Below are 56,626 nucleotides of genomic sequence, written 5' to 3' on the forward strand. Positions count from 1 at the left end.
TACACTTTAAGAAATTTGGGAGGAACCCCATGGGTGAGTTTAGCCTTACGCACATTCTGCTTCTAGCTGTTATCTTTTTGATCTTCTTCGGACCAAGCCGTCTTCCACAACTGGGTCAGTCCATGGGTAAAGCCATCCGTGGCTTCAAACAAGGCCTGAACGAAATCGACGTTGATGCCAAAGACATTCACGACAACCAACAGGTTTCTCACCAGAACAAACAAAACATGGGTCAAACCACGAAACAAAGCGAAAACCAAAACTCCTAAGTTTTAGTTTTTTTGTTTCTCTTAAAAGCCTTCCTGGAGCTAAGCTTTACTTAGAACCATGAAGGCTTTTTTATTTTATTCCCGCTACAGTCTTGCTTACCTCTTTGCCCTGCTGGCATTGCTCGGGGCCGCTTTGGGTGGTGCATGGACCTTTCTGGGAGTGATCGGACTTTTTGTGATCCATCCGGTCTTGGATCATATCTTACGCACAAAGCACATTCCCGAAGTTCGCCCGAAAAGCCGTCTGCCTGAGGCCCTGTTGATTTTTGCACTTCCCTTCATGTCTGTGTTTCTATTTACCGGAGTGATTCATTCTCTGGATGCCACAGCTTTGGAACTGACAGGTCTTGTTCTTTCTTTCGGCGCCATCACCGGAGTGCTCGCCATCAACACCGCGCACGAACTGGTGCATCGACGTGAAAAGCCCCTGCGTGGACTGGGTGTGGGACTTTTGCTGCTGGCGAACTTTTCTCACTACGCCATTGAACATGTTTACGGCCATCACAAAAACGTGGCCACACCCGAAGATCCCGCCACCGCCCGCAGGAATGAATGGATCTACACCTATCACTTCCGATCTTTCTTTGGTGGCCTTTGGGACGCCTTCAAGTTTGAAAGCAAACGCCTGAAAAACAAACCCGTGTGGCACCGGGTTCGTCATCGCATTGTCTGGTATGTGCTTTTGCAGATGTTGTTAGGTCTTGCGGTGTATGGCCTTTACGGCACCCCGGCGCTGATATTCTGGCTGGGTCAGGGTGTTGTTGGTGTGCTGCTGCTTCAGACTGCGGACTACATTGAACACTATGGTTTGTTACGGATAAAAAAGGGCGACGGATTTTACGAAGGGGCCAAGTCCCTTCATTCCTGGGACAGCTATCAGATCATCACAAACTACACCCTGATCAACCTGGGCTACCATTCACATCATCACTTGAAAGCCACATTGCCATTCACGGAACTGCAGGAACAGCCCGGGGCGATGAAGCTTCCTTATGGCTATTCAACCATGGCCCTGCTGGCGTTTGTTCCGCCTTTGTATTTTAAGAAAATAAATCCGCTGCTTTCTCAACATCAGAAATAATGCTGATCGCCCCGGCCTGAAGGTAGGCTTTTCCGCGATCCAGATCATTCACTGTCCATAACGCCACTGGAATACCGCGCTCTTTATACGCGCGCACTTCGTTCGGAGTTACAAAGCGATAATCCAGATTCAAAGCATTCACCCCCACATAAGGGGCCAACCAAAGTTTTTTAAGATAGATTTTATTTTCAGGGTCGTCTTCACCGGTCGCCAGCAAGGCTCGTGGCACTTGCGGCAAAAGATGACTTAAGCGCCAGATCGAAATGGGATTGAAACTTGAAAACATCACGTCTTTTTCGCGATGATATTTTTTCACCAGCTCAGCCACACCCTTTTCAAGTCGCGAATCAAACAGTGCGTTGCTCTTAATCTCAATATTTATTGCAGCAGGAATATCCTTGGATGCCAGAACCTCTTCCAAGGTGCACGCACCCGCCCATGTTTTCAGATCTGCCGCAGACACTTCAGTCACGCGCAGATCTTTCTGTGCGATCCGCTTCAAGTCCCCGTCATGAAACACCACCGGAACTTCATCCTGGGACAGACGCACATCCAGTTCAAACATCTGAAAACCCATTTCGCGAGCCTTCACGAAAGACACATAGGAATTTTCCTGGGCACCGGCTTTCCAGAATCCGCGATGGGCCTGCCAGGCAGGTGGTTGTATTCCTTCAACCGGCCAGCGTTGCGCCTGCCAGGTTTTGTGGCGATAAAACAAAAAACCTGCTATTGCCAGCAGCACCACCAAAGCAATCATTAGCGCCGTGCCTTATCTTCCACAAACTGCGGAAGCTCACGCGTGCCTTGAATCTGCCAGCGACGCTGGATCTTGCCATCCTTGACCTGCACGTGGCCTTTTAAGCGGGCGTCCTCATTCCAGGAGCCCTCCGTGCTAAGCTTCCCCGTGCGCGAAGCCTGCGCCTGGAACCCTTTCCAGGAAAACTCTTTGGAACTTTTCGCACCCAGCTGGCCCGTTAAACCTGTCAGATTCAAAACACCCTCATGCCACCACGAGTTCAACGTCACCGGACGCAACACTTCGGCGGTTGGAGAATTTGGTGAAACTTTCATCGATTGCACCTGGGCGTTCAGCAGAACCTCCCCTTTGCTCCAGTCAAAGGAGGCACGGGTTTTCCCCAAGGCGACACCTTCGACATCCATGGAATTCAATCGCAAAAGCCCTTTCAAGGACTGCACCTTGCCTTCAGCAAAACGCAGATCCCCATCCAGACTCATCAGGCCGATTTCACCACCATTGGTCATCAACTTTTGTACTGGTAGAGCCAGCTGCAATTCATCGATATGAGTTTTCACCGCCACGGCCTTGAAATCACGGTCCGCGCGCAAGTTCAGATCACCGACAAAGACACCACCACGGGGTTCAACGCGCTTGATCTGGAAACTCCAATGGTCCTGATCCAGGGCAATGTCACCGACCATGCTTTCAATCACCTGAAGCTCGCGCTGACCCTTGTTGGAAAAGACAAATTCAAGTCCGGCATGTTCGCCGCTCATGCGCATCTTCTGATCCGACACGATTTCGGCGCGCCCCGTGAAGCTGCCCAGATGACCCAGAATACTGGTTTGTTTGGTGCGATTCAAAAGCACCAGAAGTTTTTCGATATCCAGCTTTTTCACATCGACCTGGATCGGCTCGTATTTCAATGGCTCAATGGAAGCGATATTGATTTTATCGACATGCATTTCACCCAGATCACCTTCCATGCGCAGGTCACGAATCTCCAGCGGCAAAGAACGAATTTCATCCACTGGGCCCGCCAAACGTGCCTTGGAAGACATCCACACCTGACGACCATTCAGGTCGCGGGAGGCCAGCTGATATTTTTGCAGGATCGCCAGAATCTGACTAAGAGGAATGTGCTTCAGATCGGTTTCCACCGCCAGCAATTGATCACCCAAAGTGTAGTTGGCAATCACACTATAGTGTCCTTCGCGCCAGTTTCCAAAGAAATGCGCCTGCACGGCGGCTTCCGGGGATTCCTTGTACTGCAAATAAAGATTTGCATGCGACAGATAGTCGCCGACCTGACTGTCTTTCATCAGGTGGGTTTTTGCAGTGACCTCAATAATTTTTGGTTCAAAGGATTTTACTTTTACCGCAAAATTCATCAGCTCGGTGGAATACTGCGGATGCTTGGCGGAAGTGATTTTCAGCGTGCGAACAGAGACACCGCGAACATCGTTGCGGTATTTCTGGCTTTGCTCTGAGGGGGAAAGCGTGACTGCGGGTTTTGGCGTGCTGGCCGGAATCTGTTCTGGATCCGTCGGGTCACAGTCTTTGAAGTCCTCACGCAAGGTCAGATTCACGCTGTTGGCTTCCACCACACGCACGGGGGCTTTACCCTGAATCAGATTTAAAAACGACAACGGCAGACGAAGCTCATCAATCTCCATCACGGGCGCAGCCCAGCACGTCTGCGCAGATTCCATGCGCACATTGGTGATGATCACTGCAAAGCGCGGCAGAATGCCATTGCTCAGACTGACATAAGCCGAACCAAAGCTGACTTTGACGTCCTTGTGAATGTGACTTGCGGCTTTTTCAATTCGTGCAGCCAGCCGTGAAGGCGACAGCAGGGATTTAGTGGTGTAACCAAGAAGGAACGCCAGAATCAGACCGGTCAGTAGAATGGTCATTCCAGGCTGTTCTGCTATTAGATGTCGGTCTGAGAGGCGTCTGCGCGAGTCCATGACCCATTCTCACAGAGAAGGTCATGGACCGACAAGGAAATTACTTATACTCGAAGGAGATGATTTCGAACTCTTTGTCGCCTTTAGGGCTTTGTACTGTCACGGTGTCGGATTCTTTTTTACCGATCAACGCGCGCGCCAAAGGAGACAGAATGGAGATCATGCCATTTTTAACGTCTGATTCATCAACACCCACGATCTGGTATTGGAATTCTTCTTCGGACTCAGTGTCTACGATTTTAACAACCGCACCGAAAACGATACGATCTGCTTTGATTTGTGCTGTGTCGATAACATCTGCACCCGCCAATTTGCCCTGAATTTCAGCAATACGACCTTCAATCATACCTTGGCGTTCTTTTGCAGCCTCGTATTCAGCATTCTCAGAGATATCGCCTTGAGCACGAGCCTCTTCGATAGCCAGAATCACGGACGGTCTTTCTTCCAACAGAAGCTTTTTCAACTCTGCATCCAGCAGCGCTTTTCCGCGGATGGTCATAGGAAGTTTATCAGGTGTAGCAATAGCCATTTCAGCTCCATTGTTAGAAGGACATTTGTTTTACAGGATTCCGGCGGGCTTTTCAATGCAGTTATGACGCTTAGCAGTACTAAGGGTTCAGAAGTATCCTTTTCAGATGCAGGGCATTACAATTGATCCATGGGCGCCAAGAAAAAGACCGAAATCATCTGCCGTTGCAATAATGTGAGTCGTGAGACCATTGAGCAGGCCATTAAAAACGGCGCCACCACCCTGAACGACATCTTCGATACCACATCGGCGGGGGTTGGACCCTGCGGGGGTTCTTGCCGCCGCAAGCTGGGACCTCTTTTGGATTATTATCTGAAAAACGGAACTTTCCCCGAAAAGATCACTGAAGACCTTACCGGAAAAGCACCTGTGCCCGAAAAAAAGGACACTTAGGCGGTCTTTTTACCCAATCTGAAATCGATGATTTTTTGAACCTCGGGACGACAAGTCCCGCAGTTGGTGCTGGCATTGGTCTGACGACTGACGACTTCCGTGGAATGTGCCCCCGCAATAATCGCCTGATCCACGGTGTGTGCCGAAACGGAACGGCAATGGCAAAGCTCTTCTTCGCAATATGGGAAAGCCCATTCCCCGCGCAAACGCAGAATCATTTCACGCAGCAACAGGCTTGAGTGATCCTGTGCTTCCGGCACCGGCCACTTTTTAAGGTCCGCCCCAAAGTTTTTGCGCATGGTCTGCATCATATCCATAAACTGAGAGCAGCCCATGATCGAAACCTTTTCAACCGCTCCGGGAGCCTGGGTGTTGTCACCCTGGCATTGCACTTCAATAAAATCACGGCCTTCAAGCTCTACTTTGATCTTCATAATAAGTTCTAAGTTTAGTGTAAAAACCCAGGCGGCCCAAGGCCAGTTGTGCTGTTAATCAAACCCACCTTGGTCTTGTCGAAGCCGATCTCAACTGCAAGAATAGGACATGGTGAAAAACGAACATGTAGAGCTGATTCCCATCTTTGATGACAACTACGTCTTTGTCCTGATCGACAGCGACGCTAATAAGGCCGTGGTTGTGGATCCGGGCGAGGCCGGCCCGGTGGCTGATTTCCTGCGCGAAAGACAGCTCGACCTTGCCGGGATTTTACTGACTCATCATCACTCGGATCACATCGGCGGCGTGGGCGAGCTTAAAGCCATCTTCAACTGCCCCGTGTATGCCCCCGAAAAGAATCAAAAGCAGATATCTGGGGCGGATCACTGGCTGAAAGAGGGCGACCAGCTAAAAATTGCCCCTTGGGAATTCACCATCCTTGAACTGCCCGGTCACACGCTGGGACACATCGCTTACTGGGATCAACAGCACAAATGGCTTTTTTCCGGGGATGTGATTTTTGGACTGGGCTGCGGAAGATTGTTCGAAGGGACTCACGAACAGGGCTACACAAGTCTTCAGCGCATCAAGAAACTGCCGCCGCAGACCTTGATTTACTGCACCCATGAATACACCGAACGCAATCTGGAATTCTGCCGTATTCTGACGAATCAGGACAACACCCCGATCACCGGTGATTCCGAGGCGCTGGAGCTTTACGCCAATGTTCTCTCCAATCGCCGGGAGCTGGGCCTTCCCAGTGTTCCGCTAAAACTTTCCATTGAAGAAAGCACCAATCCATTTTTGCTGGCCCGGAACGTTGAACAGTTCCGTTACTTGCGTGAACTGCGCAACCGTCAGTGATCAGTCTGTCTTGGTCGGCAGCGTTCCCATATTGGCGATATAACGGCGGCGGAAAGCAAAGATGCTTTCCACGTCTTTTCTGACGAAACGGTTGGATACAAGCCATCCCAAAAAGCCCATCGGCATGCGGTAACGAACCCGGTCCACCAGCAAGGTCCCGCCACAGAACGGACGGAATTCGTGCGTGTGATGCCAAAGCCGGTAGGGGCCTTTCAACTGATTGTCGACGAACTTGAACGGCGGCTGCCATTCGTCGATCTCGGTTTTCCATTTAGCCGGAACACCGTGAATTTTCAGTTTGTAATCGATCAACGTCCCCTGCCCCATTTCCGGCGTCGACATTTTCTCAATCAGGAAATTCAGCGTTGGCGGAGTAATCCGCTCCAGATTGTGGGCGTCTTTGAAAAAATGAAAAAGTTTTTCAGGAGGTGCCGGGACAAACTGCTCGGCCACGAAAATTTCTTCGCCCATTTTAAATGGCAGACAGATTTCATTCAGTGCTTCCAGCAGATTTTCATAGTGAAATTTGTATCCCAGCGCCTGCGCCTTTTCCGGCAACATGCGCACAGAGGCCACCAGGGACTTCGCCAGTTCGCCGAATAAAACATTCAATGCAAACAAAGGCACCGCAGGCCCCAAACGAGTCCCCAAAGCCTGTACCAGAGTTTCAGAAAACTCACGATTGGTCACCGGATGCGGAGCTCCTGCATTCAAACCGCCTTCCACATCATGATGTTCCAAGGCGAAAACATACAGTCCGATAATGTCTTTCAGATGAATCCAGCTCATCCACTGCTTACCATCGCCCAGGATGCCACCGACCCCACTGCGGAACGGGAACAGCATTTGATCCAAGGCGCCGCCCTGCCTTGCCAGCACAATACCTGTGCGCACAAAGACGGAACGCCCCGGAGCTTTGGCTGCTTCGGCTTCCCATTCTTTGCAAAGGTTTGCCAGAAAATCATCCCCGTGCGTGGAATCTTCAGTCAGACTTGTGTCCTGCTGATCCCCGTATATGCCCATGGCGGAAGAAGAAATAAAGCATTTCAAGCCTTCAGGCAGGCTTTGCACCAGATGTCTGGTGCCAATCACCCGGGATTGATATATGCGTTTTTTCTTTTCTTCGGTCCAGCGTTCACCGGCGATGGATTCACCCATCAGGTTGTAGACAACTTCAATTTTTGCCATGCGGGAATCGTGCAAAGGATTGGTATTCAAATCCCCTTCAATGATCTCGCAGGGAAAAGGCAACTGCTCGCGGGCTTTGGCTTGATCGCGACTGACAACGTAAAGATCATGGCCTTTTTCTGCCAGAACTTTTCCCAATTCCCGCCCGATCAATCCGGTCGCACCGGTAATCAGAATTCGCATGGCTGCCTCCTACTTTTTCAGAACTTTGGTGAACGCCTGCAAACAGCGTCCACGGGCTTCGTTATGATCCACCATCGGTTCGGGGTACGCATCCGTTCCGTATTCTGGAACCCATTTTTGCACATACTTGCCATCCGGATCAAACTTCTCAAACTGGGTTTGCGGGTTGAAGATCCTAAAATACGGAGCGGCATCACAGCCTGATCCCGCAGCCCACTGCCAGTTGCCATTATTCGCAGACAGGTCATAATCCAAAAGCTTTTTGGCAAAGTAACGTTCACCTTCATACCAGTGAATCAACAGGTGCTTGCACAGAAAGCTTGCGACCACCATGCGCACCCGGTTGTGCATATAGCCCGTGGCGTTCAATTCACGCATCCCGGCATCCACCAAAGGATATCCAGTGCGGCCTTCACACCATTTTTGAAAGTCAGACTGGGATTTACGCCAGGCGATCTTGTCATATTCCGGACGGAAGCTTTGATTTTCGACTTGCGGAAAGTGCCACAAAATCTGCATGAAGAAATCACGCCAGATCAGCTCACTCAGCCAAACGGGCGAGTGCTTTTTCGCTTCACGCGCCAGCTCCCGCACACTCAATGTCCCGAAACGCAAATGCAATCCCAGATGCGAGGTGCCCTTTTCATTGGCCGGAAAGTCCCGCGTGGCCTGATAGCTTTTTAGCATTTTGGTGGAAAGATCCATCGGCGGGAACTCGATCTGGCTGCGCTCAAAACCAAAGCTTTTTAAGGTCGGCAGGGCCTCGGGCTTTTTCACTTTGGCATAGCTGCTTTCATACAGGTCATTGGGATAAGACTTCAAATAGAATGACGTCAGATTTGCCAGCACCTTGTTTTTGTAAGGCGTGTAAACCGTGTACGGCTTTCGCGCCTCAGTCAGAATCTCGTCTTTTTCAAACAGGCACTGGTCTTTGAAGGTCAGAAATTCAATCCCGGCTTTTGCTGCCCACGCTGCCACCTTTTCATCCCGTTTGCACGCGGCGGGCTCATAGTCATGGTTGGCGTAAATGGCTTCAATTTCCATTTCCGTCGACAGGGCTTTTAGGACCTCTAACGGCTTGCCATGACGAACCAGCAAATCTGATTTTTTGGTTTTCAATTGCTGCTTGATATCCTGAATCTGGTCATAGATGAACGTCACCCGTGCATCAGCCGGATCCTCGAGCTTTTCCAAGATCTCGGAATCAAAGATAAACAGCGGCAGTACCGCAGAGCGTTCTTTCAGTGCATGATACAGCCCCGCATTATCATCCAGGCGGAGATCGCGACGGAACCAAAAAACTGTGACTTTTGACATAGGAATAAAAGTTTAACATTTCGCCTACTTAAGGTAAATTGGGATTCTATGGACGAAAAAAAGTCTGCCAAAAAACATACAAAAAAGATTGAGAAGATCAAATCCTCGGTCTTTTCCCGCAGTCTTTCCTTGGCCAAACTGACCATTCAAGCCGGCGCCTCCATTGCCCAACACGGTGTCACCACGGCTTTAAAATCAAAAGAATCCAAAGAAGAAACCTGGAAGCAGCTTTTGCAAAACCAGGCTCAAAGTATCAGCGCTGAACTGGGTGAACTTAAAGGCAGTCTGATGAAGGCTGGCCAGATGCTTTCCATGTACGGCGAACACTTTCTGCCGCCAGAAGCCAATGAACTGCTGAAATCCCTGCAGCACGATTCTCCGCCCCTTTCATGGGAAGCCATCGAGCCGACCTTGAAGAAACAGCTGCCTCCGGAAAAACTGGAACTTTTAGAAATTGAAAAGGAAGCTCTGGCTTCGGCCTCCATGGGGCAGGTTCACCGCGCGCGCATCAAAGCCACGGGGGAAAGTATCGTGCTCAAGATTCAGTACCCGAATGTGGACCGCGCTATCGACAGTGATCTTCGCGCGATCAAGACACTTCTGGGGACCCTGAAGCTTCTGCCCAAAGATTTCAACATGGATCCGGTGTTTGCCGAGGTTCGCGAAATGCTGGTGCAGGAAACCGACTACGAGATGGAAGCGCGACTGACCGAAGACTTTCACAACCGCCTTGCTGGCGACAGCCGCTTCGTGGTTCCGAAAGTCATTCGTGAATTTTCCGGCCCTCGCATTCTGGCGTCCACCTTTGAACGGGGCCTGCGGGCCGATGATTCCCTGATTCAAAGCCTGCCTCAGGAAAGACGCAACCGCCTGGCGCTGAACTTCCTGGATCTGTATTTCAAAGAGATCTTTGAATGGGGTGTCGTTCAGACAGATCCTCATGCCGGCAATTATCGCATCCGCATCGACCCCCAAGGCCGGGATCAATTGGTTCTTTTTGATTTTGGTGCGACCCGTTCCTATGATCTGAATTTCCTGACTCCGTACCGCCGCATGGTCAAAGGTTCATTGTTCAATGACCGGGACCTGTTCATGAAGGCGGCAATGGAATTAAATTTTGTCTCGGACAATGACGACCCAAAACTGAAACAGGTCTTTGAAGAATTCTGCTTTGAAACGGTAGAGCCTTTTATTGAATTCAACGACCCCCGCAACAACCAGGGTCAGATTGCCGCCGATGGCACTTATGACTGGAAAAACACCACACTGCCGCAGCGTCTTTCCAAAAAGGTGTTTCAGATCATCCGCGGTTTCCACTTCCGCACACCTCCGCGTGAAATCATTTTCCTGGATCGAAAAACTGGCGGGGTCTTTATCTTCCTTTCCGTTCTGCGCGCCAAGGTGCGCGGGCGGGATCTGTTATTGAAATACATCGAAAGGATTTCTTAGATGAGATTTCTGACTGCTTTGATTATGTTTTTTGCTGGCACGGCCTTCGCTAAAGAAATGCCCTCCACCGCAGAATTCAAACGACTGCCCACGGTGGCTTTAAATAAAGGCGACGTCAAAACGCTGAAGGACCTTCAAGGCAAAGTTGTGCTGGTGGATTTCTGGGCTTCCTGGTGTGAGCCGTGCAAGGCCGCTCTTCCCCACTACAACAACCTGTATAAAAAGTACCGCAGTCAGGGATTGGTGGTGCTGGGGGTGAACGAGGACGAAGAGGCTGCGGAGCGGGATGCCTTTTTAAAAACCGTAAAGCTTGATTTCCCGCTATATCACGACCAGGGGCGCCTGGTGCTGGAGGATTTTAAAGTCCTGGCACTGCCGACTCTTTATGTGTTTGATAAAAAGTTAAAGCCTGTGGTTTTTTATCGTGGTTACGACGAAAAAAACTCACAGGCTTTGGAAAAGAAAATTCAGGAACTTTTAAAGCAGTAACTTATCTTTGGCTCAGCTTGGTTTCTGCCGGAGCCAGCCAGATGTCCACGATCTTGCCTTTTTTGATCTTCTTGCCGTCTTTATACCAGAAGTCCGCACGCTCGCGGGCTTCAGCATAGGCACCAATCGGAGTCACCACGCCTTTTTCATATTTCAAAGAAATCTTGGTCACTTTCGTGTGCAGTGCGATCATTTCCTCTTTTTGGGAAATACCATCACCGTTTTTATCCTGCCACATCACCAGTTTCTTAAAGTCTTTGTCACGGTGATCAACAACGCCGTCTTTGTTGGAATCAAAGGCTCTTAGAACCTCAAATCCATTCACTTCAGAAGCGTTATCACCGAACAGCTCATCCTTTTGGTCGATCTTGCCGGACTTGTCACGATCCAGAGCCACGAACCAGCCTGGAGCATTGGCTTCTGGCCAGTGCGTTTTACCAATTGGATTCAGCGGGAAGTCGGTCATGTTATTGAAGGTCGGTCTTTGATCATCAAAGAAGACCATCAAAGGCGACCAGTAACCACCGCAGAAACCTGTTTCACCCGGGAAGGACACGTTGATGTCCACCACGGATTTGTCGGCGGATACTGAGATACCACCGAAGGAAGCAGTGATGTCCCCGTCTTTACCCATGAAATCGCCGCATTTGCGGGTTGGAGTGTAGGAAGAGTAGCCGTATTGACCGTACACCGCCGCAGAACCATCACAATTCACCGTCTGCACGAAGCTTGAAGATTTCAGTGAGACGTCCCCTTTTTCAGGGATCATCACCTGCCCCGCATCGTCCACACTCACCGAGGTTGGGATTTTCGTCTTCATCACAACTGCATTACCAAACAACGCCGCCGTTCCCGATGCTCCCGTGACGACAAATTTATCTGCAGCCATTGGCGCCGGCGTAGCCGTCGTCATCCCGGTTTTCAAAACAAGGTCGCTTGGATACTTCACTGTAAAGGCATAGTCCTTACCACCCAGTACCAGAGTGAAATTTGCCGTGATAATCGCCGTTGCAGCCAGAGGATTTGTCACCCCTCGCAGATTCGTCGGAAAGCACGAGTTGTTCAGACGTACTGTCACAACATCCTTCGCCGAACGACTGACCATACCAGAAGCAGGTGCCGCCGTTACGGTTTCCCCGGAGCTGGCACTGTTCACGGACATCGGGAAGTCTTTATCTTCAGCCTGAGCCGCGCCAGAGATCATCACCCCTGCGACCAAGATCATTTTGAAATTGTTGTTCCCCATAATTTCCCCCAAAAAAAACTGACTACAGACCTGCGGTCTGAGTGGTCTTAACTTTTTTAACTTTAAAATAAATCATACGCTTTAAAATGGAATCGCGGCGAAGGTTCAATTCCTCCACGCGATCTGCCAGCAGAACCGGCGTTCCCCAACGCCCGTCTGCATAAGACACTTTATACAAGCGTGACATGCGCTGCCCACTGCCCGTGGTGTCCTTCATTTCTTCCAGGTAGTACTTGATCAAATGCACAGCTCGCAGTCGGATCAAGCTTTGACCGCCACCGATAGACGGCGCGCGACGCAGGAAAATATCCGCTGAAGACATCATTTCACCTGTTTCCGGATGCGCCATATTAACGTAGTTATAAATTCCTGAGTCTGAAAGCGTTGTGATTCCATTCACCGTACCGACATACACCGGACTGCGTGGAGCCACCTTCATATTTGCCACCCCATTTAACAATGGACGCAGCTTCGCAGGCGTGTCCAGCATCACAGTGCGACCATTGCTCCACAAAGCGGGACGCTGAGCCACCACTTTGTCTTTGTAGTTCAACCCTTTGAAGACCAGACTTGCTGCCACATTGAAGTCATCAGGAGCAGGTCCCACTTCATAAGCCAGAACGGGGTCATAGACCAGCACTCCCCCTGCCGCAGGATCCTGAGTCATGATTACGAATTCTTTGCGACCGGTGATTTTTAGGGTTGCTTCGCGCTCAAGCTTCCCCAGGGCATTCGCAGGAACATCCGGATAGAAATCAAAGAACTTATTGCCGGAATCATCCAGCACTGTCAGGTTGTTATATGATGGGTCCACGTTGTTAAAATCACTGAACAGTATTCGTTCTGCCAGCTTGGTGTCGATAGAGTCTTCCAACTCTTTTGTCATCTTCACCTGATCTCTTGTGACTGACAATTGTGTCGTCACAACAACACTGGTCAGGATGGCCACCAGACCCACCCCGATCACTAGTTCGACTGCTGTTAAACCACGATTGTTTAAATTCTTCATTTTGCACTCACCACGAAATGATAGTCTTTAAATGCCTCGCCCTTTTCGATCCACGACTTATGAGTCACACGCAGTGTAACTTTATAAAGTCCGCGGAACTCCGGGTAAGGCTGAATAACATAGCCATAAGTGCCGGCACATGTTTCACACTCTTTGCGAAGGGCCACTTTCCCATTATCCCAGGCCATCGGCAAAGTGTCCGGATTCAACAGTTCCGAAACACTGCGATTGGAATCGTAGTTGATTTGATAATTCTCAACCCCGGACTTGATGTTTTCTGCAATGTCGTTAACCTGCTTGTCAGTGGAGGAAAGTAAAATTGTGCTTTTCGTGGTGTTACGCAAAGACACCATTCCACCCACGAAGGTCAGGCCGACCATGGTGATTAAACCGAAGCCCACAATAGCCTCAACAATAGTCTGACCTTTTTGATTTCGAATCACGTTCCGCATTTTCATTAGATACCTCCCTCACGGGATTGTTCCACCACGAAGAAACGCACCAGACGGCGTTTACAAGTGGTGTTCGACGCTGTTGTACCGGCAGCGATACCGCAATCCGGATCCACCGCCGTCCACTGGAATGGATCGGCCTTGGCGCGCAGACTGATGGTGTTACAGTTCATACGATCAGCCACTGCTTTGATCGAAGGAATTGGATGCCAAATCGGCTCATTGGTGGTGGCGTTGCAATCCGCCCCGCTGAAGGACCGCAGAATGCGAGGATTTCCCGCCGCACGCAATTCCCGCGTAGACTGGGGATGATAGATACTGCTCCAGTTGATACCCGCCTTAATTGCCGACGGATCAATTTTCATGCGCCCAACAATAAAGGTCCCGATAATTCTCAACGGATTTGATCTGGCCTCAATCACCAGCTCATCACAGGTCATAAAGCCCGTCACAAACGTGGAGCTTGCTTTAATCACACATTTGCCAACGATGGATCTCACCTGGAATGTGGCATTGGCCTGAGTCATATTGTCGAACTCGAAAGTCGCCAGGGCCGGATCCGCCTTCATATCCTTACTGCTGTCCGCACCGGCAAAGTTCCATGAAGTACGCGCTGTGGAGGCAAAACTCACATCCCAACCAGCACCCCCGAAGGAGGCGGACGTCATAGTACCGTAGGCTTTCGAACAGGCTTCCATCATGGTTTCAAGATCGCTGTCTTCCGCCAACATTACAGCAGAACCACCGGCTGGAGATCTGGAAATATTGGAAGGGAAGTTCAGACGTGTCTTATCACTATTGAAGGACATATTAATATAGCCCTTCAACTTGGTATTTTCATTTTTGGGATCGATCGGATTGGACTTGTAGAAGGTGCTGTCGTAGGCCTGCACTTCAATAAACGGTGCCGAGTAACCACCGTTTTTATCCAGCATATTTTGCACATTTTTTGCCGTCACGTCCAAGTCGATCTTATCAAAGTAATAAGCGTTGGTCGCGCGCGACACTTCCACTGTAATCTTCGGCGGATTGGCCTTTTGAAGCTCGTAAGTGTTTAATGCGGTCTTATCCGCATCCAACTGCCTGGAGGCCAAATTCACCACAGAAGACTGAGCCGGAATTTTATTGTTGCTCAAATCACTGATCACTTTTTTCAGATCAGTGATAGCTCTTTCAAGCTCCGCCACCAGTTTTTCATCACGATAATCGATTTTCGTCCCACCACTGGAAGAACCGGAGCCGGTACCGGATTCACTGCCGGCACCCGTACCAGAATCAGCAACTCCCGAATCTTCGACTTTCTCTTCAGTTTCCAGCGTTTTTTCGATTGTTTTAGTGCCGGAGCCGGTGCCTGAACCGGTACCAGTGCCACTGCCCGTGCCAGTTCCGGAGCCAGTGCTGCCCCCGGCAAGACTGCCCTTCACTGGTTTTTCCATCTCATCTGCCAGATCTTCCTGCTTGTCTTTCAGATCTGCACGATACAAGGTCAGGGACTTATTCAAATCGGATTCAGATTTTGCCGCAGCATCATAGGTGATCTGCGATGCTTTGATTTTGTTCTTCAAAGAGGTCTCAAAGGCAGCAGATCCCACTTCCGGGGTGAAGGTCACTTTACCTGTGCGAGGCAGTTGAGCTTCAACTGTACGATCCCCCACAGCCAGCATAATTTTCACCACGGCATCATTATAGTCCTTGGCCTCAACATCCACTTCACCTTTACCCCAGGCGGATTTATCCACTGTCAGGGCGTTGCTCTGACGACTGAAATAGTTCCAGTTGGAAAGATACATGCGATAGTCTGCAGAGTTAGTGCCATCATCAGTCATGCGGGCACCCAGCTCAGATTTATACACGCTGGTCTTATCCGCCTGTTGAGTGCTCATGTCCTGACATTTGGCCATCAGGGTTTTATCAACGTTCACACTCTTGGTCTTGTCAGAGAAATAAACCAGGCCCGCATCCAGACCCCCGTCATTCTCGACCCCTTTTAAGAAGCCACCAAAGGTACGCACATCCGCCCAGAAACGATCTCCCATCGTCCCGGAAGAACGTGGAGAATACTTTCCTTTGGAAGTCATGATATCGCCATTACCCATGTAAACACGATCAGCGAAGGTCACCCCCGCATAGCTAATGCCATCCGGAGAAGCGTCATCACCGGCTTCATCCACAGGCAGATAGATATTGCGATTCACAAACACCGGACTTTGGAAAACCAAACCGGAGCTGCCCGCCAACTCTTTTCGGGAGGTAAATTTATGCAAAGCCACGTCCCCAGCAGCCACGTTGGAGTCCCACGAACGATCCATATATAGATCCTGCGGAACCAACAAAGCGAAAGAACCCACTTCGCGTGGATAAATCACAATCTGGGATTTTAGAGTCAACTCTTTATTCCCCACCTTGATTGGCGTTGAATTCCCCAACGAATCAACCAGATCCACGCGGGAATCAATATAGACTTCACGACCGGCCTTCGGCAGATTGATACTTTCATTACGAGTCAGCGTCACCCGAACCGCTGCAACTTTAACCACTTCACCTTTGTCATTGCGAACAGACTTCAGACTTTCAAGAACCGGGAACAAGGGGTGTGAGGTTGTGGCCTTGCTCACTTCCAAAAGGCGCACAATCGTACCCAGACGAATTTTGTTCTGAGTCAGCGCATTGGCTTCCAGCGGACCCACGTTTTTACCGTCACCCACCAGCTGACGAATGAAGTTTTCCTGCTCCGTGGACATGATCAAGCGCTCAACGCTGCCAGTGTGCGCCAGATTACATTCCGCACCCAGGTCATTCATCATCAAATTATCGTTGGAAAAACAGTACTTCTGACGGACCCCGAAGATCACGTAATCCATGGCACTGTTCAAAGCAAATCGCAGGTTTACGACGTTTGAAGTTTTACTGACCTGTTGCCTTTGCCCGATTACGTAATTCGTTAGAAAGTAAAAGGACGTGCTCATCACCGCGGTGGCCGCGAGGATTTGCAGCAAAATATTACCTTTTCTGTTACGTACCGTATTCAGCATATAAATGGTTCCTTATTTTGTACGCCCATACCTTTATCGGTAATTATGTGAAAAAACTGATGGAAATCGCGGACTTTTATAAATTTGAAATGAAGTTCTGTCTCACACTGAAGCGAAATGTGCTGACTGTGGAATGAAGCTGACTCAGACAGAGATTGTGGAAAAGAAAAAGCCCGGCATTGCCGGGCTTGATTAACGTTTCATTTATAAACAGTCTTAGTGATGTTCCGGATCCGCACAGTGAGTGCCGTCAGATTCCGTTTCGATAGTGGCTTCGACGATACCGAAATCACGCACTCGCTTCTTGACCTGGTTTTTGATTTTTTCAATATCCGCAGGTCCGGCTCCGCTGGCAACAACCACGTGCCCGGTGAAGATGTGGTTTTCACCGTCCAGGGACCACAGATGCGCATGGTGAACACCCACAACCTGCTCAACCTCCAAAATGGCTTTTTCAACATCCAGCACCTGAATATGACTTGGCGACGCCATCAAAAACACTTTCAAAGCCTCACGCAAATTGCGAACCACATTGTACAGAATCCACGACGCCAGAGCGATCGCCATCCCTGCATCCAACTGCGGCACATCAAAGAATTTCATAACAAGGGCGCCGATCAGAACCATCACCCAGCCCAGCACATCTTCGATCATGTGCCACATCAGCATTTTTTCATTCAGGGATTCACCCTTGGACACACGGTAAGCGGCAAAACCATTCACTGCCACGCCCAGGAACGCCAGCAGGATCATGCCATCCGCATGCGGCTGTTGCGGCGCGAACAAACGCGGCACGGCCTCTACCAAAATGAAGATCGAGCCAAGAACCAAAATTAATCCGGTGATCACCGCCCCGAGGGTGGAAAAACGACGATAGCCATAGGAAAACTTGCCATCACTTTGCTTGTGCGACACTTTTTCCAGAATGATCGCCAAAAGCATCGCTATTGCATCTCCGAAATCATGAAGCGCATCCGACAAGATCGCCACAGAGTTCGTCCAAAGCCCCCCGATCAGCTCTATCACCGCAAAGGTCAGATTCAGCACCAGCGCAAAGGTCATGCGACCGACGACCGCGCCATGGGAATGATGATGATGGTGTCCGTGAGAATGAGAATGAGAATGATGATGATGAGCGTGCTTGGATTCAGCCATAGCTCATTTAACGCTTTTCTGGGATTGGAAGTCAATCGAACAGCCTTGAATTGACCCCCAGATACGGTCGTGATAGTTCAAAATTCACTATGAAACGCTCTCAATACAAGCAATTTGCATTTGGCCTGCTCGTTTACACCCTTCTCGTCATCCTTTGGGGTGCGTGGGTGAGAATTTCTCACTCTGGCGATGGCTGCGGCGACACTTGGCCTCTTTGCCACGGACAGCTGATTCCCGAAGCCGAACGCGGAAAAACCTGGGTTGAATACGGCCATCGCCTGATGTCGGGAATCTACGGCCTGGTGGTGATTTACTTCTGGTGGGTGGCCCGCAAACTTTATCCTCAAGGTCACTATGCACGCAAAGCCGCTGTGGCGACTTTGATCTTCACCATCTCTGAAGCTCTGCTGGGAGCAAAGCTGGTTCTGTTCGGACTCGTAACCACGAACGACACACCTTATCGCGCTTTCATCATGGCTTTGCACCAGATCAATTCCTTCCTGCTGACCGGATCTGTGGCACTGACCTATGCGGCAGCCCTGATAACTGAAGACCTGCGAGTTCCGACAACTCAAGACCGTCGTTATCGCCTGATGCCCTGGGTGATTGTGATCATCGGTATCACCGGAGCGTGGGCCTCGCTTTCCAATTCACTGTTCCCGACGGACAATCTGTTCCAAGGGTTGCTGGATGATTTCTCCAGCGAGTCCCACTTCCTGGTTCGCCTTCGCGGCTTCCACCCCGTGCTGGCTCTGCTGGGCGGCGGCAGTCTTGCGCTGTTCTTCTGGCTGAAGGCTCAGACAACGGAATCCCTGCTGGTGCAAAAACGCTCCGTGCAAATGAGTCTGCTTTTGATTGCGGGTATTTTGTTCGGAATCGCAACGCTGCTTTTGCATGCGCCGGTGTGGATGAAAATCGTGCACTTGGCTTTGGCTCACACGATCTGGGTGGTGTTGCTGCAGTGGGTGTTCTTCATCCGCAGCAATAAACTTACGTAGTCAGTTCGTTCGACTCCATCAGACGGTGCAGGAAATGCACCTTCTCGTTGATGTCGTCGTATTCCAAAACCATCTGCTGCAAATCGTAATCGCGCACCAGATAGGATGCAAAACTGCCCACGATCTCTTCAGGGTGGGTGAGATTTCTCATGAAGATATCCCTCTGAGCCGGATCCGGAATATGCGTCTGTATCCAACGGGTCAGAATCTTATGCAGGGAATTCAGCTCCAACCTTAGGCTGGGTTCAAGCACGGTTTTCTCGGGGATGATCTGCCCTTCGCAAACCATGTATGGAGTTCCTCGATCAAGGACCTTGCCCAGACGTAACTTGCCCTGCCCCTGAATAAAGACCAAAAGAGTGCCGTTCAGGCGCTCTTCAATAATCTGAGCATACCCGTATCCAGCCACCTCACGCACAAAGGGAACGTTTTCCCCTGGACGTACTGGAGTGACCTTGGAAGGATCCTCAATAAACCCCACGGCAATCGGGGTCTGGGTTTCCACGGCTTCCTTGATCATGGAAAGATAGCGAGGCTCAAAAATATTCAGAGGCTTGGTGGTCCTTGGGAACAAGGTCACATTAACTAGAGGAAAAAGAAAGACTTCCATGCGAACACGACTCCTCTTGCTTGAACTTTGATTATAAGGACTGTAGCCTGTAATTGCTATGGAAAAGGTGGATATATCAATGCGAAATGTGGTCTTTTTTGATGGCGTCTGCCACCTTTGCAATGGTTTTGTCGATGCGGTGATCAGCAAGGACAAGAATCACACTTATCTCTTTGCACCTCTGCAAGGAACAACCGCCGAAGAGGTTCTGAGTGCTCAGGACCGGACCAATCTTGATACAGTGATTTACTTTGAGTCAGGCAAACTTTATTACCGATCCGCTGCAATTTTAAAGATCCTCACCGGTCTGGGCGGAGCCTACAAACTGTTCAGCCTGGCCTGGATCATCCCCGGCCCTTTGCGTGATGTGTTTTACAAACTGATCGCAAAAAACCGCTACTCGTGGTTTGGTGAACGTGAGTTTTGTCGCCTTCCCACGCCCGCTGAGCGCGCTTACCTTTTGCCGTAACTATTCTGAATTTTCGCCACAAACGGACGATCCGCCGCCGACAAGGACATCACATCGATTTCTTCGGGCCGCTGCCACTTGAAGTCATCGTGCTCGGTCAGAACCAGCTCCTCCCCACCCTTCACCGACGCCCAATACACCCTTAAACGGATGGTCTTGGACGGATAGGCAAAGTCCTCTTCGCCAATCAGGTCGTGAACCCGGATATTCAGAGCCAGCTCCTCGGTGATTTCGCGCACCAAGGCCTGCTCAGGGGCCTCTCCGGCTTCCACCTTCCCGCCCGGGAACTCCCAAAAACCCGCTCCGGACTGTTCGGGGCCACGACGAACCACAAGAATGCGCCCCTCGGGGTCTTCCTGTCTTTGAATCACGGCGGCGACGACTAACACCGGCTGCTTGGTCATGAGATTTCCTTTTGTAAGACCAAAGTATATAAGTGGTTTTTGAGTTTTTTAAGGATTTGTTTTACCCTAAGAAAGATTCACGCACAGTATTGGTGCTTCCTTAAGTTGAAGCCCCTTGATAACATCAAAGTTTTGAGGGAACACGCATCATGATCGACTCGGGCAACTCGTACTTTATTCTCCTCGTCAGCGGGGTGGCACTCTTCCTTTATGGAATGAGCATGGCCTCCAGCTCGCTGGAGAAACTGATGGCCGGAAAAATCACCGGCCTTTTAAATCATCTTTCGCAAAGTAAATTTCTGGCCATCCTGACCGGGGTGGTTCTAACGACCCTGATGCAAAGCTCAGGTGCGGTGACATCCATGCTGGTGGGCCTGGGCTCAGCCCGCGTGGTCAACCTGCGCCAGGTGATGGGTGTGATTATCGGTACCGCCATCGGCACCACGCTGACAGTTCAGCTGATCTCTTTGGATCTGACCCAGTATGCACTGCCGGTGTTCACGATCGCCTTTGCTTTCTATTTCAAGGCCAAGAAAACAGTCTTCAAAAATCTGTCCCTGGTCTTTATGGGCTTCGGCCTTTTGTTTTTCGGGATGAAGCTGATCTCGATTTCCTCCCACCACTTTGCTGAAAATCCAATGCTGACTGAGGTTTTCCAAAGTCTGCGTGACAATCCTGGATATTCACTGCTGATTTCCGTCGTGTTCTGCGCCTTCGTGCAAAGCTCGGCTGTGACGATTGGTCTGGCGATGAGTTTGGCAACCGTCAAGGCAATCACCTTCTACGATGCGATGCTGTGGGTGTATGGTGCCAATATCGGAACGACGTCTGTAGCATTGATTGCAGCAGCGGGCGGAAACTATATCGGCCGTCAGGTGGCCTGGGCGCACTTCTTCTATAAAACTTTAAGTGTCGTGATCTTCTATCCGTTCACGCAGATCTTTATCGACTTCCTGATGACGTTCGACACCACTCAGACACGCTCAATCGCCAACGCGCACTTGATCTTTAACGTGCTGTCTTCAATCATTTTCTTCCCATTCATCAACAAGGGTGCCGAACTGATTGAAAAAATGTTCCCGAAAGCGGCGTCTGAAGAATTCGGAACCGAGTTCGTGAATATGAACAACTATCAAAGCTCGGCCCTGGCGATTTCCTATGCCAATCGCGAAATCATGCGCACGGCGGACATTGTTCTGGGCATGATCAAGGACTCCATTCGTCTGTTTGAAACGAATGACCCCAAGGACTTTGACTCCATCAAAGACCGCGATAACAAGGTCGACTTCCTGTATCGTGAAACCAAGATGTTCCTTCTGGATCACGCCAATAAATCCACCACAGTGGTGCACCAAAACGTCATGAACATGATCATGTTCCTTAGTGATGTCGAGCGTGCGGCTGACGCCATCGACATCAATATCCTGGCTTTGGCGATCAAAAAGAACGCCCTGAAGCTTGAGTTCTCTGACGAGGGCTGGGCCGAGATTCGCCAAATGCACGAACAAGTCGTGAAAGTGGCGTCCATGGCCATCAATGCTTATCAGAACAAGGAGCTGGCCGAAGCCGCAATTCAGCTGAAGCGTGATCTGGCCAAAACCGAGATCTCTTTGCGTGAAAACCATATCAGCCGTCTGAATCGCGGACTGAATACGTCGATCAACACAAGCTCCATCCATTTGGATCTGCTGAGTGAATACCGTCGTATCGCAAGTCTTCTGTGCAACCATGCTTACAATCAAAGGTCTCAATCATGATGAATAATGCCCTGGCCCCGATCGGCCTGTTGATCATCTCTAACATCTTTATGACATTTGCATGGTACGGGCATTTGAAGTCGTTGAAATCATCGGCTTTGTGGCTGGTGATTCTGATCAGCTGGGGCGTGGCCTTTTTCGAGTACGTGTTTCAGGTTCCGGCCAACCGCCTTGGGTCCGACCACTATTCTTTGCCGCAGCTTAAGATCATCCAGGAAGTCATCACCATGGTGGTCTTTGCGGGCTTTTCGGTTCTCTATATGAAACAGTCCCTGAAGCTGGACTTCCTCTGGGCGGGTTTATGCCTTGTTGGGGCGGTTTATTTCATTTTCCGCACCCCATAGAAATAAGTCACGCATTTGCCTCATTTTAGGATACGATTAAAGTATGAAGTTCATTTATGTCCTGGAAGATGATGAACGCATTCAGAAGGATCTATTTGAGACCTTAAAAAGCATAGATTCCGGGCTCTCTATTCGCTTTTTCCTGAACCTGGCAGAATTCCACGAATGGCTGAAAATTTCCGTTACTGAGGGACCAAAAGCACTGGCCATCGGTGGGCGCAAGCATGCCGAAGACACGTCTCCGGATGTGACACCGGCAAGTACTCACGAACTGCGCCTGGTGGTTGCGAAAAATGAATTCCTGGGTGTACAGAACATGGGCCTGATCAAACGTGCCCGTGACTTTTTCCTGCGCAAGAAAATGTGCTCTGCCCAGGAACCCACTGCTCTGATTATAACGGCCTTTGACAGCCCGGATTTTGATATCTCTCTGGCAGAAGAACGCATCATCAACAATGTGATTTTCAAGCCCTTCGACAAATTGATATTGCGCCAGCATTTGGAATTTGCCCTGTCCGGCCATCACCCGGTCAGCTCCACCGCTGTGGCTTCCATGCAGATCAGCTCCACCATCGAGATGCTAAAAGAAGTCGAACTTCACAGCATCAGCGAAATCGGCTTTACCACGATCAACAACCACGAGATTCGCCTTGGTGCCATGACCAAGTATTACAGTGAAGCCTTCACCACTGACCACAAGCGGTCTGTGCTGGCCTATTGTCATTCATGCAAAGAAATCTCGCCGAAAGAATTTCTGTGCGAGTTTCTGTTCTTTGGCGCCGACAATCAGCAGCTTAGCCAGATTCGAAAAAACATTCTGACCGACAAAGCCCACTCTTTGGAAACCATAAAAAATTCTTTGGGCAACACCAACCGCATTCTGGTACTGGATGAAGACGTGCCGCTTGCGATCGAAATGAAAACCTTCCTGGCGGAACGATTTGAAAACACCGAGGTCTTCACGTATTCAAACTTTGGCCAGTTGCTGTCTGACCTGGCCAATAAAGAAACACCCAACCGCCAGGAACTGCCAGCGCAGTTTAATATGGTTTTTGCAAACTATGCCGATTTTGAAATTGAAAAACAGAAAAAATGGGAACAGTTGCAGCAGTATCTAAAAGACCGCTGCAAGATCTACAATCTGGAATACAACGAAGCTCCGGAACTGTACATGATCTCGCGCAAGCGACTGGTGGTTGACGAAGTCAAGGCCCTGTCCGCGTGGGTGAAAGAGATCTTCTTTACTCCACTGGACAAGACTTATATCTTTAAAAAACTGCTTAAAACCAAAACGTCCCTGGTGAACAAAACGGAAACGACCATCGCCAGCCACAAGGACAACAGCGCCCTGAAAGTCGCAAATCCAGTCGAAATCACCCAGATTTCAGAAGCCGGTTTGATCTTGAAATATTATCGCGAGATCAGCATCGGCGCCTTCCGCGAATTCGTCCTGTGGCGCCCCGAAGAACTGGAAACACCCGAAATCATCGGCACCGTGAATTACACCGAAAAAGACAAGGGCGGTGGAAACTATTTCTTGAACCACTTCGTCTTTTTCGGAATGAAAGACTACTACCTAAAACACATCCGCCTCTGGCTGCGCGAAGCCTACATCAAAACCAAAGAAAAATAAGTGCCTGGTTGTTTTTTCTGGCAAACCAGCGTTAAACGCGGCATAGCCAGAAAAAACAACCAGGCACCTTTTAGATTTTTTTTCTTTTCAATAGCAGCGAGTTGCTGACGACTGAAACTGAACTCATCGCCATGGCGGCACCCGCAATGACAGGGTTTAGCATTCCCAGTGCTGCCAGCGGAATTCCCAGGACGTTATAGATGAATGCAAAGAACAGATTCTGGCGGATTTTTTTCAGCGTCAGATGCGACAGTTCAATGGCCTGGGCCACGGACTTCAGATCATTTTTCATCAAGGTCACATCCGCCGTTTCAATGGCGATATCTGTTCCCGAGGACATTGAGAAACTGACATCCGCCATCGCCAATGCCGGGGCATCGTTGATACCGTCACCCACCATCGCCACACGCAGTTTTTTGCGCTTCAAGGTGACGATGACATTGGCTTTATCCGCTGGCTTCACACTGTGTTTGTATTCTGTGATTCCAGCCTGACGGGATATCTCTTTGGCCGTGCCTTCGTTATCCCCGGTCAGCATCATTACTTTCACGCCGCGCTTTTGAATTTCGGCAATGGCTTCTTTGGAGCTTTCACGAATACGATCGGCCACCGCAATATAACCCAGCACGCGAGTCTCATCAGCCAGCACCATCAGTGTCTGACCTTTGGATTCAAGGTCCCTCAACAGTTCCTGATTCAAAGAAAAATCCGGAGCCACCCAGGCGCTTTTACCCAGCTTCAGTGAGCGGCCCTGAATACGACCTTCCACCCCTTGCCCCATCACACTCTTGAAACTTTCAACCGCAGCCAAAGGCAAACCTTCTTTTTTGGCTTCTTCCAAAATTGCATGCGCCAACGGATGGGAAGAGCCTGCCTCAAGACTTGCCGCAAACGTCAGAACCTCTTTCTTATCCTGGCCCGAGGTCACATGAACTTCAGTTACCACGGGCTTTCCTTCGGTGATGGTGCCGGTTTTATCCAAAACCAGAACATCAATTTTTTCAGCAAGCTCCAAAGCCTTGGCATCCCGGAATAAAACTCCTGCTTGCGCTCCCTTGCCAATCCCCACAACCACCGCGGTGGGCGTTGCCAGCCCCAAAGCACACGGACAAGCAATGACCAGCACCGACACTGATGAGATGAAAGCCAGAGTCAAATCCCCTGTCCACAGCCACGTGCCGAAGAAAGTCAAAACACTGATCCCGACCACAATTGGAACAAAGACCGCCGAGATTTTATCAGCCAAACGCTGAATCGGTGCTTTGGACCCTTGAGCCGTCGTTACGATTTTAATGATTTGCGCCAACTGTGTTTTGCTGCCCACCCCCGTCGCCTTGATACGCAAACTGCCATCTTGATTTAAGGTCGCAGCATAGACGCGATCGTCAACACCCTTTTGCACCGGCATGCTTTCGCCGGTCAGCATGGACTCATCCACACTGGAAGTGCCCTGCACCACCAGACCATCCACCGGAATGGACTCACCGTTTTTCACCACCACAACATCCCCGGACACAAGTTCACTGATATCCAAAGAGATGACTTCACCGTTTCTTTCTACAAAAGCTCTTTTCGGCTGCAGGCGAAGCAGACCTTCCACCGCCTCGGAAGTTTTGCCCTTGGCCCGGCTTTCCATCAACTTACCCAGCAGAATCAAAGTAATGACCGCAGTACTGGCCTCGAAATACACGTGATGATGATGCCAGTTCATGGCCGTCATCACTGCACTTAAACCGTAAGCCATCGTCGTTCCCAAAGCCACCAGCACATCCATATTGGCACTGCCGGATTTAAGAGCATAATAAGACCCGCGATAGAATCTCCAGCCGATCCAGAACTGAACCGGAGTCGCCAAAATCCACTGCACCCAGCGCGGAATCATCTCATGACCCGCCCCGGTCAGCATCACGGCCATTTCAACCAGGAAGGGAGCTGTCAGAATCGCTGAGATAATAAAAAGACGCAGTTCTTTGCGGTATTCAGCAGCCGCTTCTTCTTTTATCTTTTGTGCGTCGACTTCAGAGTTTACCTCAAAGGCCTGATAGCCCAAATCCTGAATGGTCTTGATCAGGTTTTCGACCGTCAGGGGACTTCCCCCCAGGTTCACCTGGGCTTTTTCCGTCGCAAAATTCACCGTCGCAGTCACGCCCGGCAGGCCGTTTAAGGTCTTTTCAATTTTTCCCGCGCAATTCACGCAGGACATGCCAATGAGTTGCAACTCGGTGCTGTTATCTTGAGTTTCCATAACGCCTACTTACTGACCAGATTCATGATCTCGTCGATTTTTTTGGAGATTTCTTTTTCATCTTTGGATTTGATCGCCGTTTTCACGCAACCATGGACATGGGTTTTCATGATTTCATTTTCCATCGCCTGCAGGGCCTTGGCAGCGGCACGGATCTGAAAAACAATGTCCGGACAATAACGGCGTTCCTCGATCATATTCTGAATGCCATCCAATTGGCCGCGGACACGGTTTAGACGCTTTAAATGACCACTGTGGTCGGGATGCTGACCGGAATCTTTTTTCATGACACACCTCGATTTCAGTTCCAGTATATACCCCCCTGGGGTATCTATTTCAAGGGCCTGGGAAGAAAAATATTTTTCCTCGGATTGTCACAAGGCCAGATACCCCCTCCTAGTAGGGTGTGCGGAGGCATTAAAGTAGACCTATGCTTGATAGAATTATTAAATACTCTCTGACTCATCGTCTCATTGTGATTGCTGTTGCTGCTTTAATGGTGGCCTATGGAGGCTGGGCCCTGGTTCATTTGCCAGTGGACGTCTTTCCAGATCTAAACCGTCCGACGGTCAATATTATGACCGAGGCCCATGGCCTGGCACCGGAAGAGGTTGAAACCCTGGTGACCTTCCCGCTGGAAACAGCCTTGAATGGCTTGCCGGGTGTCGAGCGCGTGCGCTCATCATCCGGTATCGGTCTTAGTGTCATCTATGTCGAGTTTGGCTGGGACACCGATATCTATAGAAACCGCCAGTTGGTGCAGGAAAAAATCGCCCTCGCCAAAGAAAGACTCCCGAAAGACATCTCCCCGACTCTGGGACCAATTTCATCCATCATGGGCGAAATCCAATTTGTGGGTTTAAGTTCGCCGGACAACAAAGTCTCTGGTATGGATCTGCGCACTCTGGCTGACTGGACACTGCGCCCCCGCCTGATGAGCATTCCCGGGGTTTCCCAGGTGATTTCAATCGGTGGTGGGGCTCGTCAGTTCCAGATTCTGATTTCCGCTGAAAAACTGCAAAAGCTGCAACTGACCATGGACGAAGTCGAACACAACCTATCGGATGTGTCGCAAAACTCCACCGGTGGTTTCATCGACCTTAATGGTCAGGAATTCCTGATCCGCAATATCGGCGCAGTAAAAGAAAAATCAGAGATCATGAATTCGGTTGTCGGCATGCACCTGGGCCGTCCCGTTCTGGTGAAAGAAATCGCCGAAGTCGTCGAAGGCCCGCAAACCAAGCGCGGTGACGGCAGCATCAACGGAAAACCGGGCGTGATCCTGAGCATTCAGAAACAGCCGGGCGCCAACACCCTGGAGCTGACTGAAAAAATTGACGAAGCCTTAAAGCAGTTTGCCACCACTTTGCCTGAGGGCGTAGAGCTGCAACCCAACCTGTTCAAACAGGCCCTGTTCATTGAAACCGCCATTGATAATGTCAAGATGGCCCTGCGCGATGGGGTCTTCCTGGTGCTTATCGTGTTATTCCTGTTCCTGATGAACCTCCGCACCACCGCAATCACCATGACGGCGATTCCGCTGTCCTTTGTTCTGACGGCCATCGTGTTTAAGTTCTTTGGTCTTTCCGTAAACACCATGACCTTAGGGGGCTTGGCGATTGCCATCGGGGAACTGGTGGATGACGCGATTGTTGACGTGGAAAACGTCTATCGCCGTCTGCGCGAAAACAAGCTGCTGGCCAAACCCCGCAATTCACTGCTGGTGATTTACGAAGCCTCTTCCGAAGTTCGTAACTCCATCGTGATCGCAACTTTGATCGTGGTGCTGGTCTTTGTGCCTCTGTTTAGCATGTCTGGTATCGAAGGCCGCCTGTTCGTTCCACTGGGGATCTCTTATATTGTATCCCTGCTGGCCTCGATGGTGGTTTCTTTGACCGTGACTCCAGCCCTGTGTTCTTACTTCCTGTCCAAGGGTGAACTGCTGGAACATAAAGACAGCGCCCTTGTGCGATGGCTTAAGAAACATCAGGAACGTTTATTAAATAAAACTCTCGACAATCCAAAACCGGTATTATTGTTTTCAGGTCTGCTGTTTGCAGGTTCCATCGGTTTATCCCTGATTGTCGGCCGGGACTTCCTGCCACATTTCAATGAAGGATCGGCGATGATCACGGTCATTGCCCCGCCGGGAATCTCGTTACCCGAATCCAATAAAATCGGAACCCAAGCCGAACTGATCATCCTGAAAACACCGGAAGTTCTGACGGTGTCACGCCGCACGGGCCGTGCTGAGCTGGATGAACACGCCGAAGGTGTTAACACCTCTGAAATCGAAGTCGACTTTAAAGACGAAGGCCGCCCACGCGCCGTGGTGTTGGAAGAAATCCGCAAAGGACTTGAAGTCATTCCGGATGTCGGCGTGAATGTGGGTCAACCTATTTCCCACCGACTGGATCACCTGCTGTCGGGTGTGCGCGCCCAGATCGCCATCAAGGTGTTTGGCCCGGAACTTCCCACTTTGCGCGCCAAAGGGGCTGAGATCTATCAAGCTATCAAAGATGTTCCAGGACTGGTGGATCTTCAGGTCGAACAACAGGTTCTGATCCCTCAGGTGAAAATTCATCTTTTGCGTGACGAAGCCGCCCGCTACGGAATCACAGTTGGTGATCTGGCGCAGCTTTTGGAAAAAGCTCTGCAAGGCGAAGTCGTGGGTCAGATTCTGGAAGGCCACAAAACCATTGATGTCTTCATGCGTTTTGATGACAAGTCCCGAACGGATCTGGAGCTGATCAAACGCACTCCGGTGAAAATCATGCCTGACGGCAGTCGCATCACGGTAGAAAATGTGGCCGACGTATATGAATCCACCGGCCCGAACATCATCCAGCGTGAAAATGCACAAAGACGCATCGTAGTTCAGGCCAACTCGACCGATCGCTCTTTGGATGAAATCATTACCGACATCAAAAAGAACATTGAATCCAGGGTTTCAATGCCTGCGGGTTACTATGTGGTCTATGGCGGCCAGTTTGAAAGCCAGCAACAGGCTTCGGACATGATGATTGTTCTGGGGTTGATTTCCATTCTGACAATCTTCCTGATCCTGTTTGCAAACTTCAAGTCGACGTTTATTTCCCTGCAGATCATGCTGAACATCCCGATGGCCTTTATCGGTGGTATTATTGCAATCTGGATCACGGGTGGCACACTCAGCGTGGCCAGCCTTGTGGCATTCGTGACTTTGTGCGGGATTGCTTCCCGTAACGGGATCATGATGATTTCCCACTATCTGCATCTGATGAAACACGAAGGCGAAAGCTTCACCAAACACATGGTGGTTCGTGGATCGCTGGAGCGTCTGGTGCCGGTACTGATGACTGCACTGACAGCCATTTTGGGATTGCTGCCTCTGGCCCTGGCTCCTGGAGCCCCGGGACGCGAGATCCTGCATCCTGTGGCTATTGTCATCGTGGGTGGATTGCTCAGCAGCACGCTGCTTGATATGTATCTGACACCGGCGATTTTCTATCGCTACGGCAAGAAGTCAGCTGAAAAACACATTGAAGAAAAAGATAAAGAAGGAGTCCTTTCGTGAAACACATTCTAACGTCCCTGATTGTACTGACATCACTGTCTTTGGCACCCGCAGCCTTTGCCCATGAAGGCCACGACGCTCCTGGCGTGATCAAAGCCCAGCATGGCGGCATCCCTAAAGCTGGCAAGCTGTTCAACATGGAAATGCTGGCCATCGACAACAAAGTCCAGTTCTTCCCGCGGGCCCACGAAGGCGAGACTGTTGATTTCAAAAAAATCAAAATCTCCGGTACAGCTAAATCCCCCAAAGGCAAAGCAACACCAATGACTTTCACCACAACCGCAAATTCCTTCGACACGACTGTGGACTTTGCCGGCGCTCACCGCGTGAATATGGAAATCAAAGTGGACTACGAAGGCAAATCCGACACCTTCAAGTTCCTGGTTGAAAAGTAAAAGGAGCCTTTCTATGAAATGGCAATGGGGCCTATGCGCCCTGTTCTTCAGTCTTCCCGCAATGGCCGAAAGCAGCCTTTCTACGTTGAAAGAGCAGCTTGCGACCAACAATCCTGAGCTGCGCGCCAGTTCTTCGCGCCAGCAGGCGCAAAAGAATCTGGCCCACAGCCAATGGAGCCCGTTCCTGCCCGAGCTTTCCGCAGCTGCGGGCTATGCCAAAGAAAACACTTTGCATGACAAAGACGACGGATATGTGGGCTATCTGAGCGGCCGCTGGAACCTGTTCCGCGGCGGCCAGGACTGGAAAGAAAAAGGCATCGCCGATCAGGAAAGCCGCGTGGCGGACCTTGATCACGACATCACCTCGCGCCGCCTGAACCGCGAGTTGGGCGAAGCTTATTACGAGGCCCTGCTGAACACGCACTTTATTTCTGTGGATTCAGAAAAAATTCAATTCCTGCACAATCAGCGTTCGATGGCGCAAAAGAAAATCAATGCCGGCCTGACTTCCAACGTTGACGCTATTGAACTGGATTTGGAGGAAAGCACTCTTTCTGCCGAAATCGAATCCCACAAAACGGATCTGCAGATTTCCCAGGATGTGATCAAATCCCTGGTCTATTCCGACAGCGTGACGAATTTGTCGACGAAAGAGGCCTTTCCTCGCATCAGCGAAGCGGACTTTGCCAAGACGGATGTTTCCCAAAACCCGGCCCTGCAAAAACAGCAGGCTTTGGAGCAAAGCTCCCACCTGCGTCGTCAAAAAGCACAAGGGGCTTATCTGCCCAGTATCGATCTGAACGCCCAGTATGGCCGCCTGGTACCGCAGTATGAAGATCCCATGGACGGTACCGAGTCCCGGGTTTCCGTGTTGATGACTTGGACATTCTTCTCTGGTCTGGACACCAGATTTAAAACTGCTGCTGCGAAAGAGCTGGAAACATCCCAGGGGTTTGAAAAAGCCAACACCCAGATTCAGCTAAACACCCAAACGGAAAGCCTGCGTAACAAAGCACGTGAACTGCTGGCACTAAGAAGTCTTTTGGAAAAACGCCAGACCCTGACCCAGAAATATTATGACCTGACCCTTTCTGAGTACCGCCGCGGTATCAAGAACTCGTCAGATCTGGCCAGCGCCACCAACAGTCTTTTTGAAAACCGCACCCGCCTGTTGCAGGTGCAAAAAGACCTGGCCGTGCTGAAATTGAAATTTGACGAACTGACAATGTAAGGAGATTTGCCATGAAAAAATTAATTGCCACTCTTGTTCTGCTTCCATCCCTGTCCTGGGCCCATGGCGAAGACAAACCCGGCCCTCACGGCGGGCACATCCTGATGCCTGGCGCTTTCCACACTGAAATCACCGTGGACAAGGATCAAAGCGTGCATGTGTATCTATTGGATATGAACTTTGAAAATCCGACGACCAAGGATTCATCAGTGAAGGTCACCGCCCGCGGTAAAAAAACCACCGTGGCTTATAATTGTTCAATTATGGGCGGAGATCACTATCACTGCATTCCGGAAGGAAAGGTGCCGACTAAAACTGAATTGGTAGTTGAAGCCACCCGCGAAAAAGCGGTCGGCAACGAAGCCATCTACAAGCTTCCACTAAAGGCCCTTAAAGGCGGTAAGAAGCAGGAATCCCACCACCACCACTAAAAAGGTTCCTGGTTCCTTTTAAGGAACCGGGCGGACTTTTTGGGTTGCGATCGTGATGGATTCGAATTCGCGGCGGAAAAGAGCCATCAGGTCTTCGGCAACGCGAACCGGATCCATCTGCAGATCCTGCAAAGACAACGTTTCCACCGGAGTGCCTTTGTTAGTCACGTTCATGGCGAAGTGAACCATCACCGACACCGGAGAACGGGTCGCGATACTGATGCTCAACTTTTTGGTATCAAGATAAATATCATCGCCGTCACGGCGAACTGATTTACCGGTCAAAAGACCCTTTCCGTGGGCCTGAACATAGTCTTTCGCGATCGACGCGAACAGACGCTGCAAAGCCACGCCCGAAAATAAATCGCGATCAAAGACCTCAATGATAAAATGAAGCATTTCATCTGACTGGATCACTGCTTTTTCAAGCAGATCTTCGCCGTCGACCATGTGATCAAACGGAATGGAACAAGCCCCTACCCAGGAAACAATGGAAGGCCCCAGAATTCCGTGATCCAGATACGCAAACAAAGAACGAAGCTGGGAACCGTCATAGGCAAATTTCTTTTCAATAAATGAAGTTTCCATCCGCACTACTCCTTAAAAAGATGTTTCACATCAATGTTGGCTGAAGCAAAAGCCCGCTTGGACCGAAGGCAGGATTCACACTGCCCGCACCACTTGTCACCCGAGAAATAACAAGGCCAGATCAATTCCCACGGAACTTTCAAACCCTGCCCCAAACGCACGATGTCCGGTTTTTTCAAGTGAGCGGTATAACAACCCACCGTCACGTGATTGGATGTCGAATACCAAAGGGACTTGGTCGCTTGTTCCAAAAACTCACGGGAATTATCCGGGAAGGTCGCAGCCTCTTCGGCGTTAAACCCCGGTATCACCGCATCCGCGCCCAGCGCTTCGGCATAGGCTGCGGCAATATTCAAAAAGATCCCGTTGCGGTTTGGAACCCACACGGACTTGGCAGTTTCTTCAGATTTTTGCTGATTATCGATTTCAACGGCTGAACCCGTAGGAACTGCCTGATCCTCGACCAGTAAAGAAGATTTGTTAAAGTCCTTGAACCACGGAAGTTCGACCACCTGATGCGGAATACCCAGGTGTTTCGCGATATTTGCTGAAGCTTCCAGTTCTTTCTTGGCTGCGCGCTGACCGTAATTGAAAGTCAAAGCCAGCACGATTTCATGATGATGCTTGATAGCCTCGTAGGCATTCAACGTCGAGTCCAAACCCGCCGACAAAAGCACTACGACCTTTTTATTTTTTTTCATGTGGTTGCCTTTAAATCCCGAATAAGAATCTGAACTGTCTTTTGCCCGGCAAAATAGTTCCACTGCAGCTCGCCCAGAACATGATAGAACCCAGGCACGTTGGTCAGGGTATCCAACTGGCGCGGAGTCGGCGTGAACAGCAATGCTTCCGCAGAAGCCCCGCCATCCGCGTCAGCAATCCTCAAACGAAGATGACCGCCCTTAAGTTCACGCTTGGACAAGACCTGCACATTGGTAAAATGAATCAAAGGAATCGAGAACCCCGCCCCGAATGGACCGACGAAGTCATACCACTTCATCAAAGCTTCGCTGACTTCAGAAAGACCCGCTTCAACATCATAGAAAATCTCTAGTGGTTTTGGCTTTTCACGCAAATCCGAGAAATGATCCGCCAGTTTTCCCACAAAAGTGGATACCTTGGTTTCAGCAATTTCAAAACCTGCCGCGGCCGAATGACCACCGAAACGGCTTAGCAATTCCTGCGCAGAAGACATCGCTTCCACCAGACAAGCTTCCTGACCTTGTGGCAAACGTGCGCTGCCGACGATCATGCCGTCATCACCCACCGCACCCACAAAGGCCGGTTTGTTATAGACTTGAGTCAGCTTGGTCGCGATCAATCCCAAAACTCCGCGGTGGAAGTTTCGGGAAGCCACAAAGACGAAATCCTGATGAGGCCAGCCTTGAAGTAATGCTTGAGCTTCGGCTTCCGCATCCCCCTGCAACTGCACGCGCGTGGAATTGTTCTTCATCACTTGTCGAACCATATCGCGGGCTTGGCTTGGATCATCCAACAAGAATATATCAATTGGAAGAATGCCGGATTCCATACGAGAAAGCGCATTCAGTTTTGGCGCAAAACGAATCGCCACATCCTGACTGGTCAGAGGTCTTCCGGTCAGATCCAGTTCTTCAAGCAATGCTCGAAGTCCAGCCCGTTTGGTTTCAGCAAGCTTTACCAAACCATGTTTTACCAGCACGCGGTTATCATCGACCAACGGAACCATGTCCGTCAGGGTCCCAATGGTAAAGTAATCCAATACTTCTTTTAAATCCCAATTATTTTTAGGCAGTTGCGGATGATCGTGGAAGTGACGTTTCAATCCTCGCAGCAAATAGAAAGCAACACCTGCACCACACAGATATCCCAATCCCGACGGACAGTCGCCCTGATTCGGGTTCACCACCACAAACGCGGATGGGATGGTATCGGCCGGCAAATGGTGATCGGTCAGGATAACGTCCACACCCAACTCATTGGCCTTATCAATCGCCGCGTGTGCGGTGATGCCGACGTCGACAGTGATGATCAGACTGACGCCTTGTTTTTTTAGTTCTTCCACCGCATGGGCGTGGAAACCGTAACCTTCAGCCAAACGTTTGGGCTGATAGTGCAAGACGTCCGGGAAACCCAAAGCCAGCATGCCGGTTTTTAACAATGCCAGACCGGAAGTTCCATCCAGATCGAAGTCAGCATAAATGCAGATTTTTTCTTTATTCAGGTACGCCTGACCCAGGCGCTCAAGAGCTTGAGACATCCCCTTTAAGACAAGAGGATCTTTCAAATCAGCGAGCTTCGGAAAAAGAAGCTTCTCAACATTGGAAGCTTCGGAAAAACCGCGGGCTGCAAGAACCTTGGTGATGAGCTGCGGCCATTGCCCCTCGACATTCGAGGGGATGACTGGCTCATTTTCAGATTCCCGCAGCGTCCACAAAGGATTCATGAAAATCCCTTAAGCCGCTTTAGCTTTTTTGAACTGGAGCTTGTCCATCAAAAGAACGAAAGGAGCCGCTACGTAGATAGAAGAGTAAGTACCGAAGAAGATACCCACACAGATAGAGAACGCAATGTCTTCAACTGTGCCATCAGCAAAGATATACAGGCAAAGCGCGGAAATGAAAGTGGTACCGGACGTGATCAAAGTACGCACCAACATTTCGTTGATGGACTTGTTGATAACGAACTTAAAGCCCTTATCGTGGTTTCCAGTGTCGATCTCACGGATACGGTCAAATACGACGATGGTATCATTCAGAGAGAAACCAATCAGCGTCATGATCGCAGCCAAAATAGACACATTCACTTCTTTGCCCACCAAAACGAAGACCGCCAAAGTGATCACCGCATCGTGGAACAAGCAAAGTACTGCGCCCGGAGCAAACTTATAGTCAAAACGAAGTGCCACGTAGATCAGGATCACCAGCAAGCAATAGAATACTGCCAGCAAACCATTACGCTTCAGTTCCGCACCAACCTGAGGACCCACGGTATCAATACGGCGAATATCCGGATTGGAAGCCTGGAATTTATCAGTGATGATGCCACGAACTTTTGTCAGATCTGCATTCAGGATTTCATTGGTTTCTTTGTCCGTTTTACCTTCACGACCCTGGAAACGAATGATGAATTCATTGCCTTCACCGAAAGACTGAACACCCACTTCACCCAGATCCAGACCCACAACAGAGTCACGAACCTGGTCGATAGTCACACCCTGGTCGAATTTCACCTGGATCTCGGTACCGCCTTTGAAGTCGATACCGTAGCTGATGCCGTGAACTGCAAGATAAATCAAAGAAGCAATAACCAGGATCAGGGACACGCCCCCGAAGAACCAGGCTTTACCGACGAAATCAAAACGTCCAAATGATTCTGTATTTTTATTAGCCATATATACCTACTAAACCGACAACTTCTTGAAGTTGAATTTATTCACCAAAGTATCAACGATAACTTTGGACACGAACACGTTTGCGAACATGGAAGTCACGATACCGATCAACAAAGTCACCGCGAAACCACGCACCGGACCTGTACCGAAGTACAACAGAACCACTGCTGTCGCAGCCGTCGTCACGTTGGCATCGATGATCGCAGACATCGCACGGTTGTAACCTTCAGCCACAGCCACCTTGATTCCATGACCCATTCGCAGTTCCTCCCGGATCCGCTCATTGATCAGAACGTTGGCATCAACCGCAAAGCCCACGGTCAAAGCGATACCCGCGATACCCGGCAAAGTCAGAGTTGCACCGAAAGTGGTTAGCAAAGCAAAGATGCCCAGGATATTCAGACCCAAAGCAAAGGACGCCACCGCACCCATGGATTTGTAATAAACCAGCATGAAGATCACGATGATCGCAGCGCCAACGTAAGAACCCATTTTGGCTTTACCGATAGCATCAGCACCCAAAGTAGGACCCACACGACGTTCTTCCAACTGCTCCAAAGAAGCAGGCAAAGCACCCGCGCGCAAAGAAGTGGAGATCATTTTCGCCTCATCCATCATGCCATTACGGTCACGACCGCCACCCAAAGTGATGACAGCAGAACCACCCGCAATACGGTCACGGATGCTTGGAGCGGATTTAACAACTTTATCAAGAACGATGGCCATTTGTTTGCCCACGCTGTTGCCAGTCAGGTCCGCAAACTTTTGCGCCCCTGCAGAGTTGAACTGCAAAGACACCTGTGGAGAACCATACTGGTCGTAACCCACAAAAGCGTCATCCAGTGCACCACCGCCCAGATCTGTATCAGTTCTTAGCAGGTAAGGGATTGCTCCGGCATCGATTGTCGCAGCGTTAGGAGCTTTTTCGAAGTAAACAGCCGTTTTTTCCGGAAGTTTGCCTTTCAAAGCCTCATTCACACGAGTCACATAGTCAGAGTACTTGGTATTTTCCATGTTGAAGTTGCCGGCTTTTTCAACTTCGGCAATCATCACCTGAAGCTGTTGGGCGTTCAGTTCATGGGACACGATCATGAAATCCAGTTTCGCAGTTGTGTTGATCAGCTGTTTCGCTTTTTCAGCGTCAGCCATACCTGGCAACTGGATCAGGATACGGTTGGCACCCTGCTGGGAAATGGAAGGCTCTGCCACACCGAATTCATCGATACGGTTACGGATGGTTTCGATGGACTGCTGAATAACGCGGTTTTTATACTCATTCAGGTAAGCATCGAAATAACGAGCCGTCACAGAAGTGTCAGTGGAACCAACGACCTGCAAAACGGTGGAATACTTATCAGTAATGAACTTTTCCACACCGGCCTTGCCAGCGGCATCAGCCACGACAACCTGAATTTCACCGGATTCCGGCTTTTCAGATTTAACGTCAGCATAAGCGACGTTTTCTTTGGTCATTTCGGACTTCATGGTCATGATCATGCGAGTGGTGGATTCTTTAACCACACCATCAACATCCACGCCCATAACAAGGTGCAAACCACCCTGGATGTCCAAACCATAGTTCAGTTTCTGCTTGGAAGGCCACCAGGACACTTCCGACAAGTTAACCAAGTTAGGCAATACCCACACCAAAGATGCGGCTACGCCCAATACTGCTACAAACGTTCTCCAGCGAAGACCTTCCATTATTTCTTTTCCTCTTGAGTTGCTGCTTTCTGAGATGTTGCGATCTGGCTGCGAAGCATTTTCACCTTAACGCCGTCTGCGATCTCCAAAGTCACAAATTGCTCAGTGATGCCTTCTACACGACCCAGGATGCCGGAGGAAGTGACAACTTCGTCACCTCTTTTAACTTCAGTAAGGAACTTTTGGTGTTCTTTCTGACGTTTGGACTGAGGACGAATAATAAGGAAATAGAAGATGACGAAGATAAAGATGAACGGCACAAACATTTCGAAAGCCGATGGCTGACCGCCAGGAGCTGCTGATTGCGCATGAGCTGTGGATACAAGAAGTCCGTATAACATTGATTCCTCCATAAACTTACAATTCTAACTGACGTTAAAATTCAGCATTATTCTTGGGAAGAATCAATACTTTAGTAATAACTCGCTCAAAAAGGTTCGGATGCAAGGCGGAGAGACTTCCCGCAGAGAAGGCGTGCCCCCGACAAATTGCTCCAGCTTCCGCGCCGCAGGCGCTCCAGCACTGCCGGCTGCCGCCGATTAAGAGTCTTTCTTGGCGAAGCGTGTTAAGCAGAAGTCACGGTACTCTGCCCAGCGGCCTTCAGCGATGGCCTCACGCGCCTTTTCCATCACTTTCATATAGAAATGAATGTTGTGGATGGTGTTCAGGCGGGAACCAAGAATTTCCCCACTCATGAACATGTGACGCAGGTAAGACTTGGAATAGTTCTTACAAGTGTAGCAATCACATTCCGGATCCAAGGCAGAAGGATCTTCCTTGTATTCCGAACGCTTGATGCTGACTTTGCCGTTCCAGGTATAAATTGTCCCATTGCGTGCCACTCTTGTAGGCATGACGCAGTCAAACATATCCACACCGGAATCAATCGCGATAATCAAATCCGTCGGAGTGCCCACGCCCATCAGGTAACGCGGCTTATTTGCCGGCATTTTAGGCGCCACATCCGGAAGCAGAGCGTGCATCAAATGCATTGGCTCCCCGACGCTGAATCCACCCAAAGCATAACCCGGAAGGTCCACAGAGCAGATTTGCTCCATGCTCTTTAAGCGGTGCTTCAGGCTTAAGCCACCCTGAACGATACCGAACAGCAGACTTTCCTTGCGGGTCATGGCCGCCTGGGAACGAAGCAACCAGCGATAGGTCAGCGCCATGGACTTTTCGATTTCTTCATCCGTTGCCGGGTATTTCAAACACTCGTCAAAGGCCATGATAATATCAGAACCCAGGTCCATTTGGATTTCCATGGACTTTTCAGGGGAAATAAAGTGCTTCGCTCCATCCAAGTGAGAACGGAACTCCACCCCCTCTTCAGTCATGTTGCGAAGCTGGGACAAAGAAAACACCTGGAAACCGCCAGAGTCCGTCAGGATCGGTCCGTGCCAGTTCATGAACTTGTGCAAGCCACCCATGCGCGCGATGGTTTTTTCACCAGGACGCAAATGCAGATGGTACGTATTCCCCAAAACAACCTGGGTACCGCAGTCTTTCAGTTCTTCCGGAGTCATCGCTTTCACAGTGGCTTTCGTGCCCACCGCCATAAAGACAGGAGTCTGCACCGGACCGTGAGCCGTCATCAAAGTGGCGCGACGGGCATTGCCTTCGGTGGCGTGAACCTTAAATTCACCCAGTTTCATAGTTGCATCTGTTGCTGTGGAATTAGGACCCACGGCTGTGGAATTGTGACCGTCCAACATAACCTCACCCTTCGTGAACTGCCGACTTCGCGGCCGCGACCCAAACTGTCAGATCGCCATAAGAAAAGAGCCGGAACTTTCGCTCAATGGCCCATTGATAGCAAGCTTTTACTCGATTCAAGGAAGAAAATCCGGCGACCAAAGCCACCAAAGTCGACTGCGGCTGATGGAAATTCGTCATCAGACAATCCACCACTTTGTACTGATATCCCGGCTGAATCAGCAGCTTGGTAAAACCACTAAATCCCGTTTCAGACATCACACCCAACAGCCCTTGTGCCGCACTTTCCAGCGAACGACTGGTGGTGGTGCCCAGGGACCAAACGTTACGACCTTCCGCCTTGGCATTTTGCACCGCCGTCCACGTCGCGGCAGAGATTTCAACATACTCTTCGTGCATGTCGTGATCATTCAGATCTTCCGCCGTCACCGGCAGGAAAGTTCCCAAGCCCACGTGCAAAGTGACTTCCAGAACTTTTACTCCGCGGGATTTCAGACCTTCAATGTCATCCGCAGAAAAATGCAGGCTGGCCGTGGGAGCCGCGAAACTGCCAGGACTTTTATTCCAGGCCGTTTGATACCAGGATTCATCAGCATCCACAGTGTGACGCTGTTCCCGGGCTTTTTGAATGTACGGAGGCAATGGCAACTCAGCCACTTTTTGGAAATAGTCTTCGCTGACTTCCTGGCTGAGTGAAACTGTTTGCGGGCGGCCTTTTTGCTGCAAGGTCATCTGCACGCCCAAAGGAAGCTCCAGCACAGAACCGATTTTGAATTTCTTGGAAGGGAACAAAACCTCCCAGTCTGTGGCATTGATCTGTTTCAGGAAAAGGATTTCAACGTCGCCAGAAAAAACCCGGCGCTTCAAAACGCGGGTGTTATTCACGACCAGCACATCGCCTGCCGAAATACGCGACAACAGATCTTTAAGACTGATTTCCTGAGGCTCCAATTCGCCTTCCACCCACATCACGCGGGACGGCCGCACAGGGGACGTGGCAATAAGCTCTTCAGGGTAGGAAAAGTCCAAATCGGTCAGTTTCATAGGTGGGGTTCTGATATCATAAAACCCCAATACGAGGCAGTTTTTTGTGGCTTGGGCCCATGGAAAGGGTTTAAAACAACAGACATGACTTTAGGACCCCTGTTACTTTTACTCTCTGCCCTGCTTCACGCTGCCTGGAATGCCCTTGCCAAGGCCTCTAAAGACAAGGAAAGCTTCCTTTTTCTGACCATTTTACTAAGCGGTCTGATTACAGCCGCCAGCCTGCCGATCAGTGGAACGGGGTTGGTTTTTCCGGACAACCGCGCCTTTGCGATTGCCGTTCTTTCCGGCGTTTTTGAGGGGTTCTATTTCCTGACTTTGTCCAAAGCTTTGCGGGCTTCAAGCCTTGGAAAATCCTACGCCATCATGCGCGGGGGCGCGATGGTTCTGGTATGGATCTATTCCACCGTATTTTTGGGCGAGCGCGCTCACGGCTTGCAATTCCTGGGGGCCCTCTTTGTGCTATTGGGAATTCTAGCGATGAATTTCCAGGATCTGCTGAAAGGAAAAAGACAGAGCCTGAAAAACGACCTCTGGGCCTATATCAGCGCCGTCTTTATCGCCGGATATCATCTGGCCTATCACGAAGCCCTGACCGAAAACACCGACCCCAAGCCTTTATTCATGGTGGCGATGATCGTGTCTTTGCCGTTTTTACTTTACGGCATCCGCAGCGCCCCTTGGCTGCGCCTGAAAGCCACGATGACCTCGCACCCGGTGCGTGTTGTGCTGTGCGGAAGCTTCGCCACGGCTTCGTTCCTGATCTTTTTGTATGGCTTAAAGGTTTCAGCCCCGGGCTTTGCGATTTCACTTAGAAACTCTTCCATCTTTTTTGCGGTTATATTCTCGGTATTCCTAAAAGAGTCCCTGACCCGGACACAAATTCTGGGTGCGGCCACTATCGGACTTGGCGCTTTGTTGCTAAGCCTTTAAAAAAATCTGGACTGTTTGCATAGTTCAGCGTCTCCTATCATTGTTATTTCACAACAAAAGGAATGCTTAACATGAACAAGGTTTCTCTTCGCTTAGGTTTGATCACAGCCGCCACTCTTTTCACCGCAGCGTGCGCCCACCACCCGGATGTTCGCGCCGGAGCTGACGGCGTTCACCGCGTCGTTATCGCCAGCGAAGACACCGACCAAGGTTCCCGCGAAGCCATCCGCCAAGCCAACAGCTTCTGCAAAGAGCGCAACCAAACAGCAGCTTTCATCAACGAGTCCTCCAACTACAAAGGTGACTACGACGAAAAAACCTATAAAAACGCAAAAAAAGCCAGCAAAGCAGCCCAAGTCCTTGGCAGCGCTACGTACGTTTTGGGCGGCCAAACTGAATCCACGGCTGGCGGCATCGTAGGCTTAGGCGGCGCAGTAGCCGACGGAGTCCTAGGAAACGGCTACAACGTAGAAATGAAATTCAAATGCATGTAAGAAAATAAGCGGGGTTGTTGATCCTGCTTAGACACGACGATTTGGGGCCCGAGGAAGGGCCCTGTCGGCGCGCCGTTCGGCACGGCATCCTGCCTCGTCGCTTCCGCCTTCGGCGGAGGGCCATCCTGGCCCCGCGAAGGCCTCTCTCTGGCCGCCAGGGCCCTTCCTCGCTCCCCAAATTTTTGCTATTTACGATTGATCAATGACCCTAATTTTCAGCACCACAAACAAAGTTCAGTACAAAAACAAAAATATAAAACCGAGAGTCACGCGCGGGGGCACGTTTAAAAAACGAAAGCCAAGCTGTATCTAGCAATGAGGGCCTTGAGCAGAGGCCTTTAAGCCTGCCCGAAAGCGGGCCTTCGGTGGCGCATGGGGGAGGTGGGCCCTCCTGTGGAGGGTGCCGACCTCGAACCGGGACGCAGTCCCGGCACCGACTGAGCACGGACGCGTGCCCGCTGTAGCGGCGGGCTTAAAGGCCTCTGCTCAAGGCCCGCCCCGCTCGATTTTTTTTGCTGTCGATTTCTTTTAAACGCCTGGATGGATTTCGGCGTAGGTTTTGATGGTGTCGTCTTCGACACGTTTGTACAGATGGCTGCGATTCAAATCCTGATGACGAGCTACACCCATCGCGCCAATCACGTGGGCTACGGATTCCAAGGTTTCCTGATGGAAGTTCTTCACACGCACACGTTTTGTCGGGATGTGCAGACCGCGAACCAGGTTCGGATCCTGAGTTGCCACGCCGGTCGGGCATTTGTTGTTGTTACAGCGAAGCGCCTGGATACAACCCAGCGCCAGCAGCATGGATCTTGCCGCGTAAGTCGCATCAGCGCCCAAGCACAACAACTTGATGATATCAAAAGCTGTGGTGATCTTGCCTGTGGCGATGACTTTGATTTTGTCTTTCAAACCGGCTTTTTTGAGTGTGTCGACCACAATCACCAAAGCATCCATTCCTGGCATACCGATGTAATTGGTAAACTCTAATGGAGCCGCCCCGGTCCCGCCTTCAGCGCCGTCCACGACGATAAAGTCCGGATAAACTTTTTCAACGGTCATCAGGCTGACCAGTTCTTCAAACTCATTGCGGTGACCCAGGCACAGTTTAATACCGATAGGCTTTCCACCGGAAAGTTCACGCAGTTTGGTGATGAATGCCAGCATGCCGCGGCTGTCGCCGAATGCTTTATGCCCGGGAGGCGAAATCACATCCTTACCCATTGGCACGTTACGGATGTTGGCGATTTCCTGGGTGACCTTTTTCCCGGACAGCATACCACCGTGCCCCGGTTTCGCCCCTTGGGAAAGCTTGATCTCAATCATCTTCACTTGCGGATGAGCCGCGTTTTTCTTGAACAATTCCGGATCGAAATCACCGTCATGAGTGCGGCAACCGAAGTACCCAGTACCGATTTGCCAGATCAGATCGCCACCTGGTTCCAGATGATAAGGGGAAATACCGCCCTCACCGGTGTTGTGCGCAAACCCACCGTCCTTAGCGCCACCATTCAAAGAAAGGATGCTGGCTGTGGATAAAGAACCAAAGCTCATCGCAGAAATATTCAAAAGTGACATGGAATAAGGCTGTTTACACAGATCCGTTCCGATCGTGACACGCAGATCTTTTCGATCCACATGTTTCGGGTACATGGAATGAGTCACGAACTCATACCCTTGCGCATACACGTTGTGCTGGGTTCCAAATGGAACAGTGTCCAACACTTTCTTCGCGCGCTGATAAACCACGGAACGCTGTTCACGATTGAACGGCTTTCCATCGGTGTTGGATTCGATAAAGTATTGATTTATTTCAGGTCGGATGGATTCCAGAATATAACGGAAGTGACCGAACACCGGAAAATTCGCCTTGATCGCGTGGCGATTTTGATGAATGTCGCGGAATCCCAGCAGGAAGAAAGGCACAAACAGAATCAGAGAATACAGTCCTGGCGTCCAATAAAGATAGAACAACACATTCAGACCCAATGCCACCGCAAACGCGATATAAAACTCTCTTCTCATTTCAGCCTCAAGACCCTCTCGCCTTAGAATAAACTGCGCTTTCCGACAAAGTATCGGACACAAAGCACAGCCAATCTAGTCCAACTGGACTGAAAAGGCAAAAGGGAAAGACCCGGTCAAAACCGGGCCTTTCTTTCGTCTTAAAACCTAGAATGTCAGAGGAAAGCTCACACTCAACAGGCCGACCTTGTTCTTGAACTTGCCAAGCTCCCCGGTCACCGGACCGGCTTCTTCCAGCTTGGAAGTGCCGTATTCAAGGTCCATATACTCAAGATTCACGCTGACGATCAGGATTTTGATACCAACGCCCACTTTGGGCCCCTTGGCACCTTCAAACTTTACATCAACGCCACCGTCTTCTTCCGGATCCAGATCACCACCAAAGATGTATCCGCCCCAGATACGAAGCCCCGCCACCGGCATCTGCGCCCCGATCACCGCACCGTAAAGTGTCGATGTCGCTTCGGCAGAATAATCCGTGGCCGCCGAGCTTTCAAATTTCGGTTTGGAATAAGACCCATCCAGACCGATAAAGAAGATGTCATTGGCGTGGTAACCCAGCTTCATATTAAAACCCAGCCCTTGCCCCGTTCCGGTGGAGTTGCTCAAGGGTGCGGGCCATTCCAGCTCGTTGTCACCTTTTTCATAGGTGATTCCGGGCTCAATATAAAATCCTGCATAGGCCGGCACTGCTGCCATCAAGGCCCATCCCAGAAGTATCGTGCTGATTGCTTTCATAAAGCCTCCGTTGTGTGTTCTAAGTGCTTACTTCATGTAAACCATGATGACGGCTTTGGATGATTTGGCTTTTTGATTGAAGAAGCCGGTTTCATCCTGAGTGCGTGGAGCCGCGCCACTGTCTTCCATCGCAGTTTTGGTTTTCGCGGTGTCGGTGTGCATGAACTTCTGAAGTGCATTCGGACGCTCGGTCATGTTGTAAGTGTTCACCGAACCCACTTTCAGTTCATCCTTGATGAAATTCTTCACCACACGAGCGCGGTCGTTGGCCAGATTCACATCCTGCTTGGAGGCTTTTGCACCTTCCGTCGGATATTCACGGTCCGCCCATACCGCGACCTTCAGCTCATCGATTTTGCCTTTTTGTTTGGCTTCGTTCACCATTTTGCGAATGTCGTCTTTGGCTGAATCGGTCAAAGAGGATTTCCCCTCGTCGAAGGAAATTTCTGAAACCATCTTCGCGCCCAGGGTTTTCCCGGCGGACTCGGTTGTATTATCCAGAGCAAAAGATGTGCTTGCAGACAAAGCCACTGCCAAAATCAAAGAGCCGATCACAGATTGAATGTTCATTTCATTCTCCTTAGTTGTTGTTAATATTGCGACTGTCAGCATTCACGGGTATTGCATCAACCGGACCGGGTCTGGGATCTCAATTATTTGCAGTTCACAGGCGCACGGTCCCGAAATGCCCGTCCCCCATGCGGAGTTTTGCCCCGCGGGGATTTATTCCATAATCACCATCACAATAGACTTGGAAGCTTTTGAAGGTGCCTTTGCCGTGGTATCCGTGTGAGGGATGCCGGCCGTTTCCAAATTCTTTTTGATACGGGCATCTGAAGTGTTCAGCATGTCCTGCAACAGATTTGGTCTTTCCGCCATGCTGTACAAATCCACATCCGGTGATCTGTCATAGGACTTAATATAGTTTTCGATGGCTTTGTTACGCTCTTTGACCAGCTTCACTTCAGCCGAAGACAGCTTTTTGGTTTCCGTGGAAGGATAGTCCTTGTCACCCCAGGTGATCACTTTGATTTCTTTAATGGTGCCGGTCTTTTTTGCCTCATCAATCAGACGCTGCAAATCACCCTTCGCATCGCTGGTCAGGGCGCTGGAGCCTTTCTTAAAACCAAATTCGGTCACATGGGTCGCCTCTTCCTGAACCGCCACCGTTTTTGCTTCGGTGCTTGGTGTTGCTTCGACAGTCTTTTCTTTGTGCGAGCAAGACACCGTGGCGGCTGCAAACAATGCGATAACGAAATATGTTTTCATGGCTGATCCTTTCTTAAGGTTGTTGAACACCTGAACTATGATCTTTTTTTTTCACAAGGCCTATATCTTCGCGCATGTATATGAACAGACCTTCCTATATGTAATTAAAAATTCTTTGCCCGCATTTTCAGAATTCCGCCTAATGAAACAAAGACAGGAGGCCTGCATGACACCACCCCGACCCAATGAAATTCCCATCCCGCAAGATCCACCTTCCACACAACCGCGCCCGTCACCTGTGAAAGAACCGCCACGTCCCAAAGTCGTGCCCGAAATTGATCCAGGCATGCCTCGGGAAAACCCTTCAAAAGATCCAGGCACACCTCCCCCTACCGAGGGATAATTTTGTGTGTATATTTGCAAAGACTTTTACCTTCCTCCCACCCCTTAAGGGTCCGATAATCGAGGGGTGAGGTTGCATGACGAAAGTGAAGAATTTCGTATTCACATTCGCAGACAGATTCAGTGACTGCCACACCATGACCTGGGCAGCCTCGGTGGCTTTTTATACCTGCTTTTCCTTGGCACCGCTGGTGATGATCTCGCTGGCGGTGGTGGCCAACCTGGGACTGGAACTGCAGCAGACGTTCATGAGCGAGGTTTCATCTCTGGTCGGCCCGACAGCCGCAGAAGCCGTGCAAGCCGTGGTTAAAAATGCCAACGACCGCGTGGACCTGATGTCGCTTGCCGGAATTCTGGGGGCCTGCACTCTGGTTCTGTCGGCGGGACTTATTTTCGGCGAGATGCGCGCGGCCCTGACCGAAATTCTGGGACACAAAGTGGAAGAAGAAGACCTGAGCATCCTGCATGCTTCCATCGCCTATGTGAAAAGCCGCCTGTTACAGATTGGTCTCGCCTTTGGGTTCATATTCGCGATGATGGTTTCGCTGATTGTTTCAACAGCTCTGAACACTGTCATCCGGGTCGGCCTGCTGGACAACGGCGAAGGGGCCTTCGTCATAAATATCATTTTTTCGTTATTGCTTTACGTTTTGCTTTTTACCGGCATTTTTCACTTTCTGCCCGTCCCGCGCCTGGCCCTGCGGGATGCATTTCACGCAGGCATCATCACCGCCCTGCTTTTTGTGATCGGGAAGGAATTGGTGGGTTTGTATCTTGGCGGCAGCCCGATCACCTCGTCATACGGAGCTGCCGGGTCCATCGTTGTTTTGCTGGCCTGGGTTTACTATTCGACTTTGATTGTTTTTTTAGGTGCACATTCGATTTATGCCTGGAGAAAGGAGTTTTCCCATGCAGCCACATCAACAGAATAACGCCTCTTTCTGGCAGGATACTCATGTTCCCGAGTTTCCGCCACTTCACGAAGACGCCTCAACGGACATTTGCGTGGTCGGAGCCGGCATTGCCGGGCTTTTAAACACCTATGTTCTGTTGAAAAATGGTTTTCAGGTAACGGTGCTTGAACGGGACACACTGGGACACAATGAAACCAGCCGCACCAGTGCGCATTTGTCAAATGTTCTGGACGAGGGCCTGGCACGACTGCTCGACAATCTGGGCGAAGACAATGCAAAAAAAGCCATTGCCAGCCACAGTGATGCCATTGATCTTATTGAAAAAATTGTGGCCGAGGAAAACATCGACTGCGACTTCCGTCGCCTGGATGGATATCTTTACCTCAGTCCCGAAACCAACAAGGACTTTCTGAAAGAAGAAGCCCAGGCTGCAGCGAAACTGGGATTCAAGGATGTTGAACTGCTGGCCTCCCCCCCGCATTTTGCCGAGTTTGGTCCGGCGCTGCGCTTTCCAAGACAAGCGCGCATTCACAGTCAGAAATTCATCAACGGACTGCTGAAGGCCATCGTGGGAATGGGCGGAAAAATCCACAGCAAGTCCCCCGCGGTGGATTTCAAGGACGGCGCCCTGCCTTCGGTAAAAACCGACAATGGTCATTATGTGTATGCCAAACACGTCGTCGTCTGCTCGAACGTGCCGGTGAATGACCGCGTGATGATTCACACCATGGAAGCGGCCTATCGCAGCTATATTATCGGAATTGAAGTGCCTCATGACGCCTTTCCCGACATTCTGATGTGGGACACGTCACATCCGTATCACTATGTGCGAAAAATTGAAAATCACGCTGAAGGAAAAGATCTGATGCTCATCGGCGGTGAAGATCACCGCGTGGGTCAGGAAGATCACCCCGAAAGCAAATTTGAAACTTTGCATGACTGGGCGCTGTTCAATCTGGGCATATCAGGACCGATTGCGTATCAATGGTCCGGACAGATCATCGAACCTGTAGACGGCCTGGCCCATATCGGGCGAAACCCCGGCAATCGCAACACCTATATTGTCAGTGGTGATTCAGGTCATGGACTGACTCATGCTGCGGTCGGGGCCATGGTCATTCGCGATTTGATCCAGCAACAACCCAATGAGTGGACTCACATCTATTCACCTTCACGCTTTAGAGTGAAGAATCTGGGAAAAGTCATTTCTGCCAACATGAACGCCCTGACCCAATACCGTGACCGCATTATGTTACGGGATGAATTAAAAAATGTTTCGGCCCACCCGGGTGAAGGACAGCTGGTGCATCAGGGGGCAAAAACTTTTGCCGTCTATACCAGTGAACAAAACGAAACAGTCACACTGAATGCCGTCTGCCCGCATCTGGGCGGCATCGTGCACTGGAATGCTGCTGAAAAAACCTGGGATTGCCCCTGCCATGGATCGCGTTTTGCCTGCACCGGCGAAGTGATCAACGGACCGGCCATCTCCGGATTAAAACAAGCCGTCATGAAAAAACCACAGGATAAGGCAGACACCATCGCCATGCCTGATGAAAGGACTGAATATGAAAAAGCAAAACCACGCGACACCTCAGCGGAAAGATAAACGCCCCGCCCATGATGCCAGCGTTCACTGCTATCATGACCTGGATTCACAGAAAGAACTGCAATCCAGCAGACCTGATATCAACCGGCAGCGCCGGGGCACCACCGGCTGCACCCAAAGTTTCCGACCAGCCTTCGATGATGCCCGCTTTGGCTCCACCTCCAGCAAGGACATGGAACTTAGTGACAGCAACATCAGTGATGAAGTGGAACACACCCTGGCGCTGGAAGTGGACATTGACGTCGCCGACGTAGAGGTCATCGTCACTCAAGGGGAAGTCACTTTGCGCGGCATAGTTGCGGACCGCAAGATGAAAAGATTCGTGGAAGAGCAGGTTTCCCGCTGCTCAGGAGTGAAAGACATTCACAACGATCTGCACTTCAAACGAAAGTAGGTATCCGGGGACCCACCAAGGTCCCTGGTCCTGCATGGTCTCTGACAGAAACTGCGATGTTCTGTACTCTGCCCGCCCGCCCCGCGCGACAATAAAGAAAACCGAACAAGGAGGCCTTTATGGCAGCTCATCAACATGCAGGACACAATTCCACGCGTTATGGCAGCCCCAAGCAAAGAAAACCCACTTCGCCAACACACAAACCAACTGTGACCAATTCTTCACCGGTGAATTTCAACAGCCTTTATCAGCAGGCCGGTGAAATTTTGGAAAGCGGTCGCAAATACGCAGTGAAACACCCTTACCAGATTATTCTGGGAGCGGTGAGCGTCGCAGGTGTGGGTGCACTGGCTGCATACCTTTTAAAAAGAAGACACTGAACACTACAACTCATCATCAGGAGGCACTCTATGAAACTCGCAGCTCTCGTTATCCTGTCCCTGCTGCTGCCATCGGTTTACGCCCAGGCACAGTCCCGAACTTCCGAAACCCAGTATCAGTCACGCCCCATTCCAACCGGGCCTCAGGACAGACGTCCGCAACCCAATCCCCGCACGTCCCAGAACACTCTGGATCAAGACTGGGACCGACGTCAGGATGAGATGATCCGTCGTCAGGAACAACTGGATCGAAACATGCGGGATCGTCAGCTTCGCGACATCGATTCACAGAATCTGATGCCGGATGGAAGAAGCTGGGACTGAGTTCAATAATTTCAACATCACAAGAAAGGTCTTCATAACGAAGGCCTTTCTGTTTTCATGACAAATTTGTTTTATAAAACATTACATAAAGGAAGGTGGTCATCACCGGGGGATCGACTCACTATCAACGCTCCAACAACAAAGGAGTAAGATATGAGACATGACCAACGTGACCCCCGCAACATGCGCGGCGACAGATCTTCATCTTCAGAAAGCAATTTCCGCAGAGACGAACAGCGTCCATACCGTCGCGAAGCTTCCGAGCGCAGAGACTGGTATGAGCGTGATGAAATGGATGAACGTTCCGGCTATCGTGATGAGGAATATCGTCCATCATCAGATTATCGTGATGCTTCTGATTATCGTCGCGACTTTAATTACTCCAATCAGGATTATGGTCGTACTCAAGGGTCCCGTGAATTGTCCCGTGGCAGCCGTTCCATCGACGGCAACCGCTCGGGGTCTTCTTATGAATCCAACGCCAGCGGTCGTCAGGATCGCTATGGTTCTTCCAGCGAACAGTCGTATGGCCGTTCCGATGATCGCAACGAACGCTCCTGGGATCGTTCCAACAGATCCGAACGCGGCTCCGGCTATGAAGCCGGCCGTTTTGATTCCCGCCGCGGGCTTTACGGCACCAGCGACCTGACACGTCAGGGTTCCGACCAATACCGTTCCAGCTCCTCGTTCGATACGGATCGTGAACGTTCGTCTGAACGCGGTTCAGAGCGCGGGTCTGAACGCTCTGAAGGACGTTCCCAGTTCTTCGGCCGCGGCCCAAAATCTTACAAACGATCTGATGAACGCATCAAGGAAGATGTGTGTGAAATGCTGACTCGTGACAACAACATCGATGCGGAGGGTATTGACGTTGAAGTGAAAGAAGGCGAAGTCACATTGACCGGCACAGTCCCCGACCGCCGCATGAAACATCAGGCGGAAGACTGCGCAGAAGGCTGCTATGGCGTGAAAGATGTCACCAACAACATCCGCGTCAGCCGCGAGTCTTCATCCACTGAGCGCGATAGTTCGTCTTCCCAAAGTGGCGAGCGTTCATCCAGTTCATTGGGCGCTGCGGGAACAACCGGAACGAAGAAATCCTCTTCCTCCACCACTTCTACAAACGCACCTAATCACTAACATGTGAAGGGAGGCCATGACGGCCTCCCTTTCCTTTTTTTTAAAAGGAGCATTCCATGCCCCGCGGAAGCAAAGAAAGTTATTCCAGCAAACAAAAACGCATGGCTCAGCATATTGAAGAGGGCTACAAGAAAAAAGGCGCCTCCAGCAAAAAAGCCGAACGCATTGCCTGGGCCACGGTGAACAAAGAAACCGGCGGAGCCGCCAAAAAAAAGAAATCCAGCCGTAAGAAAACCACCCACTAGGGAGCACGCCATGACACAATCACTTTCCGGTAAAAAAATTGCCATCATCGCCACTGACGGATTTGAAGAATCCGAACTGGTTGAACCCCGCAATTATCTGGATAAGGCAGGGGCACAGACAGTGCTTGTGTCACTAAAACCAGGTCACATCAAAGCCTGGAAGAAAGGTGAATGGGGTGATTTCCTGGCTGTTGATAAATCCCTGGATGAAGTCGATCCGTCAGAATTCGACGCTTTGATGATTCCCGGCGGTGTTATTAATCCCGACAAACTGAGGATGGATAAAAAGGCTGTCAAGTTTGTGCAGGCCTTCGTCGACTCGCACAAGCCCATTGCCGCTATCTGCCACGGACCTCAGCTGTTGATCGAAACCGGAATTGTTTCCGGCCGAAAAATCACCTCCTGGCCCAGTCTGCGCACCGACCTGATCAATGCCGGCGGCGACTGGTTTGACACCCAAGTCATGGTGGATCAGGGCTTGGTGACCAGCCGTAAGCCTGAAGACATCTCTGCCTTCAGCGAAAAAATGATCGAGGTCTTTTCAATGGGTGATCAACAAATGAAAGACACCTTACCCCCTTTGTGAGCCTGCCTTGGGAATAGGCTGCATTTTAAGCTGGCAAGGTCGGCGTGTGTTGCGAGAAAGCACCACCGAGTCCGTAAAGATACAGTTTCCTTCGCTTTTTCTTAAAACCGCGCGGTCCGTAAACGGTCCCGCGGGTTGCAAGTTGCCAGGACTTATTGGATAATTCTCTAATCCAGTTAACATTTTCCCAGAGAGAAAACTATGAGCATTCAACAAGTTCCATTTATCACCCTGAATCGTTTTGAACCTGGTTTCCGTGATGAGTTCCTGAATGGCGTTGCAAATCTTTTCGATAAAACGCAATTCGTGGGCGGTCCTATTGTTGGCGAAATGGAAGCCAACCTTGCAGCTTACACAAAATCCAAACACGCTATCGGTTGTGCCAATGGTACTGACGCTATCCAAATCGCCTTGCGCGCTGTGGGCGTTAACAAGAACGACAAGGTCCTTGTTCCTGACATGACTTTCTGGGCTACTTTTGAAGCCGTTGTCAACGTCGGCGCAAACCCTGTGACTGTGGACGTGAACCGTGAAACATGCCACTGGGATCTTGCCACTTTCAAACAAGCTGTAGAACAATTCAAACCAAAAGCAGCCGTGATGGTTCACCTTTACGGTTGGGCTTCTGCTGACACTTTGGAAATCCGCAAATTCGCCAAAGAAGCAGGCGTTCTTCTGATCGAGGACGGCGCACAGTGCTTCGGCACTGAAATCGACGGTCAGTCCATCCTGGGCACGGCTTTGATTTCAACTACAAGCTTCTACCCGGCAAAAGTTCTGGGTGCCTCCGGCGATGCGGGTGCAATCTTCACGACCAGTGATGAATACGCTAAAAACTGCCGCACTTTGATCAACCACGGCAGAACAGATCACTATTCTCACGGTATGATCGGCTGGAATTCCCGTATCGGAGCTTATGAGTCTTTGTTCCTGAATATGTCCTTGAAACACATCGATGCGCGCATTCAAAGCCGCATGAACGCAGTGAAATTCTATGAAGAGTCCTTGAAAGGACTTCCACTGAAACCAGTGCGTGCGACTTCGAAAGTAAAAGAAAACGGTTACTGTGCGGTTGCGATGATCGAACCTTCTTTGCGCGCTTCATTGATTGATTCATTGAAGAAAGCCAACGTTGGTTACGGTACTATTTACCCAGGCGCGATGAGCCTTCAATCCGGTTCTGCAGGTCACTTGGCTGGCAAAATCGACAACGGCAATGCTCACCATATCTCTCAAGCGGTGTTGAATCTTCCTTGTTATGCTTACATCACTCAGGAAGAGCTTCAGTACGTTTGCGACACAGTTAAGAAGCACTTCTAGTTTTCTTAATTGGCAAGACCGGGGCCCGGGCGAAGTAATTCGCCCACGGGTCTTGACCGCTCTTCAGAATCTGCAAAGCCTTCTTCAGGCTGACCGCATCCCCGCTTTCATATTTTTTCAAATGATTCCACGCCACCGGCAACGCTACTGAACTTTTATCCCTCGCCCGCAGTGAATAAGGCAGAACACTGGTCGACCCTTTTGAGTTTCTAAGATAATCAATAAATATTTTCCCGTGACGAATCTTCTTGGACATTTTACTGACGAAACGATCCGGATAACGATCCTCCCAGGCTTGGGCCAGAGCATGGGTAAAACGCTTCACCTCATCCCAGGAAGGTCCCGGCTTAAACGGCACGTGAATATGCAGCCCCTTGCCCCCGCTAAGCTTCACAAAGCTGCGAAGCCCCAGAGCTTCCAGATCTTTTTTAAATAGCAAAGCTGCGGCAACAACTTCCTCCCAAGGCACTCCCGACCCCGGATCCAGATCCAGAACGAACTGATCCGGTTTCGCCGGGGCTTCCGATCGACTGTTCCGGCCATGAATCTCATAACCACCCATCTGCACCAGCTCCAAAAGTCCGCGCACATCCTTTACGTACAAGGCATCATCTTTTTCAAAGATCGCAATAGCCTCCGCCTTCGCATTCAAATGCTTTTGAAAAAAACATTTCCCCGCAGATCCTTCCGGACAGCGCACCAGGGCCAGCAGCCGGTTTTCCAGATAAGGCCGCATGCGCTCTGCGATGGCGATGTAGTATTCAGCCACTTCAAGTTTGGTGATTCCCTCGGCTCCGTATAAAACTTTATCCGGGCTGGTCAGCATGAGCGCATCGGATGTGACGTCCGGCGCAGGCTTGTCTTCGCGAAGCTCTACAAATACCGGAGCCCGCAAATGCATGCCGTGGGTCCAATTGGCAAAGCGCACCTCTGCCAGCAACTGCGGCTTTACCCAGATGGCGTCTTTTTGGGGCGGATCACCGGCCGTAAAAGGTTTTTTTGCAACTTTGATTTTGTCCAATTGGCGCTTTAAAGAGCTGATGTTTTTCTGATTGAAACCAGTCCCCACTTTGCCGACGAAGCGCAGACGGCCTTTTTCATAGACCCCCAACAGCAACGCCCCAAAATCGCTGCGACTGCCTTTACCCGGGACATACCCGCCAATGACGAATTCCTGCCGGTTTAAAAACTTGCTCTTCACCCATTCGCCTTTTCGTCCTGAAATATAAAGACTGTCGGTCTTCTTGGAAATCACCCCTTCCAGCCCCTGCTTTTGCAATTTCCCCCACGAACCTTTGCTAAGCTTGATTTCCTGGCTGAGCCGCAGACGGCCTCGGCGTTTTCCTTTTAATATTTCCTTAAGCTTCTTACGCCGCTCTTTCAGCGGACGATCGCGCAGATCCTCTCCGTTAAGCATCAGTAAATCAAAAACGATGTAAGTCAGCTTTTGATCCGGATCGGATTCAAAGTAATTTTGCAGCTTTTGGAAATGACTCAGACCCTTACTGTCCAGGACCACGACCTCGCCGTCCAGCACTGCGGACTGAACATTCAATCCGCTCACATCATGCGCGACAGAGGTCATTTTTCCGGACCAGTCATGCCCGGCGCGGGTGTAAAGCTTCGCGCTGGTGCCATGAACGTGGGCCTGAATGCGATAGCCGTCCCATTTGACTTCGTGGATCCATTCTTTGCTGTGTGGGGGTTCATCCACCAGCAGCGCCAGCATGGGCTTCACAAAGTGAAAGGCTTCTTTGGAATGAATACGCCGGGACGTGGTTTTCGCCCCAATCAGCGGAGCTTCATAGCCTGCTTTTGCATAAGCGTCCTCACGCTTGACCAAAAGCCACTGAGTTTGCCGTCCCTGCAGTCGCGTGCGAATCAAATCCCAGGTGCCTTTCAGTCTTTTGCCTTTCAGTTCGAACTCAAGATGGCCTTTCTTGAAGCCTGCCGCCGCACTGCCTTTCGGTATCCAAACACCGGTATCCCAGATATACACCTGACCCGCCCCGTATTGTTTTTCGGGAATCACGCCTTCAAAATTTCCGTATTCCAGGGGATGATCTTCCACTTCGACAGCAAGGCGTTTCAGATGAGGATCCAGGCTGGGACCTTTTGGCACAGCCCAGCTTTTCAATACCCCCTGCCATTCCAGCCGAAAATCATAGTGCAAATGTGAGGCATGATGTTCCTGCACGACAAACATCAACTGATCTTTGCTCTGCTTTTTTGTTTTCGAACGCGTTTGCCCTTTCGGTTCGCGGGTTTTCTTAAAGTCCCTTTTCTGATGATAGTCCTTTAACGGCATACCCTAAGCCCTTGCCCGCACTTTGCGACGGGCGGTTTTCTTTTTGGCCATCAGACTTTTTTGCAACAACGGCATCAAATCGATAACATTATCGGTGGTGGCGATTTTTTCCTCTTTCGGCTCGCTGACTCTGTGCCCCTGGCCCCCTTTAACTTTGCGCTGGATGGTTTTCATCACATCCTGATAATAAGTGTCTTTGTATTGTTCAGGCTTCCACTCGCTGGTCATGCCTTCCACCAGTTCTTCGGCCATTTTCAGTTCCTTTGAACTGTAAGTGGGCTTCTTGGCCGAAGCCGCCAGAAAATGAACCTGCTTTTCGCTTTTCACCTCGTGGGAAAAACGCAGAATCTCCAGCATCAGGTAGGGGCCTCGTGGCATGATCAAAGCCAGATGCTGTTTGATCCGGATGACCAATTTTCCGATGGCCACTTTGTGCGTGCCCTGCAAAGCATCGCGCAGCAAATAATACCCTTTTTCCGCCCCCTTTTGAGGCACCAGATAATAGGGCCGCTCGAAGAACATCGGATCAACTTCATCCAGCAGAACAAAATCTTCGATATCGATAGTTTGGGTGGCTTTGACGTTGGCTTTTTTCAGTTCACCTTCGGTCATGATAACGTATCGACCCGACTGGTATTCATAACCCTTGACGATACGGTCACTGGGAACTTCCTTGCCGGTTTTGGCGTTGACCTTCAGATAGCGAATGCGCGCCAGGTCCTTTTTATCCAGCATCGAAAAGTGGACCTCTTTTTCACTTTGAGCACTTTGCAGGCTCACTGGAATATTCAAAAGTCCAAAACTGATAGAGCCTTTCCAGATACTTCCCGCCATAAAGTTCTCCTTTTAAAAAGGACAAACCATCACAAGGAATTTGAAAAGTCATAAGGACATGTTTTGCCAATAAGCCCCGATTGCACCGTCCAGTCCAGTGGGAAAAGACAATCACTCGATTCGATAGTGAATGGGCTTGCAATGAAAGTGATTCGTTTCCGGATGAGAACACGCAGTCAGCCCCACATGCAGGTCCATCTGCGCCTGCAGTAAAATATAATCCCCGGCCCGCGCCTTGGGTGGCTGAATGGAAATCAAGCCCTGGGAATTCACTTCGACATTCATAAAAAGATTGAACGTGGTGCCCACGGTGTCTTCAGCAATACCCAGGTCTTGAAATGCCTGCACCAGATTTTCATGACAGCTGGGGTGATGATCTGAATTTCCCGCGATGATCTGAAACATCCGCAAACTGCACGGAGTCATCAAAAAATCATGCCGTCCACAACTGTCCTCTAAAACCGACAGCA

Annotated in this window: 56 protein-coding genes (1 of these 56 running past the window's edge); 26 read left to right on the top strand and 30 right to left on the bottom strand. The window is 50.3% G+C overall.

Going from position 1 to position 56,626, the window contains the following annotated elements; all coding sequences use genetic code 11:
• The first annotated feature begins 29 nt into the window (after positions 1 to 29).
• A complete protein-coding gene (locus AC04MQ_RS16190; protein WP_041577675.1) occupies positions 30 to 269 on the top strand; it encodes a Sec-independent protein translocase subunit TatA/TatB in 240 nt (79 codons plus the stop codon).
• Positions 270 to 327: 58 nt separating this feature from the next.
• Positions 328 to 1,350: an alkane 1-monooxygenase gene (locus tag AC04MQ_RS16195; RefSeq protein ID WP_475392589.1), complete on the top strand. Its 1,023-nt coding sequence runs from the start codon at positions 328 to 330 to the stop codon at positions 1,348 to 1,350.
• On the opposite strand, the gene AC04MQ_RS16200 is transcribed toward AC04MQ_RS16195, so the two are convergent.
• The 3 genes from AC04MQ_RS16200 to greA form a co-directional block, all read right to left on the bottom strand.
• Positions 1,310 to 2,107, bottom strand: coding sequence for a glycerophosphodiester phosphodiesterase (locus AC04MQ_RS16200; protein WP_475392590.1), 798 nt, complete (start codon positions 2,105 to 2,107; stop codon positions 1,310 to 1,312). The two genes, AC04MQ_RS16195 and AC04MQ_RS16200, sit on opposite strands and share 41 nt — an antisense overlap.
• A complete protein-coding gene (locus AC04MQ_RS16205) occupies positions 2,107 to 4,008 on the bottom strand; it encodes a hypothetical protein (protein WP_475392591.1) in 1,902 nt (633 codons plus the stop codon). Before AC04MQ_RS16205 ends, AC04MQ_RS16200 begins: the two co-directional genes overlap by 1 nt.
• Before the next feature lie 94 nt (positions 4,009 to 4,102).
• Positions 4,103 to 4,591, bottom strand: coding sequence for a transcription elongation factor GreA (gene greA / locus AC04MQ_RS16210; RefSeq protein WP_041577680.1), 489 nt, complete (start codon positions 4,589 to 4,591; stop codon positions 4,103 to 4,105).
• A 129-nt stretch (positions 4,592 to 4,720) separates the two neighbouring features.
• Here greA and AC04MQ_RS16215 point away from each other — a divergent pair, with 129 nt between their 5' ends.
• Positions 4,721 to 4,984: a (2Fe-2S)-binding protein gene (locus AC04MQ_RS16215; protein ID WP_475392592.1), complete on the top strand. Its 264-nt coding sequence runs from the start codon at positions 4,721 to 4,723 to the stop codon at positions 4,982 to 4,984.
• Here the strand turns inward: AC04MQ_RS16215 and AC04MQ_RS16220 are convergent.
• A complete protein-coding gene (locus AC04MQ_RS16220; protein ID WP_015091283.1) occupies positions 4,981 to 5,418 on the bottom strand; it encodes a (2Fe-2S)-binding protein in 438 nt (145 codons plus the stop codon). The two genes, AC04MQ_RS16215 and AC04MQ_RS16220, sit on opposite strands and share 4 nt — an antisense overlap.
• 109 nt (positions 5,419 to 5,527) lie before the next feature.
• Between AC04MQ_RS16220 and gloB the strand changes: the two genes are divergently transcribed.
• Positions 5,528 to 6,283 carry a hydroxyacylglutathione hydrolase gene (gene gloB / locus AC04MQ_RS16225; protein WP_475392593.1) on the top strand — a complete coding sequence of 252 codons (756 nt, stop codon included), beginning with the start codon at positions 5,528 to 5,530 and terminating at the stop codon, positions 6,281 to 6,283.
• Here gloB and AC04MQ_RS16230 read toward each other — a convergent pair whose 3' ends face one another.
• Together AC04MQ_RS16230 and AC04MQ_RS16235 are read right to left on the bottom strand one after the other, a co-directional pair.
• The gene (locus tag AC04MQ_RS16230) at positions 6,284 to 7,654 is read right to left on the bottom strand and encodes a TIGR01777 family oxidoreductase (RefSeq protein WP_475392594.1); all 1,371 of its coding nucleotides are present in this window, start codon (positions 7,652 to 7,654) and stop codon (positions 6,284 to 6,286) included.
• A gap of 9 nt (positions 7,655 to 7,663) precedes the next feature.
• Positions 7,664 to 8,971 carry a cryptochrome/photolyase family protein gene (locus AC04MQ_RS16235; RefSeq protein ID WP_475392595.1) on the bottom strand — a complete coding sequence of 436 codons (1,308 nt, stop codon included), beginning with the start codon at positions 8,969 to 8,971 and terminating at the stop codon, positions 7,664 to 7,666.
• 48 nt (positions 8,972 to 9,019) lie between these two features.
• Between AC04MQ_RS16235 and AC04MQ_RS16240 the strand changes: the two genes are divergently transcribed.
• Both AC04MQ_RS16240 and AC04MQ_RS16245 read left to right on the top strand, forming a co-directional pair.
• A complete protein-coding gene (locus AC04MQ_RS16240; protein WP_475392596.1) occupies positions 9,020 to 10,420 on the top strand; it encodes an ABC1 kinase family protein in 1,401 nt (466 codons plus the stop codon).
• A complete protein-coding gene (locus AC04MQ_RS16245) occupies positions 10,421 to 10,909 on the top strand; it encodes a TlpA family protein disulfide reductase (protein WP_015091288.1) in 489 nt (162 codons plus the stop codon).
• A gap of 1 nt (position 10,910) precedes the next feature.
• Here the strand turns inward: AC04MQ_RS16245 and AC04MQ_RS16250 are convergent, their stop codons facing one another.
• The 5 genes from AC04MQ_RS16250 to AC04MQ_RS16270 form a co-directional block, all read right to left on the bottom strand.
• Positions 10,911 to 12,155, bottom strand: a complete 1,245-nt coding sequence (locus AC04MQ_RS16250; protein ID WP_015091289.1) for an EF-hand domain-containing protein — start codon at positions 12,153 to 12,155, stop codon at positions 10,911 to 10,913.
• 22 nt (positions 12,156 to 12,177) lie between these two features.
• On the bottom strand, positions 12,178 to 13,164 hold the full coding sequence (locus AC04MQ_RS16255) for a hypothetical protein (protein ID WP_051026301.1): 987 nt from the start codon (positions 13,162 to 13,164) through the stop codon (positions 12,178 to 12,180).
• Positions 13,161 to 13,622: a hypothetical protein gene (locus AC04MQ_RS16260; protein ID WP_015091291.1), complete on the bottom strand. Its 462-nt coding sequence runs from the start codon at positions 13,620 to 13,622 to the stop codon at positions 13,161 to 13,163. Before AC04MQ_RS16260 ends, AC04MQ_RS16255 begins: the two co-directional genes overlap by 4 nt.
• Positions 13,622 to 16,648: a hypothetical protein gene (locus AC04MQ_RS16265; RefSeq protein ID WP_041577683.1), complete on the bottom strand. Its 3,027-nt coding sequence runs from the start codon at positions 16,646 to 16,648 to the stop codon at positions 13,622 to 13,624. Before AC04MQ_RS16265 ends, AC04MQ_RS16260 begins: the two co-directional genes overlap by 1 nt.
• 216 nt (positions 16,649 to 16,864) lie before the next feature.
• Complete coding sequence (locus tag AC04MQ_RS16270; protein WP_475392597.1) at positions 16,865 to 17,803, bottom strand: cation diffusion facilitator family transporter; 939 nt, start codon at positions 17,801 to 17,803, stop codon at positions 16,865 to 16,867.
• 89 nt (positions 17,804 to 17,892) lie between these two features.
• On the opposite strand from AC04MQ_RS16270, the gene AC04MQ_RS16275 reads away from it, so the two are divergent.
• Complete coding sequence (locus tag AC04MQ_RS16275) at positions 17,893 to 18,801, top strand: COX15/CtaA family protein (protein WP_041577685.1); 909 nt, start codon at positions 17,893 to 17,895, stop codon at positions 18,799 to 18,801.
• Here the strand turns inward: AC04MQ_RS16275 and AC04MQ_RS16280 are convergent.
• Positions 18,794 to 19,411, bottom strand: coding sequence for an LON peptidase substrate-binding domain-containing protein (locus AC04MQ_RS16280; protein WP_015091296.1), 618 nt, complete (start codon positions 19,409 to 19,411; stop codon positions 18,794 to 18,796). The two genes, AC04MQ_RS16275 and AC04MQ_RS16280, sit on opposite strands and share 8 nt — an antisense overlap.
• A gap of 58 nt (positions 19,412 to 19,469) precedes the next feature.
• On the opposite strand from AC04MQ_RS16280, the gene AC04MQ_RS16285 reads away from it, so the two are divergent.
• Positions 19,470 to 19,880 carry a thiol-disulfide oxidoreductase DCC family protein gene (locus AC04MQ_RS16285; protein ID WP_015091297.1) on the top strand — a complete coding sequence of 137 codons (411 nt, stop codon included), beginning with the start codon at positions 19,470 to 19,472 and terminating at the stop codon, positions 19,878 to 19,880.
• Here the strand turns inward: AC04MQ_RS16285 and AC04MQ_RS16290 are convergent.
• Positions 19,865 to 20,284, bottom strand: a complete 420-nt coding sequence (locus AC04MQ_RS16290) for a (deoxy)nucleoside triphosphate pyrophosphohydrolase (RefSeq protein ID WP_015091298.1) — start codon at positions 20,282 to 20,284, stop codon at positions 19,865 to 19,867. The genes AC04MQ_RS16285 and AC04MQ_RS16290 overlap by 16 nt on opposite strands.
• A gap of 149 nt (positions 20,285 to 20,433) precedes the next feature.
• Between AC04MQ_RS16290 and AC04MQ_RS16295 the strand changes: the two genes are divergently transcribed.
• The 3 genes from AC04MQ_RS16295 to AC04MQ_RS16305 are packed head-to-tail and all read left to right on the top strand — an operon-like array spanning position 20,434 to position 24,018.
• Positions 20,434 to 22,041 (top strand): Na/Pi cotransporter family protein, encoded by a 1,608-nt coding sequence (locus AC04MQ_RS16295; protein WP_041577687.1) that lies wholly within the window; start codon positions 20,434 to 20,436, stop codon positions 22,039 to 22,041.
• On the top strand, positions 22,038 to 22,385 hold the full coding sequence (locus AC04MQ_RS16300) for a DMT family protein (RefSeq protein WP_015091300.1): 348 nt from the start codon (positions 22,038 to 22,040) through the stop codon (positions 22,383 to 22,385). The genes AC04MQ_RS16295 and AC04MQ_RS16300 overlap by 4 nt, the downstream gene beginning before the upstream one ends.
• Positions 22,386 to 22,428: 43 nt before the next feature.
• Positions 22,429 to 24,018: a hypothetical protein gene (locus AC04MQ_RS16305; protein WP_015091301.1), complete on the top strand. Its 1,590-nt coding sequence runs from the start codon at positions 22,429 to 22,431 to the stop codon at positions 24,016 to 24,018.
• A 70-nt stretch (positions 24,019 to 24,088) separates the two neighbouring features.
• Here the strand turns inward: AC04MQ_RS16305 and AC04MQ_RS16310 are convergent, their stop codons facing one another.
• On the bottom strand, positions 24,089 to 26,263 hold the full coding sequence (locus AC04MQ_RS16310) for a heavy metal translocating P-type ATPase (RefSeq protein WP_015091302.1): 2,175 nt from the start codon (positions 26,261 to 26,263) through the stop codon (positions 24,089 to 24,091).
• Positions 26,264 to 26,268: 5 nt separating this feature from the next.
• Complete coding sequence (locus AC04MQ_RS16315; RefSeq protein ID WP_015091303.1) at positions 26,269 to 26,550, bottom strand: metal-sensitive transcriptional regulator; 282 nt, start codon at positions 26,548 to 26,550, stop codon at positions 26,269 to 26,271.
• Between the two features lie 143 nt (positions 26,551 to 26,693).
• On the opposite strand from AC04MQ_RS16315, the gene AC04MQ_RS16320 reads away from it, so the two are divergent.
• The 4 genes from AC04MQ_RS16320 to AC04MQ_RS16335 are packed head-to-tail and all read left to right on the top strand — an operon-like array spanning position 26,694 to position 31,876.
• Positions 26,694 to 29,819, top strand: a complete 3,126-nt coding sequence (locus AC04MQ_RS16320) for an efflux RND transporter permease subunit (protein WP_475392598.1) — start codon at positions 26,694 to 26,696, stop codon at positions 29,817 to 29,819.
• A complete protein-coding gene (locus AC04MQ_RS16325) occupies positions 29,816 to 30,214 on the top strand; it encodes a hypothetical protein (RefSeq protein ID WP_015091305.1) in 399 nt (132 codons plus the stop codon). Before AC04MQ_RS16320 ends, AC04MQ_RS16325 begins: the two co-directional genes overlap by 4 nt.
• Before the next feature lie 13 nt (positions 30,215 to 30,227).
• Positions 30,228 to 31,445 carry a TolC family protein gene (locus AC04MQ_RS16330; RefSeq protein ID WP_475392599.1) on the top strand — a complete coding sequence of 406 codons (1,218 nt, stop codon included), beginning with the start codon at positions 30,228 to 30,230 and terminating at the stop codon, positions 31,443 to 31,445.
• Between the two features lie 11 nt (positions 31,446 to 31,456).
• Entirely contained in the window at positions 31,457 to 31,876 is a 420-nt protein-coding gene (locus AC04MQ_RS16335) for a hypothetical protein (protein WP_475392600.1), read from the top strand.
• Between the two features lie 18 nt (positions 31,877 to 31,894).
• Here AC04MQ_RS16335 and AC04MQ_RS16340 read toward each other — a convergent pair whose 3' ends face one another.
• The 8 genes from AC04MQ_RS16340 to queA form a co-directional block, all read right to left on the bottom strand.
• Positions 31,895 to 32,464, bottom strand: coding sequence for a DUF366 family protein (locus tag AC04MQ_RS16340; protein ID WP_015091308.1), 570 nt, complete (start codon positions 32,462 to 32,464; stop codon positions 31,895 to 31,897).
• Positions 32,465 to 32,469: 5 nt separating this feature from the next.
• Entirely contained in the window at positions 32,470 to 33,165 is a 696-nt protein-coding gene (gene queC, locus AC04MQ_RS16345) for a 7-cyano-7-deazaguanine synthase QueC (protein ID WP_475392601.1), read from the bottom strand.
• Entirely contained in the window at positions 33,162 to 34,889 is a 1,728-nt protein-coding gene (gene recJ / locus AC04MQ_RS16350; RefSeq protein WP_475392602.1) for a single-stranded-DNA-specific exonuclease RecJ, read from the bottom strand. The genes queC and recJ overlap by 4 nt, the downstream gene beginning before the upstream one ends.
• A 9-nt stretch (positions 34,890 to 34,898) precedes the next feature.
• Positions 34,899 to 35,837 carry a protein translocase subunit SecF gene (secF, locus tag AC04MQ_RS16355; RefSeq protein WP_015091311.1) on the bottom strand — a complete coding sequence of 313 codons (939 nt, stop codon included), beginning with the start codon at positions 35,835 to 35,837 and terminating at the stop codon, positions 34,899 to 34,901.
• Positions 35,838 to 35,846: 9 nt separating this feature from the next.
• Positions 35,847 to 37,541 carry a protein translocase subunit SecD gene (gene secD, locus AC04MQ_RS16360; RefSeq protein ID WP_041577692.1) on the bottom strand — a complete coding sequence of 565 codons (1,695 nt, stop codon included), beginning with the start codon at positions 37,539 to 37,541 and terminating at the stop codon, positions 35,847 to 35,849.
• On the bottom strand, positions 37,541 to 37,882 hold the full coding sequence (gene yajC / locus AC04MQ_RS16365; protein ID WP_235046093.1) for a preprotein translocase subunit YajC: 342 nt from the start codon (positions 37,880 to 37,882) through the stop codon (positions 37,541 to 37,543). Before yajC ends, secD begins: the two co-directional genes overlap by 1 nt.
• 198 nt (positions 37,883 to 38,080) lie before the next feature.
• The gene (gene tgt, locus AC04MQ_RS16370; protein WP_015091314.1) at positions 38,081 to 39,256 is read right to left on the bottom strand and encodes a tRNA guanosine(34) transglycosylase Tgt; all 1,176 of its coding nucleotides are present in this window, start codon (positions 39,254 to 39,256) and stop codon (positions 38,081 to 38,083) included.
• A gap of 4 nt (positions 39,257 to 39,260) precedes the next feature.
• The gene (gene queA / locus AC04MQ_RS16375; RefSeq protein ID WP_475392603.1) at positions 39,261 to 40,301 is read right to left on the bottom strand and encodes a tRNA preQ1(34) S-adenosylmethionine ribosyltransferase-isomerase QueA; all 1,041 of its coding nucleotides are present in this window, start codon (positions 40,299 to 40,301) and stop codon (positions 39,261 to 39,263) included.
• Positions 40,302 to 40,385: 84 nt separating this feature from the next.
• Between queA and AC04MQ_RS16380 the strand changes: the two genes are divergently transcribed.
• Positions 40,386 to 41,234 (top strand): DMT family transporter, encoded by an 849-nt coding sequence (locus AC04MQ_RS16380; protein ID WP_015091316.1) that lies wholly within the window; start codon positions 40,386 to 40,388, stop codon positions 41,232 to 41,234.
• Positions 41,235 to 41,305: 71 nt separating this feature from the next.
• Positions 41,306 to 41,728, top strand: a complete 423-nt coding sequence (locus tag AC04MQ_RS16385) for a hypothetical protein (protein ID WP_015091317.1) — start codon at positions 41,306 to 41,308, stop codon at positions 41,726 to 41,728.
• Between the two features lie 528 nt (positions 41,729 to 42,256).
• Here AC04MQ_RS16385 and AC04MQ_RS16390 read toward each other — a convergent pair.
• From AC04MQ_RS16390 to AC04MQ_RS16405, 4 genes are all read right to left on the bottom strand, one after another.
• Positions 42,257 to 43,753, bottom strand: coding sequence for an FMN-binding glutamate synthase family protein (locus AC04MQ_RS16390; protein ID WP_015091318.1), 1,497 nt, complete (start codon positions 43,751 to 43,753; stop codon positions 42,257 to 42,259).
• A 147-nt stretch (positions 43,754 to 43,900) separates the two neighbouring features.
• Positions 43,901 to 44,491 (bottom strand): outer membrane beta-barrel protein, encoded by a 591-nt coding sequence (locus AC04MQ_RS16395; RefSeq protein ID WP_475392604.1) that lies wholly within the window; start codon positions 44,489 to 44,491, stop codon positions 43,901 to 43,903.
• Positions 44,492 to 44,518: 27 nt separating this feature from the next.
• Positions 44,519 to 45,061: an OmpA family protein gene (locus AC04MQ_RS16400; protein ID WP_015091320.1), complete on the bottom strand. Its 543-nt coding sequence runs from the start codon at positions 45,059 to 45,061 to the stop codon at positions 44,519 to 44,521.
• Positions 45,062 to 45,214: 153 nt separating this feature from the next.
• Positions 45,215 to 45,760: a hypothetical protein gene (locus AC04MQ_RS16405; protein ID WP_475392605.1), complete on the bottom strand. Its 546-nt coding sequence runs from the start codon at positions 45,758 to 45,760 to the stop codon at positions 45,215 to 45,217.
• A gap of 419 nt (positions 45,761 to 46,179) precedes the next feature.
• Between AC04MQ_RS16405 and AC04MQ_RS16410 the strand changes: the two genes are divergently transcribed.
• From AC04MQ_RS16410 to AC04MQ_RS16450, 9 genes are all read left to right on the top strand, one after another.
• Positions 46,180 to 47,034 (top strand): YihY/virulence factor BrkB family protein, encoded by an 855-nt coding sequence (locus tag AC04MQ_RS16410; protein WP_475392606.1) that lies wholly within the window; start codon positions 46,180 to 46,182, stop codon positions 47,032 to 47,034.
• The gene (locus AC04MQ_RS16415; RefSeq protein ID WP_041577701.1) at positions 47,012 to 48,625 is read left to right on the top strand and encodes an FAD-dependent oxidoreductase; all 1,614 of its coding nucleotides are present in this window, start codon (positions 47,012 to 47,014) and stop codon (positions 48,623 to 48,625) included. The genes AC04MQ_RS16410 and AC04MQ_RS16415 overlap by 23 nt, the downstream gene beginning before the upstream one ends.
• Positions 48,585 to 49,019, top strand: coding sequence for a BON domain-containing protein (locus AC04MQ_RS16420; protein ID WP_015091324.1), 435 nt, complete (start codon positions 48,585 to 48,587; stop codon positions 49,017 to 49,019). Before AC04MQ_RS16415 ends, AC04MQ_RS16420 begins: the two co-directional genes overlap by 41 nt.
• A 119-nt stretch (positions 49,020 to 49,138) precedes the next feature.
• Positions 49,139 to 49,399 carry a hypothetical protein gene (locus tag AC04MQ_RS16425; protein WP_041577703.1) on the top strand — a complete coding sequence of 87 codons (261 nt, stop codon included), beginning with the start codon at positions 49,139 to 49,141 and terminating at the stop codon, positions 49,397 to 49,399.
• Between the two features lie 30 nt (positions 49,400 to 49,429).
• Positions 49,430 to 49,723 carry a hypothetical protein gene (locus AC04MQ_RS16430; RefSeq protein ID WP_015091326.1) on the top strand — a complete coding sequence of 98 codons (294 nt, stop codon included), beginning with the start codon at positions 49,430 to 49,432 and terminating at the stop codon, positions 49,721 to 49,723.
• 153 nt (positions 49,724 to 49,876) lie between these two features.
• On the top strand, positions 49,877 to 50,863 hold the full coding sequence (locus tag AC04MQ_RS16435; RefSeq protein ID WP_475392607.1) for a BON domain-containing protein: 987 nt from the start codon (positions 49,877 to 49,879) through the stop codon (positions 50,861 to 50,863).
• A 56-nt stretch (positions 50,864 to 50,919) separates the two neighbouring features.
• A complete protein-coding gene (locus tag AC04MQ_RS16440; protein WP_015091328.1) occupies positions 50,920 to 51,108 on the top strand; it encodes a hypothetical protein in 189 nt (62 codons plus the stop codon).
• A 10-nt stretch (positions 51,109 to 51,118) separates the two neighbouring features.
• Positions 51,119 to 51,694, top strand: a complete 576-nt coding sequence (locus AC04MQ_RS16445) for a type 1 glutamine amidotransferase domain-containing protein (protein ID WP_015091329.1) — start codon at positions 51,119 to 51,121, stop codon at positions 51,692 to 51,694.
• A 201-nt stretch (positions 51,695 to 51,895) separates the two neighbouring features.
• On the top strand, positions 51,896 to 53,014 hold the full coding sequence (locus AC04MQ_RS16450; protein ID WP_015091330.1) for a DegT/DnrJ/EryC1/StrS family aminotransferase: 1,119 nt from the start codon (positions 51,896 to 51,898) through the stop codon (positions 53,012 to 53,014).
• On the opposite strand, the gene ligD is transcribed toward AC04MQ_RS16450, so the two are convergent.
• The 3 genes from ligD to AC04MQ_RS16465 form a co-directional block, all read right to left on the bottom strand.
• Positions 52,998 to 55,322, bottom strand: coding sequence for a DNA ligase D (ligD, locus tag AC04MQ_RS16455; RefSeq protein WP_015091331.1), 2,325 nt, complete (start codon positions 55,320 to 55,322; stop codon positions 52,998 to 53,000). The genes AC04MQ_RS16450 and ligD overlap by 17 nt on opposite strands.
• A 3-nt stretch (positions 55,323 to 55,325) precedes the next feature.
• A complete protein-coding gene (gene ku / locus AC04MQ_RS16460; protein WP_015091332.1) occupies positions 55,326 to 56,156 on the bottom strand; it encodes a non-homologous end joining protein Ku in 831 nt (276 codons plus the stop codon).
• Positions 56,157 to 56,267: 111 nt separating this feature from the next.
• Positions 56,268 to 56,626, bottom strand: partial view of a DUF1989 domain-containing protein gene (locus tag AC04MQ_RS16465; protein ID WP_419144686.1) — the 3' portion only. 241 nt of this gene lie beyond the right edge of the window; the window shows 359 of its 600 coding nt (coding positions 242–600); its start codon lies beyond the right edge, outside the window; its stop codon occupies positions 56,268 to 56,270.

The organism is Bdellovibrio sp. MYbb2 (assembly GCF_056175685.1).

Bases quoted from the DNA above. Each gene is read 5' to 3' on its own strand.
- AC04MQ_RS16190 (WP_041577675.1), top strand. From the start codon at position 30: ATGGGTGAGTTTAGCCTTACGCACATTCTGCTTCTAGCTGTTATCTTT.
- AC04MQ_RS16195 (WP_475392589.1), top strand. From the start codon at position 328: ATGAAGGCTTTTTTATTTTATTCCCGCTACAGTCTTGCTTACCTCTTT.
- AC04MQ_RS16200 (WP_475392590.1), bottom strand. From the start codon at position 2,107: ATGATTGCTTTGGTGGTGCTGCTGGCAATAGCAGGTTTTTTGTTTTAT.
- AC04MQ_RS16205 (WP_475392591.1), bottom strand. From the start codon at position 4,008: ATGACCATTCTACTGACCGGTCTGATTCTGGCGTTCCTTCTTGGTTAC.
- greA (WP_041577680.1), bottom strand. From the start codon at position 4,591: ATGGCTATTGCTACACCTGATAAACTTCCTATGACCATCCGCGGAAAA.
- AC04MQ_RS16215 (WP_475392592.1), top strand. From the start codon at position 4,721: ATGGGCGCCAAGAAAAAGACCGAAATCATCTGCCGTTGCAATAATGTG.
- AC04MQ_RS16220 (WP_015091283.1), bottom strand. From the start codon at position 5,418: ATGAAGATCAAAGTAGAGCTTGAAGGCCGTGATTTTATTGAAGTGCAA.
- gloB (WP_475392593.1), top strand. From the start codon at position 5,528: ATGGTGAAAAACGAACATGTAGAGCTGATTCCCATCTTTGATGACAAC.
- AC04MQ_RS16230 (WP_475392594.1), bottom strand. From the start codon at position 7,654: ATGCGAATTCTGATTACCGGTGCGACCGGATTGATCGGGCGGGAATTG.
- AC04MQ_RS16235 (WP_475392595.1), bottom strand. From the start codon at position 8,971: ATGTCAAAAGTCACAGTTTTTTGGTTCCGTCGCGATCTCCGCCTGGAT.
- AC04MQ_RS16240 (WP_475392596.1), top strand. From the start codon at position 9,020: ATGGACGAAAAAAAGTCTGCCAAAAAACATACAAAAAAGATTGAGAAG.
- AC04MQ_RS16245 (WP_015091288.1), top strand. From the start codon at position 10,421: ATGAGATTTCTGACTGCTTTGATTATGTTTTTTGCTGGCACGGCCTTC.
- AC04MQ_RS16250 (WP_015091289.1), bottom strand. From the start codon at position 12,155: ATGGGGAACAACAATTTCAAAATGATCTTGGTCGCAGGGGTGATGATC.
- AC04MQ_RS16255 (WP_051026301.1), bottom strand. From the start codon at position 13,164: ATGAAGAATTTAAACAATCGTGGTTTAACAGCAGTCGAACTAGTGATC.
- AC04MQ_RS16260 (WP_015091291.1), bottom strand. From the start codon at position 13,622: ATGAAAATGCGGAACGTGATTCGAAATCAAAAAGGTCAGACTATTGTT.
- AC04MQ_RS16265 (WP_041577683.1), bottom strand. From the start codon at position 16,648: ATGCTGAATACGGTACGTAACAGAAAAGGTAATATTTTGCTGCAAATC.
- AC04MQ_RS16270 (WP_475392597.1), bottom strand. From the start codon at position 17,803: ATGGCTGAATCCAAGCACGCTCATCATCATCATTCTCATTCTCATTCT.
- AC04MQ_RS16275 (WP_041577685.1), top strand. From the start codon at position 17,893: ATGAAACGCTCTCAATACAAGCAATTTGCATTTGGCCTGCTCGTTTAC.
- AC04MQ_RS16280 (WP_015091296.1), bottom strand. From the start codon at position 19,411: ATGGAAGTCTTTCTTTTTCCTCTAGTTAATGTGACCTTGTTCCCAAGG.
- AC04MQ_RS16285 (WP_015091297.1), top strand. From the start codon at position 19,470: ATGGAAAAGGTGGATATATCAATGCGAAATGTGGTCTTTTTTGATGGC.
- AC04MQ_RS16290 (WP_015091298.1), bottom strand. From the start codon at position 20,284: ATGACCAAGCAGCCGGTGTTAGTCGTCGCCGCCGTGATTCAAAGACAG.
- AC04MQ_RS16295 (WP_041577687.1), top strand. From the start codon at position 20,434: ATGATCGACTCGGGCAACTCGTACTTTATTCTCCTCGTCAGCGGGGTG.
- AC04MQ_RS16300 (WP_015091300.1), top strand. From the start codon at position 22,038: ATGATGAATAATGCCCTGGCCCCGATCGGCCTGTTGATCATCTCTAAC.
- AC04MQ_RS16305 (WP_015091301.1), top strand. From the start codon at position 22,429: ATGAAGTTCATTTATGTCCTGGAAGATGATGAACGCATTCAGAAGGAT.
- AC04MQ_RS16310 (WP_015091302.1), bottom strand. From the start codon at position 26,263: ATGGAAACTCAAGATAACAGCACCGAGTTGCAACTCATTGGCATGTCC.
- AC04MQ_RS16315 (WP_015091303.1), bottom strand. From the start codon at position 26,550: ATGAAAAAAGATTCCGGTCAGCATCCCGACCACAGTGGTCATTTAAAG.
- AC04MQ_RS16320 (WP_475392598.1), top strand. From the start codon at position 26,694: ATGCTTGATAGAATTATTAAATACTCTCTGACTCATCGTCTCATTGTG.
- AC04MQ_RS16330 (WP_475392599.1), top strand. From the start codon at position 30,228: ATGAAATGGCAATGGGGCCTATGCGCCCTGTTCTTCAGTCTTCCCGCA.
- AC04MQ_RS16335 (WP_475392600.1), top strand. From the start codon at position 31,457: ATGAAAAAATTAATTGCCACTCTTGTTCTGCTTCCATCCCTGTCCTGG.
- AC04MQ_RS16340 (WP_015091308.1), bottom strand. From the start codon at position 32,464: ATGGAAACTTCATTTATTGAAAAGAAATTTGCCTATGACGGTTCCCAG.
- queC (WP_475392601.1), bottom strand. From the start codon at position 33,165: ATGAAAAAAAATAAAAAGGTCGTAGTGCTTTTGTCGGCGGGTTTGGAC.
- recJ (WP_475392602.1), bottom strand. From the start codon at position 34,889: ATGAATCCTTTGTGGACGCTGCGGGAATCTGAAAATGAGCCAGTCATC.
- secF (WP_015091311.1), bottom strand. From the start codon at position 35,837: ATGGCTAATAAAAATACAGAATCATTTGGACGTTTTGATTTCGTCGGT.
- secD (WP_041577692.1), bottom strand. From the start codon at position 37,541: ATGGAAGGTCTTCGCTGGAGAACGTTTGTAGCAGTATTGGGCGTAGCC.
- yajC (WP_235046093.1), bottom strand. From the start codon at position 37,882: ATGTTATACGGACTTCTTGTATCCACAGCTCATGCGCAATCAGCAGCT.
- tgt (WP_015091314.1), bottom strand. From the start codon at position 39,256: ATGTTGGACGGTCACAATTCCACAGCCGTGGGTCCTAATTCCACAGCA.
- queA (WP_475392603.1), bottom strand. From the start codon at position 40,301: ATGAAACTGACCGATTTGGACTTTTCCTACCCTGAAGAGCTTATTGCC.
- AC04MQ_RS16380 (WP_015091316.1), top strand. From the start codon at position 40,386: ATGACTTTAGGACCCCTGTTACTTTTACTCTCTGCCCTGCTTCACGCT.
- AC04MQ_RS16385 (WP_015091317.1), top strand. From the start codon at position 41,306: ATGAACAAGGTTTCTCTTCGCTTAGGTTTGATCACAGCCGCCACTCTT.
- AC04MQ_RS16390 (WP_015091318.1), bottom strand. From the start codon at position 43,753: ATGAGAAGAGAGTTTTATATCGCGTTTGCGGTGGCATTGGGTCTGAAT.
- AC04MQ_RS16395 (WP_475392604.1), bottom strand. From the start codon at position 44,491: ATGAAAGCAATCAGCACGATACTTCTGGGATGGGCCTTGATGGCAGCA.
- AC04MQ_RS16400 (WP_015091320.1), bottom strand. From the start codon at position 45,061: ATGAACATTCAATCTGTGATCGGCTCTTTGATTTTGGCAGTGGCTTTG.
- AC04MQ_RS16405 (WP_475392605.1), bottom strand. From the start codon at position 45,760: ATGAAAACATATTTCGTTATCGCATTGTTTGCAGCCGCCACGGTGTCT.
- AC04MQ_RS16410 (WP_475392606.1), top strand. From the start codon at position 46,180: ATGACGAAAGTGAAGAATTTCGTATTCACATTCGCAGACAGATTCAGT.
- AC04MQ_RS16415 (WP_041577701.1), top strand. From the start codon at position 47,012: ATGCAGCCACATCAACAGAATAACGCCTCTTTCTGGCAGGATACTCAT.
- AC04MQ_RS16420 (WP_015091324.1), top strand. From the start codon at position 48,585: ATGAAAAAGCAAAACCACGCGACACCTCAGCGGAAAGATAAACGCCCC.
- AC04MQ_RS16425 (WP_041577703.1), top strand. From the start codon at position 49,139: ATGGCAGCTCATCAACATGCAGGACACAATTCCACGCGTTATGGCAGC.
- AC04MQ_RS16430 (WP_015091326.1), top strand. From the start codon at position 49,430: ATGAAACTCGCAGCTCTCGTTATCCTGTCCCTGCTGCTGCCATCGGTT.
- AC04MQ_RS16435 (WP_475392607.1), top strand. From the start codon at position 49,877: ATGAGACATGACCAACGTGACCCCCGCAACATGCGCGGCGACAGATCT.
- AC04MQ_RS16440 (WP_015091328.1), top strand. From the start codon at position 50,920: ATGCCCCGCGGAAGCAAAGAAAGTTATTCCAGCAAACAAAAACGCATG.
- AC04MQ_RS16445 (WP_015091329.1), top strand. From the start codon at position 51,119: ATGACACAATCACTTTCCGGTAAAAAAATTGCCATCATCGCCACTGAC.
- AC04MQ_RS16450 (WP_015091330.1), top strand. From the start codon at position 51,896: ATGAGCATTCAACAAGTTCCATTTATCACCCTGAATCGTTTTGAACCT.
- ligD (WP_015091331.1), bottom strand. From the start codon at position 55,322: ATGCCGTTAAAGGACTATCATCAGAAAAGGGACTTTAAGAAAACCCGC.
- ku (WP_015091332.1), bottom strand. From the start codon at position 56,156: ATGGCGGGAAGTATCTGGAAAGGCTCTATCAGTTTTGGACTTTTGAAT.